Origin of the sequence: Burkholderia sp. CpTa8-5 (assembly GCF_017815045.1) — a bacterium.
In the GTDB taxonomy this organism is placed as follows: Bacteria; Pseudomonadota; Gammaproteobacteria; order Burkholderiales; family Burkholderiaceae; genus Burkholderia; species Burkholderia sola.
Map to the genome: position 1 here is coordinate 1 of NZ_JAGIQD010000004.1, position 57,671 is coordinate 57,671.

The 57,671-nt window shown below is 65.1% G+C and carries 43 protein-coding genes (1 of these 43 running past the window's edge); 24 read left to right on the top strand and 19 right to left on the bottom strand.

Annotated features, from left to right (window positions below):
- Positions 1 to 196: 196 nt before the first annotated feature.
- On the top strand, positions 197 to 1,414 hold the full coding sequence (locus J8I35_RS07995) for a patatin-like phospholipase family protein (RefSeq protein WP_050013490.1): 1,218 nt from the start codon (positions 197 to 199) through the stop codon (positions 1,412 to 1,414).
- 60 nt (positions 1,415 to 1,474) lie between these two features.
- Positions 1,475 to 1,939 carry a hypothetical protein gene (locus J8I35_RS08000; protein WP_050013489.1) on the top strand — a complete coding sequence of 155 codons (465 nt, stop codon included), beginning with the start codon at positions 1,475 to 1,477 and terminating at the stop codon, positions 1,937 to 1,939.
- 48 nt (positions 1,940 to 1,987) lie between these two features.
- On the opposite strand, the gene J8I35_RS08005 is transcribed toward J8I35_RS08000, so the two are convergent.
- Positions 1,988 to 2,872 carry a LysR family transcriptional regulator gene (locus J8I35_RS08005; protein WP_050013488.1) on the bottom strand — a complete coding sequence of 295 codons (885 nt, stop codon included), beginning with the start codon at positions 2,870 to 2,872 and terminating at the stop codon, positions 1,988 to 1,990.
- Between the two features lie 121 nt (positions 2,873 to 2,993).
- On the opposite strand from J8I35_RS08005, the gene argC reads away from it, so the two are divergent.
- Positions 2,994 to 3,935, top strand: coding sequence for an N-acetyl-gamma-glutamyl-phosphate reductase (gene argC / locus J8I35_RS08010; RefSeq protein ID WP_209924951.1), 942 nt, complete (start codon positions 2,994 to 2,996; stop codon positions 3,933 to 3,935).
- A 66-nt stretch (positions 3,936 to 4,001) separates the two neighbouring features.
- Here the strand turns inward: argC and J8I35_RS08015 are convergent, their stop codons facing one another.
- Positions 4,002 to 4,925, bottom strand: coding sequence for a LysR substrate-binding domain-containing protein (locus J8I35_RS08015; RefSeq protein ID WP_209924952.1), 924 nt, complete (start codon positions 4,923 to 4,925; stop codon positions 4,002 to 4,004).
- A 115-nt stretch (positions 4,926 to 5,040) separates the two neighbouring features.
- Here J8I35_RS08015 and J8I35_RS08020 point away from each other — a divergent pair, with 115 nt between their 5' ends.
- Positions 5,041 to 6,126 carry a tartrate dehydrogenase gene (locus J8I35_RS08020; protein ID WP_050013485.1) on the top strand — a complete coding sequence of 362 codons (1,086 nt, stop codon included), beginning with the start codon at positions 5,041 to 5,043 and terminating at the stop codon, positions 6,124 to 6,126.
- Positions 6,127 to 6,598: 472 nt separating this feature from the next.
- Here J8I35_RS08020 and J8I35_RS08025 read toward each other — a convergent pair whose 3' ends face one another.
- The 4 genes from J8I35_RS08025 to J8I35_RS08040 form a co-directional block, all read right to left on the bottom strand.
- Positions 6,599 to 7,078, bottom strand: a complete 480-nt coding sequence (locus J8I35_RS08025) for a nuclear transport factor 2 family protein (protein WP_050013484.1) — start codon at positions 7,076 to 7,078, stop codon at positions 6,599 to 6,601.
- A 64-nt stretch (positions 7,079 to 7,142) separates the two neighbouring features.
- Positions 7,143 to 7,748 (bottom strand): TetR/AcrR family transcriptional regulator, encoded by a 606-nt coding sequence (locus J8I35_RS08030; protein WP_124556606.1) that lies wholly within the window; start codon positions 7,746 to 7,748, stop codon positions 7,143 to 7,145.
- Between the two features lie 552 nt (positions 7,749 to 8,300).
- The gene (tdh, locus tag J8I35_RS08035) at positions 8,301 to 9,329 is read right to left on the bottom strand and encodes an L-threonine 3-dehydrogenase (protein WP_006480187.1); all 1,029 of its coding nucleotides are present in this window, start codon (positions 9,327 to 9,329) and stop codon (positions 8,301 to 8,303) included.
- A gap of 13 nt (positions 9,330 to 9,342) precedes the next feature.
- The gene (locus J8I35_RS08040; RefSeq protein WP_126368374.1) at positions 9,343 to 10,542 is read right to left on the bottom strand and encodes a glycine C-acetyltransferase; all 1,200 of its coding nucleotides are present in this window, start codon (positions 10,540 to 10,542) and stop codon (positions 9,343 to 9,345) included.
- 158 nt (positions 10,543 to 10,700) lie between these two features.
- Between J8I35_RS08040 and J8I35_RS08045 the strand changes: the two genes are divergently transcribed.
- From J8I35_RS08045 to J8I35_RS08055, 3 genes are all read left to right on the top strand, one after another.
- On the top strand, positions 10,701 to 11,312 hold the full coding sequence (locus J8I35_RS08045; protein ID WP_050013481.1) for an XRE family transcriptional regulator: 612 nt from the start codon (positions 10,701 to 10,703) through the stop codon (positions 11,310 to 11,312).
- 153 nt (positions 11,313 to 11,465) lie between these two features.
- On the top strand, positions 11,466 to 11,843 hold the full coding sequence (locus J8I35_RS08050; protein ID WP_050013480.1) for a DUF2471 family protein: 378 nt from the start codon (positions 11,466 to 11,468) through the stop codon (positions 11,841 to 11,843).
- Positions 11,844 to 11,946: 103 nt separating this feature from the next.
- On the top strand, positions 11,947 to 12,966 hold the full coding sequence (locus tag J8I35_RS08055; RefSeq protein WP_209924953.1) for a tyrosine-type recombinase/integrase: 1,020 nt from the start codon (positions 11,947 to 11,949) through the stop codon (positions 12,964 to 12,966).
- A gap of 135 nt (positions 12,967 to 13,101) precedes the next feature.
- On the opposite strand, the gene J8I35_RS08060 is transcribed toward J8I35_RS08055, so the two are convergent.
- Positions 13,102 to 14,283, bottom strand: a complete 1,182-nt coding sequence (locus J8I35_RS08060) for a DNA-binding protein (protein WP_175973643.1) — start codon at positions 14,281 to 14,283, stop codon at positions 13,102 to 13,104.
- Positions 14,284 to 16,105: 1,822 nt separating this feature from the next.
- Between J8I35_RS08060 and J8I35_RS08065 the strand changes: the two genes are divergently transcribed.
- The gene (locus tag J8I35_RS08065; protein ID WP_050013477.1) at positions 16,106 to 17,473 is read left to right on the top strand and encodes a replication initiation protein; all 1,368 of its coding nucleotides are present in this window, start codon (positions 16,106 to 16,108) and stop codon (positions 17,471 to 17,473) included.
- Between the two features lie 92 nt (positions 17,474 to 17,565).
- Here J8I35_RS08065 and J8I35_RS08070 read toward each other — a convergent pair whose 3' ends face one another.
- On the bottom strand, positions 17,566 to 18,627 hold the full coding sequence (locus tag J8I35_RS08070) for a ParB/RepB/Spo0J family partition protein (RefSeq protein ID WP_209924954.1): 1,062 nt from the start codon (positions 18,625 to 18,627) through the stop codon (positions 17,566 to 17,568).
- A gap of 23 nt (positions 18,628 to 18,650) precedes the next feature.
- Positions 18,651 to 19,313 (bottom strand): ParA family partition ATPase, encoded by a 663-nt coding sequence (gene parA, locus J8I35_RS08075; RefSeq protein WP_006480195.1) that lies wholly within the window; start codon positions 19,311 to 19,313, stop codon positions 18,651 to 18,653.
- Between the two features lie 972 nt (positions 19,314 to 20,285).
- Between parA and arsC the strand changes: the two genes are divergently transcribed.
- Positions 20,286 to 20,642, top strand: coding sequence for an arsenate reductase (glutaredoxin) (gene arsC / locus J8I35_RS08080; protein ID WP_209925166.1), 357 nt, complete (start codon positions 20,286 to 20,288; stop codon positions 20,640 to 20,642).
- Positions 20,643 to 20,782: 140 nt separating this feature from the next.
- Here the strand turns inward: arsC and J8I35_RS08085 are convergent, their stop codons facing one another.
- Entirely contained in the window at positions 20,783 to 20,998 is a 216-nt protein-coding gene (locus tag J8I35_RS08085; RefSeq protein WP_209924955.1) for a zf-HC2 domain-containing protein, read from the bottom strand.
- A complete protein-coding gene (locus J8I35_RS08090) occupies positions 20,976 to 21,575 on the bottom strand; it encodes an RNA polymerase factor sigma-70 (protein WP_050013473.1) in 600 nt (199 codons plus the stop codon). The genes J8I35_RS08085 and J8I35_RS08090 overlap by 23 nt, the downstream gene beginning before the upstream one ends.
- A 374-nt stretch (positions 21,576 to 21,949) precedes the next feature.
- Between J8I35_RS08090 and J8I35_RS08095 the strand changes: the two genes are divergently transcribed.
- Positions 21,950 to 22,504, top strand: a complete 555-nt coding sequence (locus J8I35_RS08095) for an NAD(P)H-dependent oxidoreductase (RefSeq protein WP_209924956.1) — start codon at positions 21,950 to 21,952, stop codon at positions 22,502 to 22,504.
- Positions 22,505 to 22,572: 68 nt separating this feature from the next.
- Here the strand turns inward: J8I35_RS08095 and J8I35_RS08100 are convergent, their stop codons facing one another.
- Positions 22,573 to 24,822 carry a hybrid sensor histidine kinase/response regulator gene (locus J8I35_RS08100; RefSeq protein WP_209924957.1) on the bottom strand — a complete coding sequence of 750 codons (2,250 nt, stop codon included), beginning with the start codon at positions 24,820 to 24,822 and terminating at the stop codon, positions 22,573 to 22,575.
- A gap of 492 nt (positions 24,823 to 25,314) precedes the next feature.
- Here J8I35_RS08100 and J8I35_RS08105 point away from each other — a divergent pair, with 492 nt between their 5' ends.
- From J8I35_RS08105 to J8I35_RS08115, 3 genes are read left to right on the top strand one after another with little or no spacing between them, the layout of a single operon-like run.
- A complete protein-coding gene (locus J8I35_RS08105) occupies positions 25,315 to 25,683 on the top strand; it encodes a response regulator (RefSeq protein WP_050013470.1) in 369 nt (122 codons plus the stop codon).
- Positions 25,676 to 26,302 carry a chemotaxis protein CheC gene (locus tag J8I35_RS08110; protein ID WP_050013469.1) on the top strand — a complete coding sequence of 209 codons (627 nt, stop codon included), beginning with the start codon at positions 25,676 to 25,678 and terminating at the stop codon, positions 26,300 to 26,302. The genes J8I35_RS08105 and J8I35_RS08110 overlap by 8 nt, the downstream gene beginning before the upstream one ends.
- Positions 26,299 to 27,240 carry a diguanylate cyclase gene (locus J8I35_RS08115; protein ID WP_050013468.1) on the top strand — a complete coding sequence of 314 codons (942 nt, stop codon included), beginning with the start codon at positions 26,299 to 26,301 and terminating at the stop codon, positions 27,238 to 27,240. Before J8I35_RS08110 ends, J8I35_RS08115 begins: the two co-directional genes overlap by 4 nt.
- Before the next feature lie 15 nt (positions 27,241 to 27,255).
- On the opposite strand, the gene J8I35_RS08120 is transcribed toward J8I35_RS08115, so the two are convergent.
- The gene (locus J8I35_RS08120) at positions 27,256 to 28,140 is read right to left on the bottom strand and encodes an alpha/beta fold hydrolase (RefSeq protein ID WP_124556598.1); all 885 of its coding nucleotides are present in this window, start codon (positions 28,138 to 28,140) and stop codon (positions 27,256 to 27,258) included.
- A gap of 190 nt (positions 28,141 to 28,330) precedes the next feature.
- On the opposite strand from J8I35_RS08120, the gene J8I35_RS08125 reads away from it, so the two are divergent.
- The 10 genes from J8I35_RS08125 (at position 28,331) to tssM (ending at position 47,763) form a co-directional block, all read left to right on the top strand.
- Positions 28,331 to 28,663, top strand: coding sequence for a hypothetical protein (locus J8I35_RS08125; protein WP_050013466.1), 333 nt, complete (start codon positions 28,331 to 28,333; stop codon positions 28,661 to 28,663).
- 258 nt (positions 28,664 to 28,921) lie between these two features.
- Positions 28,922 to 29,770 carry a presqualene diphosphate synthase HpnD gene (gene hpnD, locus J8I35_RS08130; protein WP_050013465.1) on the top strand — a complete coding sequence of 283 codons (849 nt, stop codon included), beginning with the start codon at positions 28,922 to 28,924 and terminating at the stop codon, positions 29,768 to 29,770.
- A 13-nt stretch (positions 29,771 to 29,783) separates the two neighbouring features.
- Positions 29,784 to 31,037: a hydroxysqualene dehydroxylase HpnE gene (gene hpnE / locus J8I35_RS08135; protein ID WP_209924958.1), complete on the top strand. Its 1,254-nt coding sequence runs from the start codon at positions 29,784 to 29,786 to the stop codon at positions 31,035 to 31,037.
- Positions 31,038 to 31,049: 12 nt separating this feature from the next.
- Positions 31,050 to 33,023, top strand: coding sequence for a squalene--hopene cyclase (shc, locus tag J8I35_RS08140; protein WP_124556596.1), 1,974 nt, complete (start codon positions 31,050 to 31,052; stop codon positions 33,021 to 33,023).
- Between the two features lie 3 nt (positions 33,024 to 33,026).
- Entirely contained in the window at positions 33,027 to 33,734 is a 708-nt protein-coding gene (locus tag J8I35_RS08145) for a phosphorylase (RefSeq protein WP_080334231.1), read from the top strand.
- Between the two features lie 370 nt (positions 33,735 to 34,104).
- Positions 34,105 to 35,982, top strand: a complete 1,878-nt coding sequence (tssF, locus tag J8I35_RS08150) for a type VI secretion system baseplate subunit TssF (RefSeq protein ID WP_209924959.1) — start codon at positions 34,105 to 34,107, stop codon at positions 35,980 to 35,982.
- A gap of 70 nt (positions 35,983 to 36,052) precedes the next feature.
- The gene (gene tssI, locus J8I35_RS08155; RefSeq protein ID WP_209924960.1) at positions 36,053 to 41,977 is read left to right on the top strand and encodes a type VI secretion system tip protein TssI/VgrG; all 5,925 of its coding nucleotides are present in this window, start codon (positions 36,053 to 36,055) and stop codon (positions 41,975 to 41,977) included.
- A 581-nt stretch (positions 41,978 to 42,558) separates the two neighbouring features.
- Positions 42,559 to 42,813, top strand: coding sequence for a PAAR domain-containing protein (locus J8I35_RS08160; RefSeq protein WP_209924961.1), 255 nt, complete (start codon positions 42,559 to 42,561; stop codon positions 42,811 to 42,813).
- A 20-nt stretch (positions 42,814 to 42,833) separates the two neighbouring features.
- On the top strand, positions 42,834 to 43,781 hold the full coding sequence (gene icmH, locus J8I35_RS08165; protein ID WP_245170165.1) for a type IVB secretion system protein IcmH/DotU: 948 nt from the start codon (positions 42,834 to 42,836) through the stop codon (positions 43,779 to 43,781).
- A gap of 28 nt (positions 43,782 to 43,809) precedes the next feature.
- Positions 43,810 to 47,763 carry a type VI secretion system membrane subunit TssM gene (tssM, locus tag J8I35_RS08170; protein ID WP_209924962.1) on the top strand — a complete coding sequence of 1,318 codons (3,954 nt, stop codon included), beginning with the start codon at positions 43,810 to 43,812 and terminating at the stop codon, positions 47,761 to 47,763.
- Between the two features lie 109 nt (positions 47,764 to 47,872).
- Here tssM and J8I35_RS08175 read toward each other — a convergent pair whose 3' ends face one another.
- Positions 47,873 to 48,868: a VacJ family lipoprotein gene (locus J8I35_RS08175; protein WP_209924963.1), complete on the bottom strand. Its 996-nt coding sequence runs from the start codon at positions 48,866 to 48,868 to the stop codon at positions 47,873 to 47,875.
- A complete protein-coding gene (locus J8I35_RS08180) occupies positions 48,861 to 51,494 on the bottom strand; it encodes an MMPL family transporter (protein ID WP_209924964.1) in 2,634 nt (877 codons plus the stop codon). Before J8I35_RS08180 ends, J8I35_RS08175 begins: the two co-directional genes overlap by 8 nt.
- Before the next feature lie 326 nt (positions 51,495 to 51,820).
- Between J8I35_RS08180 and J8I35_RS08185 the strand changes: the two genes are divergently transcribed.
- Positions 51,821 to 52,417 carry an ABC transporter substrate-binding protein gene (locus tag J8I35_RS08185; protein ID WP_050013460.1) on the top strand — a complete coding sequence of 199 codons (597 nt, stop codon included), beginning with the start codon at positions 51,821 to 51,823 and terminating at the stop codon, positions 52,415 to 52,417.
- A 91-nt stretch (positions 52,418 to 52,508) separates the two neighbouring features.
- Here J8I35_RS08185 and J8I35_RS08190 read toward each other — a convergent pair whose 3' ends face one another.
- From J8I35_RS08190 to J8I35_RS08205, 4 genes are all read right to left on the bottom strand, one after another.
- Positions 52,509 to 53,153, bottom strand: coding sequence for a response regulator transcription factor (locus J8I35_RS08190; protein ID WP_124556591.1), 645 nt, complete (start codon positions 53,151 to 53,153; stop codon positions 52,509 to 52,511).
- Positions 53,154 to 53,183: 30 nt separating this feature from the next.
- On the bottom strand, positions 53,184 to 54,569 hold the full coding sequence (locus J8I35_RS08195; protein ID WP_124556590.1) for a cache domain-containing protein: 1,386 nt from the start codon (positions 54,567 to 54,569) through the stop codon (positions 53,184 to 53,186).
- 147 nt (positions 54,570 to 54,716) lie between these two features.
- Positions 54,717 to 56,282: a sensor domain-containing diguanylate cyclase gene (locus J8I35_RS08200; RefSeq protein WP_050013455.1), complete on the bottom strand. Its 1,566-nt coding sequence runs from the start codon at positions 56,280 to 56,282 to the stop codon at positions 54,717 to 54,719.
- 561 nt (positions 56,283 to 56,843) lie between these two features.
- On the bottom strand, positions 56,844 to 57,671 hold the 3' portion of the coding sequence (locus tag J8I35_RS08205; RefSeq protein WP_209924965.1) for a malate synthase G. Its footprint extends 1,347 nt past the window's final position; the window shows 828 of its 2,175 coding nt (coding positions 1,348-2,175); its start codon lies beyond the right edge, outside the window — the gene reads right to left on this strand; the stop codon is at positions 56,844 to 56,846.

The window sequence follows — 57,671 nt, forward strand, 5'->3', positions numbered from 1 at the left end:
TCCTGTCGGCGTTCCCGAGCGCCGCGCTCACCGGCCAGTCGTTCGTCGTCAGCCACGGCTGGTTCATGCAGTAACGCCGGCGTTTCCCCGACGGTAGGCGACTTCCGCGCCACCGCCCTTCTCGAGATGGCGTGCCGTCGATCGACGTCACGCCATCCATCACCGCCGTCCACGGCGGGATTTCTCGGAGCAACTGATGAAACCGCACGCGCGTACAGAAAAGCAGGCCGTCGATGCGGCGGACCTGCGCCACGAAGCCGGCGCGCCGGCCGCTGCGCGGTCGCTGCCGTACGAAACGATCGCGCTCGTCCTGCAGGGCGGCGGCGCGCTCGGCGCGTATCAGGCCGGCGTATTCGAAGGGCTGCATGAAGCAGGCATTCCGCTCGACTGGATCGCGGGCATCTCGATCGGCGCGCTCAACACCGCGCTGATCGCCGGCAATGCGCCCGAGCATCGCGTCGAGCGCCTGCGCGAATTCTGGGAAACGATCTGCCAGCCGGCGTTCTTCCCGACGATTCCGGCCGCGTTCGAATTCGCGCTGTTCAACAGCATCGATCAGATCCGCACGTTCTTCACCGCGTCGCAGGCCGCCAGCGCGATGATGCAGGGCCAGCAGGGCTTTTTCGTGCCGCGCTTTCCGCCGCCGCTGCCGGGCGTGTCCGACCATCCGGAAAAAATCAGCTGGTACGACACGTCGGCGCTCCGCACGACGCTGCTGAAACTGTGCGATTTCGACCGGATCAATTCGGGCGAGACGCGCGTGTCGGTCGGCGCGGTCAACGTCGGTACCGGCAACTTCGTGTACTTCGACAATTCGCGCATCCGTCTCGAGCCCGAGCATTTCATGGCGTCCGGTGCGTTGCCGCCCGCGTTCCCGCCCGTCGAGATCGACGGCGAGTACTACTGGGACGGCGGCGTCGTGTCGAACACGCCGCTGATGGAAGTGCTGCGCGCCCGCCCGCGCAGCGACACGCTCGCGTTCCAGGTCGATCTGTGGAGCGCGCGCGGGCCGCTGCCGCGCACGATGGCCGACGTCGCCGAGCGCACGAAGGACGTGCAGTATTCGAGCCGCACGCGTTTCGTCACCGACACGCTGCAGCGCGAACAGCGCTACCGCAACGTGCTGCGCCACGTGCTCGAACAGGTGCCGGAAGAACAGCGCAAGAACGATCCGTGGTGCATCGAGGCCGAAGCGATGTCGAGCGGCAAGAAGTACAACATCCAGCACCTGATCTATCAGCAGAAAGCGTACGAGCATCACTACAAGGACTATCAGTTCGGTCTGTCGACGATGCGCGACCACTGGTCCGCGGGTCTCGACGACATCCGCAAGACGCTCGCGGTGAAGGACGGCCTCGCGCTGCCCGTCAACGACGCGGGCTTCGTCACGCACGACATTCACCGCCGCCGGTAATGCCGTGTGCCACGGGCCAGCGCGCCGCCTGCGCCGGCCCGTCCTCCTTTCCGATTCGACATGCCGATTTTCATTGCGCTGCTCGCGCTCATCGCCCTGGGCTGGGGCGCCGTTCACCTGTTTCACGTCATCGCCGCGCAGTTCGGCCCGCCGGTCGCGATCGCGGCCGCCGTGCTGGCCGCCGCGCTCCTGATCGCGCTGATCGCGTGGTGGCTGAAGCGCCGTCGCGACATCGCACCGAACACGAAGGAAGAAGGCTGGACGCATATCGTGCATCGCGCGTGGGGCGAGTTGCGCGTGTCCGCGACGCAAGGGCTGCTGTGGCTGTCGCATGACGGCGCGGACGGCCGCTATACGCTGTCGCAGCTCGACGGCTGCGAGGCCGCGCCGATCGACGGCCGCTGGCATCTCGTCGTGCGCGTGCGCGACGCCGTGCGCGGCGAATGGAAGCTGCCGATGATGGACAAGCGCGATGCGCAGCGCTGGGCGCGCGTGCTCACGCTCGCGAAGGACAACCGGCTCTGAACGCGCGTTGGGCCGCACGGCTCGCGCGCGTCAGCCGCACGACGGACGCTATCGCGCGCGGAGCGCCCGCAGCGCATCGAGCACGTGCTGCGTCGCCCGTTCGACCGGGCCGGCTCGATGCGCAATCCCCAATTCACGCCACAACGCCGGGCGTAGCGGCCGCATCACGATGCGCGCATCCGGCAGCGGCGCGCCCGCCTCATGCGGCAGCAGCGTCGCGCCGTATCCTGCGGCGACCAGGCTCTTGATCGCGTCGTTGTAGTTGAGTTCGATCCGCGGCTCGGGCCGGTGGCCGCCGAGCGCGAACCATTCGGTCGTGAGCCGCGACAGGCGCGTCGTCGCATCGTTGAGAATCAGCGGCCGCTCGGCCAGATACGCGGACGTCACACGCGCCGGAAGCGGCCAGTCCGCGGGCAGGAAGGCCATCACCGGATCGCGACGCCACGGGTGGATCGACAGCCCCGCGACCGGCGCTTGCGGCAGCGCGACCAGCCCGACATCGAGCGTGCCTTGCGCAAGGCGTGCCAGCGTGTCCTGCGACGTGAGCACCGCGATCTGCACGTCGATATCCGGATGCTGCGCGCGCAATCCGGCCACCGCCTGCGGCAACAGGTGCGCGATCGCGCCGGTCGATGCGCCGAGGCGGACGCGCCCGGTCAACCCCTGCACCTGTCGCTGCACGTCGTCCAGCGTGGATTCGACTTCCGCCAGCAGACGCCGCGCCCGCTCCACCAGCACTTCGCCGATCACCGAAGGACGCACGTTGCCGCGCGTGCGGGACAGCAGCGGCGCGCCGATGCGGCTTTCCAGCTCGGCGACATGCAGGCTGACGGTCGGCGGCGCGAGATGAAGCCATTGCGCCGCCGCCACGAAGGATCCGTGGTCAGCGATCGCGACCAGCGTACGCAGGCGGTCCAGACTGATCTCGCGCATCACACACCTCTCGTTCAGAAAAGCTGAATCAGATGGTCAGCAAATTCAACTTTTCCTATTCTAGGCGTTCGGTGGACGATACGGTTTCCCCCGACGACCGAACGCGACGCACACGACCATCATGAGCTTCCCCACTGTCTTCATCGACGGCGACCAGGGCACGACCGGGTTGCAGATTCACGCGCGTCTGCGCGAGCGCACCGACCTGCGGCTGCTCACGCTTCCCGCCGCCGAACGCAAGGACGCGGCCCGCCGCGCCGACGCACTCAACGCGTGCGATATCGCGATCCTGTGCCTGCCCGATGCGGCCGCACGCGAAGCGGTCGGCTTCATCCGGAACCCGGCGGTACGCGTAATCGACGCGAGTTCGGCCCATCGCACGCAGCCCGACTGGGTCTACGGCTTTCCCGAGATGGCCGACGGACAAGCGCAACACATCGCGCAGGCGAAGCGCGTGACCAATCCGGGCTGCTACCCGACGGGCGCGATCGGCCTGCTGCGCCCGCTGCTGCAGGCCGGGCTGCTGCCGCGCGACTACCCGGTGAGCATCCACGCGGTGTCCGGTTACTCGGGCGGCGGAAGGGCCGCCGTCGACGCGTTCGAATCGGGCGACGCCGCCGCACACGCGTTGCCGCTGCAGGTCTACGGCCTCTCGCTCGAGCACAAGCACGTGCCCGAGATCCGGCAGCATGCGGGGCTCGCGCACCGTCCGTTCTTCGTGCCGGCCTACGGTGCCTATCGGCAAGGCATCGTGCTCACCATCCCGATCGAGCTGCGCCTGCTGCCGGCCGAGGTGACCGGTGAGCGGCTGCATGCGTGTCTTGCGCACCATTACGCGGACGCGCGTCACGTCGACGTGATGCCGCTCGCGGACACACGCGCGGCCACGCATCTCGATCCGCAAACGCTGAACGGCACCAACGACCTGCGGCTCGGCGTGTTCGTCAACGCAGACGGCGGCCAGGTGCTGCTGTCCGCCGTGTTCGACAATCTCGGCAAAGGGGCATCCGGCGCCGCCGTGCAGAATCTCGACTTGATGCTCGGTGCGCGACACGCGGCGTGACGCGCCCGCAGGCATCGTCGACGGTGCCTGCGCATGCCCCCCGTAAAAGCTCACCTTTAGCCGGTTTCAGGCCGTATCGTCACCCGCGGCGGCATTCAGGCCGGCCAGCGTCTCCACCAGAAAATCCACGCATACGCGCACCTTCGCCGACGCCGCGACGCGCTCCGGATACACGGCCCAGATGTTCGCGGGCTGGACCGCGTCCGGCAGCACGCGGCACAACGCACCGCGCTCGATCAGCGGCCCGGCTTCCCAGATCGAGCGCAGCACGATCCCGCGCCCGGCCAGCGCCCATTGCACGGCCACCTCGCCGTGGTTCGTCGACAGCGCGCCGCCGACCTTCACCGTCGCCGTTTCGCCGCGCACGGTCAGCCGCCATACGCCGAACGGATGATCGCGCTCCTTGATCGCGAGACAGTCGTGCGACGCCAGATCCGCGAGCGAGCGCGGCGTCCCGCGGCGGGCGAGATAGTCGGGCGATGCGCACAGCACGCGATGGTTCGCGGCAAGGCGGCGCGCGATCAGGTGATCGGCGATGTCGTCGCCGATGCGCACGTCGAGGTCGTAGCCTTCGCCGGCCACATCGACGATCCGGTCGAACAGATCGAGCCGCACGTTCAGTTGCGGATAGCGCGCGCTGAAGTCGAGCAGCGCCGGCGCGACGACGTGCCGGCCGAAGCCGAAGCTGCTCGACATGCGCAGCGTGCCGCGCGGCACCGTGCGCGTGGTCGACACGTCCTCGACGAGATGATCGACGTCGTCCAGGATCTTTTCGGCGCGCGCGAACACGCGTTCGCCGGCTTCGGTGACCGTCATGCGGCGCGTCGAGCGATGCAGCAGGCGCGTGCCGAGCTGCGCCTCGAGCATCGCGACGCGCTTGCTGACATACGCGGGCGACACCGCGAGCTGCTCGGCGGCCGCGCTGAAGCTCGCGAGGCGGACCACCAGGCTGAACACGCGCAGGTCGTCGAGGTTCGGCGATTTATTCACGATTCGTGGAAAGTCGATTAACTTTTGAGCGATTTTAATCCAGATGGAAATAAATAGAATGACGTGACGGGCCGTTGCCTTCCCGGCAGCCGGCCAACCAGACAAGGAGATTTGCATGACCGACAGGACTTACAGGATTGCCGTGATCCCCGGCGACGGGATCGGCCGCGAAGTGATGCCCGAGGGCCTGCGCGCGCTCGCCGCCGTGACCGCGCGCTTCGGCATCCGCTTCGACTTCGTCGAGATCGACTGGGCGAGCTGCGACTACTACGCGCAGCACGGCACGATGATGCCGGACGACTGGAAAGCGCAGCTGTCGGACATGGACGCGATCCTGTTCGGCGCGGTCGGCTGGCCGGCGACGGTGCCCGATCACATTTCGCTGTGGGGCTCGCTGCTGAAATTCCGCCGCGAATTCGACCAGTACATCAACCTGCGGCCCGCGCGCCTGTTCGACGGCGTGCCGTCGCCGCTCGCCGGCCGCCGCCCGGGCGACATCGATTTCATGATCGTGCGCGAGAACACCGAGGGTGAATATTCGTCGGTCGGCGGCACGATGTTCGAAGGCACCGAGCGCGAAGTCGTGATGCAGCAGTCGATCTTCACGCGGCACGGCACGGAGCGCGTGCTGAAATTCGCGTTCGAGCTCGCGCAGCGGCGCGCGAAGCGCGTCACCGTCGCGACCAAAAGCAACGGCATCGCGATCAGCATGCCGTGGTGGGATGCGCGCGCGGCCGAGATGGCCGAACGCTATCCGGAAATCGCGGTCGACAAGCAGCACATCGACATCCTGTGCGCGCGCTTCGTGCTGCAGCCGGACCGCTTCGACGTCGTCGTCGCGTCGAACCTGTTCGGCGACATCCTGTCGGATCTCGGGCCGGCCTGTACGGGCACGATCGGCATCGCGCCGTCGGCGAACCTGAACCCCGATCGCACGTTCCCGTCGCTGTTCGAACCGGTGCACGGTTCGGCGCCCGACATCGCGGGGCAATACATCGCGAATCCGGTCGCGATGATCTGGTCGGCGGCGATGATGCTCGATTTCCTCGGCAACGGCACGGGCCGCGAACGCGACGCGCACGATGCGATCGTCGCCGCGATCGAGGACGTGCTGCGCACGGGGCCGCGTACGCGCGATCTCGGCGGCAACGCGGGCACGCAGGAAGTGGGCGAGGCGATCGCCGCGCGGATCGCGGGCTGAGGGTCGAGGGTCGTGCCCGGCGCGCGCGCCGGGCGGCGCTTCGTGAATCGGTCTGCGGCGAGCGACGCACGATGCGGTCGCGCACGTGTGCGGACTCCGCCGATGCGTCGGCGTGAAGTCGAGCGGTGAGCAACAACGCATCGCAACGCGCACTGCTTGCGCGGTTTTTCATCGCAAGCCGAAAGATGATCCGATCGATGAGTTGCACGTGTCGCTCGCGCACACCGATCGTCAATGCACGATCGCTTCGACACGATCGGTGAAATGCATCGCACGGTGACGCACACCGCTGCACGTCGACGTATGCACCGCTTTACCCGTGCGATGTCGCGTCGACCTGTTCAACGCACACAGTTCGACGCGACATTTCACCTCGTCCCGAAAAATCTCACCTTCAGCGGAAGGCTCCCGAATTTCCTCACCATTGAACCTCCGCTGATGCGTTCGCCGCTCCTTCGAACGGGCGCGAGCATCACAGCCCGAGGTCGGACAGCCCCGGATGATCGTCCGGACGACGGCCGAGCGGCCAGTGATAAAGACGGTCCGCCTCGCGAATCGGCAGATCGTTGATGCTCGCGTGACGATGCGCCATCAGGCCGTTTTCGTCGAACTCCCAATTCTCGTTGCCGTACGAACGGAACCAGTTGCCGGCATCGTCATGCCACTCGTACGCAAAGCGCACCGCGATGCGATTGCCGTCGAACGCCCACAGCTCCTTGATCAGCCGGTAGTCGAGTTCGCGCGCCCACTTCCGCTGCAGCAGCGCGACGATCTCGTCGCGGCCCGTCACGAATTCCGCGCGGTTGCGCCAGCGGCTTTGCGGCGTATAGGCGAGCGACACGCGTTGCGGATCGCGCGTGTTCCACCCGTCCTCGGCGGCGCGCACTTTCTGGCGCGCCGTTTCAAGCGTGAAGGGCGGAACGGGCGGACGAACTTCGGGGGAAGCGGACATGGATTGCTCCTGTTCAGGGTTCTGGCTGCGAACGCACGCAGCCGGTTCGGATTCGCTGCGTCGGCTACCGCGATACGGTATCGAGCAGCAGTTCAGCCGTCGCGCGCGCATCGCGCGCGGCGTTTGCATCGCCACTGACGAGCGCCACGCCGATCGCGCCGTCGATCAGCACGAGCCACTGACGTGCGAGGCGTGCGAGCCCGCGGCGCGCGACGCCGGTTTCGTCGGCGTAGGCGTCGAAGCGCTCGCGCACGAATGCCAGCAGGCGTGCCTTGTGCATGCGGGCGACGACGCGCACCGGATCGTCGGCGTCGGATATCTCGCCCGACGCATTCAGGAACGCGCAGCCGTGAAAGTCGGGCTGCCCGAACCAGTCGCGCAGCACGTCGAACATGCCGAGCAGTTGCGCGCGCGGCGCGTGGCCGCGCGCCAGCGTGGCGTCGACGAACCAGCGCATCCAGCGCGCGTCGCGACGTTCGAGCGCGGCGACGACCAGCGCCTCTTTCGATTCGAAATGCGAATAAAAGCTCTTTCGCGCCGCGCCGGATCGCTTGACGATCGCATCGACGCCGGTCGCATGGATGCCGCCCGAATAGATCAGCGCTTCGGCCGCGTCGAGCAGCCGGTCGCGAACGCCCGGTTCGCCGGAGGAGTCGAGAGGTGTGTTCATCGGTTTACGGTAGAACGATCGTTCTCCGTCGTCAATACCCGGATGAAAAAAGCCCTGCCGGTGGGAGGGCTGAATCTCGCGCGAAGCGCCGGCTCGTCGCGCTGAGCCTTCAGCGCGATCCGCGCGGATTCGAGGGTGAACGGATCAAGTGGGGGGGGCGCACCGGTCGAGGCCGATCGCGCTTCGTCTCAGTGAGTCGCAGCGCTGCATGCGGCTCACGGTTGATGTTCCGGGTCGGTACGATGCCGCCTAAGGTTGCGGGCGAACGCTCGCGCGCCAAACGAAGCGGGGAAGTGCATGGAAGAGGAAAAACGAGCACCGAATAGCGTGACGGCGAGAAGCGAAGCGGCTGCCGATAGGTGAAGCGAATCTGCCATTACACGTCACCTATGCGGGATCGTGCGACGATTCGGCGCGCGAACACCGCTCCCGAATAACCTCACCTCAAGCGTTGAATCACGCGTTTCGATGCACGACGGTGCGTGCGTGTGCAAACGAAAACGGGGCAGCCGGCCAACGTGCCGCGCCGCCCCGGCTCTGTCGCCCCCCGACTCAGACGGTCCAGTCGAGAATCACCTTGCCGCTTTCGCCGGACAGCATCGCGGCGAAGCCTTGCTCGTAATCGTCGGCCGCGAAGCGATGCGTGATGATCGGCGACAGGTCGAGGCCGCTCTGCAGCATCGCGACCATCTTGTACCAGGTCTCGAACATCTCGCGGCCGTAGATGCCCTTGATCTCGAGCCCCTTGAAGATCACCTGGTTCCAGTCGATCGCCGTCTGCGCGGGCGGGATGCCGAGCAGCGCAACCTTGCCGCCGTGGTTCATCGCCTCGAGCAGGCTCGTGAACGCGCTCGGCACGCCGGACATCTCGAGACCGACGTCGAAGCCTTCGGTCATGTGCAGGTCGGCCATCACGTCGCGCAGCGACTCGCGTGCGACGTTGACCGCGCGCGTCGCGCCCATCTTGCGCGCGAGCTCCAGCCGATAGTCGTTGATGTCGGTAATGACGACGTTGCGCGCGCCGACGTGCTTCGCGATCGCGACGGCCATGATGCCGATCGGGCCCGCGCCGGTGATCAGCACGTCTTCGCCGACGAGGTTGAACGACAGCGCCGTATGCGTCGCGTTGCCGAACGGATCGAAGATCGACGCGAGATCGTCGGAGATCTCCGGCGGAATCTTGAACGCGTTGAACGCCGGAATCGCCAGGTATTCGGCGAACGCGCCTTCGCGGTTCACGCCGACGCCCACCGTGTTGCGGCACAGATGCCGGCGCCCGGCGCGACAGTTGCGGCAGAAACCGCAGGTGATGTGCCCTTCGCCGGACACGCGATCGCCGATCGCGAAGCCGCGCACTTCCTGCCCCATCTCGACGATCTCGCCGACGTATTCGTGGCCGACGTGCATCGGCACCGGAATCGTCTTCTGCGCCCAGTCGTCCCACTTCCAGATATGGATGTCGGTGCCGCAGATCGCCGTGCGGCGGATCTTGATCAGCACGTCGTTGTGGCCGACTTCGGGGCGCTTCACGCGCGTGAGCGTGAGGCCGGGGCCGCGTTCGAGCTTTGCCAGTGCTTTCATGGTCGCGCCTCCGTCAGATGATGCCAAGCGACTTGCCGACACGCACGAACGCGGCGACCGTCTGGTCGATCTGTTCGGGCGTATGCGCGGCGCTCATCTGCGTGCGGATGCGCGCCCGGCCGCGCGGCACCACGGGGAACGAGAAGCCGATCACGTAGACGCCTTCGCCGAGCAGCTTGTCGGCCATGTTCGTCGCGAGCTGCGCGTCGCCGAGCATCACCGGAATGATCGGATGCGCGCCGGGCACGAGCGTGAAGCCGGCTTCGGTCATCTGCTTGCGGAACCGCGCGCCGTTCTCGCGCACACGCTCGCGCAGCTTCGCGCCTTCGTCGCTGCCGAGCAGTTCGAGCACCTTCAGCGATGCCGCGGCGATGCTCGGCGTGAGCGTGTTCGAGAACAGATACGGACGCGAGCGCTGGCGCAGCAGCTCGATCACCTCGCGCCGCGCGGCGACATAGCCGCCCGACGCGCCGCCGAGCGCCTTGCCGAGCGTGCCGGTGATGATGTCCACGCGGCCTTCGACGCCGCAGTGCTCGGGCGTGCCGCGACCGTGCGTGCCGATGAAGCCGACCGCATGCGAATCGTCGACCATCACGAGCGCGCCGTAGCGATCGGCGAGATCGCAGATGCCTTTCAGATCGGCGATGATGCCGTCCATCGAGAACACGCCGTCGGTCGCGATCAGCTTGTGGCGCGCACCCGCGGCATCGGCTTCCTTGAGCTTCGCCTCGAGGTCGGACAGATCGTTGTTCTTGTAGCGAAAGCGCTTCGCCTTGCACAGGCGAATGCCGTCGATGATGCTCGCGTGATTCAGCTCGTCGCTGATCACCGCGTCGTTCTCGTCGAGCAGCGTCTCGAACAGCCCGCCGTTCGCGTCGAAGCAGCTCGAATAGAGGATGCTGTCCTCGGTGCCGAGAAACGCGGCCAGCGCGCTTTCCAGTTGCTTGTGGACGGTTTGCGTGCCGCAGATGAAGCGCACCGACGCCATGCCGAAGCCGTCCTGGTCGAGGCCGGCCTTGGCCGCGTCGATCAGGCGCGGATCGTTCGCCAGACCCAGATAGTTGTTCGCGCAGAAATTGAGCACGCCGGCGCCGCCGGCGAGCCGCACGGCTGCCGCCTGGGGACTCGCGATCTCGCGCTCGGTCTTGTAAAAACCGTCCGCGCGGATCTGGTCGAGCGTCCCGCGCACCTGGGCGAGAAAGGCATCACGCATCGCAAAGCTCCTGACAGGGTTTCGCATTCCGCGGCGCACGGCTCGTGGCGGCGCAACGGCTTGCTACTGTTATAGTCGGTCGTTCGGTTGACCGCATTTATCCTATATTCCGAACTAGAATTCGAAATATCGAACAACTCTAAGCGAACGGAATCCAAATGGCAAGTTCCTCCGGATCGCGGCGCACGCCCGCCGACGCCGCCCCGCAACCACCGGCCGCGACTCCGCCGCGCGTCGGCGAGCAGATCCAGCGGCTGCGCAACGAGCGCAAGCTGACGCTCGACGACCTGTCGCGCGCAGCCGGCGTATCGAAATCGATGCTCTCCGAGATCGAACGCGACAAGGCCAACCCGACGATCGCCGTCGCATGGCGGCTGACGAACGCGCTCGGCATCACGCTCGACGAACTGTTCTCGCAGCCGAAGGCGCCCGAGACGATCCGCGTGGACGGCCCGCACGACATTCCGACGCTCGCCGGCCACGACGGCCGGTACCAGTTGCGCGTATGGGGCCCGATCGACCTCGCCGGCAAGTTCGAGTGGTACGAGCTGACGCTGCCGGGCGGCGGCGCACTGGTATCGAACGCGCACGAACCCGGCACGCGCGAGCACCTCACCGTGCTGCAGGGCGCGATGGAAATCGAGGCCGCCGCGGCCAGCCGCCGGCTGAAGACGGGCGACACCGCGCGCTACCCGGCCGACGAGCCGCATGCGATCCGCAATCCCGGCAAGGCCGAAGCGCGGGCATTGCTGATCGTGATCCATCGCTGACGGCGCGGATAGCCAGGGCCTGTTCACGCTAAAAGGTCAGTCGCAGGCCAGTTGCGGAAAATACTGTATGTTTGTACAGTATACGGACATTCCGCCATGCATGGGCCGGAGCCGGCGCACCGAGGCGCCCGTCCCGGTCGACAGGAGCCTGCAATGACAGAAGAACAAGATTTGGCCGCGCTCAGCTTCAAGGCTGCCGCGCATGACCTCGAATTGATCGTTCGCCATATCGCGGCGCGCTACATCCGTCAGCGCGTGCCGCTGACGTGGCGCCTGCTGCATGCGATCGAAGCCGAAGCGCTCGCCGATCTCGGCTTTGCCAGCCGACACGACGCGGGCATGCGTCAACTGTTCGAACGGCCGTCGGACATGACGTTTCCCGAAACGGACGATCCGATCGACTTCGGGCGCTCGAATGCGCTGCCGGCGGTCTTTTCGTTTGCCGTGCTCGCGTACGAAGCCGCGGCAAACGCGCACGATACCGCGCGTCCCGCGCGCCCGCACCGCCAGTCCAAGGCGTGGGGCGACTGACGGCCCGGCCCCGGCCGTCGCGCATGGCGGCCGGTTCACCCGCTTGCTGCCCGATACGTTGCGGAAAAGGGCTACTATGTACGCAACTAACGGAATTAATGCCATGTCCCTTCCCGCCTCTCCCGACACCGCCGCCTCGCCGGAAGAAAAGGATCTGTTCGACCGCGATGCGTCCGACTGGGTCGCCTCGCCCGAAGCCGCGTTCGACGCGTGGCTGGCGATGCAGGACTATCGCCGCTCGTCGGCCGACGTGTATCGCGCGCAATGGGGTGCGTTTCTCACGTGGATGCGCGCCCATCAAAAGAACCTGGCGACGGTCGATACGCCGACCATTGCGAATTTCGTCGGCGAACTGCCGATCAAGAAAACCCAGCGAATGCGCTATCTCCGGCTGATCGAGCGGGTGCTCGATCATGTCCGCCGCACCGAGTACGCATCGACCAATCCGGCCCGCTTCATTGCTCAGGATGGCGAAGCGAACTGGCGCAAGGCACGCGACAACGAACCGACCGGTTTCCTCACGCCGGCGGAACGGGCGACGTTGCTCGCGTATCTGTTTTCGCCGATCGGCGTCTCGGGTTCCGCGTACTGGAAGGAACGCCGCGACCGTGCGCTCGTCGCCGCGTTTCTTGGCGCCGGCATCAAAACCGGCGAAGCGCGCGCACTTACGATTAGTTGCATCAATACGAGCGGCACGTCGCTGCGGATCGAGTCGACGCATCCGGATTACTCGCGCGACACCCATCTGGCCTCGTTTGCGATCGCGTTGCTCGAAGCGTGGCTCACCGAACGCAAACGCCAGGAGATTCCAGGAGAACTCGTCTTCCCCGCATCGCATGCCGGGCGGCCGATGCACAAGGCGACGATGCTGCGCGCGATCGACGCGATCGTCGAATCGGCCGGGCTCACATCGTCACGCACGGCGCGCGCCAGCCCGCAAACCCTGCGCAATAGCTACGCGGCCGAACTGTTCGAGCACGACGTGCCGCCGGAGCGCGTCGGCAAATGGCTGGGCTTCATGCGGCCGATCTCGTCGAATCGCCTGCATCGCGCCTGGAAAAACTGGCGTGACGGGCTGGCCGACAGCAACGGTGACGCGCCCGACCGCGACGAAACTCACTGATCGGGAAACGGCTGCTCACGGAAACGATCCGTGAGCAGCCTTGTGTGGCGCAGCCTCACCGTTTCACAGCTCCCGAAAAACCTCACCTCAAGCTTCCCGGATCTTCTCACCTGTGAGGCGCTGCCGGCTTCCACGTCAGGTCTGCGCAAAACGCGCGACGGCTTCGAAGCGGGACGGCCATGCGCCGGACGCGTGCTCGCACTCGGGGCACGCGACTTCAAACCCCTCGTTGCCATGTGACAGTTCCGGTTCGCCGTCGCAATGCGGGCACCGGGTCGGCGCCGGAATCTCGTGATCCAGCGAGGTGCCGATCGCGGCATACGCGTTGGCATCGAGTCGTCCCGCCTCGGCCAGGCGCCGGATCAGCGCGGCGATTTCCGGATTCATTCCGCGGTTCGCGCGCAATGAATTCACGTCGCGCGTGGCGCGCTCCAGTTCGTCGCTCTGGGTACGCAACTGTTCTTCGAGCCGGTCGGCGCGCGCCTTGGCCGAGCTCAACTGCTGCAGGAAATCGAATTCCTTGCGCTGGACGTCGCGCAACCCGCTCTGGTACGTCGACGCCATGCTGCGCAACGAATCCAGTTCGACCAGCATCGGCTTGACGCGGCGTTCGGCTTCGGCCACCGCATCCTTGATTTGCTGCGCGTAATGCTCGGTGCGCTGCTGCAATTCGGCCTGCAGCGCATCGATGCGGTCGCGTAGCGCGGCGTTCTGCGCTTGCTCGGCATCGATCCGGCCGGCAGCCGCGGCCAATTCCTTTTCCAGTCGAGCGACTGTGGTGAGCAACGTGGCTTCACTTGCCGAACCGTGGGTGGTTTGGGACGCGAGCTGCACCTCGAGTTCGGTCACCCGCGCCTGTAATTGCTCGTTTCTCGCTTCCCCGCGCGCGAGCGCGCCTTCGAGCGTCTCCTGACGGATAGTTGCGTCGCGCAACCGCTGTTCCGCGTCGGCCATGTCGGCGCGGACCTGCTCGCGGTCTCCATCGAGGCTGTCGCGTGCGGCTTTCAATGCCTCTTCATAGAGTGCGCCGAGCAACGCGCCGGCTTTTTCCTCGACAGCTTTCGGGATCGCCGCGCCGTCGAGCCGGATCTTGGAAGCGGAACGGATGCGCTCCCAGAAATGATCGATGTCTTTCGGGATGTCGCTGGCGCTGCCGGTCTGGGTGAGATCGCGGACGTTGGCGGCCGACGGCCGGATGCCGAGATCGAAGAACAAGCGCTTGCATGCATGCAGCGACAATTCCTGACGCCGTGCACCGCTTGCGCGCAGCGATTCCAGTTCTTCCCGAATGACTTGACGCATTTCGTCCAGGGTCATGGCCATGCTCACAGACAATGAAATGTGGCAATCATAACGAAATACGTATTTATCGATACTTGTTTCGAGGGTCCGTTGTGAATTTACGTCGTTTTGCACAGAAATCGGCTCGGCGAGTCCATCCTGCTGACGGTGACCTGGAATTCCGTGAAACAAAGCGAAGAAAGTCAGCCAAGTCCTTGTACTGCAAGCGATTTCCCGTGAACCCCGAATTTGGGCATTTGTTTCACATGACGATGGCTCGGGTTGCCTGTGGGTGTTCAGGGGTTGGGGTGTCTGTGGAAAACTCCCCAGCGGATGGTTTGAGAGTATTAGAAGTAAACACCCTTGAACCCTTAGTTAAAAACGTTAACGCCACGGCACAGCCTTATGGCGCAAGGCTTTCCGGCCGACAAGGTGAAGTTTTACGGGAGCCAAGGTGATCTTCTGCGGGAGCTGACGTGATGGGGTTCAGGGAGCTGCGTGAGCCGTTGCAGGAAGGGTCGTGAGCGGATTCGGGATCACAGTAAAACACGCGTTTTCCCACAGGTGAGGGTTTTCGGGGCCGCACAGCCACAGAACCCGCGCCATGCCTGGCTGCACAGTTTTCTGCCTGTGCAGACATAGGTGAGAACTTGCAGGACGTGCTTCGCGCCCTGATTCTGCCCATCTTTTGGGCAGATTTGGCGAAAGGTGAGGTTTCACGGGACTCCACGGGAATTTGCTGTGAGGATTTCCGGGAAGCAAACGCCATTTTGCACAGCAAAAGTGCTTTTCGGCGCCTGTGATGCCCCAAAGGTGAGGTTTTTCGGGAGCGAAATCCGGGTTTTCCTGCTCCGATCCCCTAAAGGTGAGCTTTTTCGGGGCATCGATCACAGGCTGCGATCTCGCTCACAGGTGAGGCTTTCCGGGAGCCGTATTTGCTGAAAAAATGGTCAAAGGTGAGGCTTTTCGGGACTCGTGACCGGCCTAATTCGCCGAAAAGCCCGTCAGGACTGGCGGAAATCTCGTTTTTGCTGTGCCACTTTTTGGCACAGGTGAGACTTTTCAGGGGCCGAGATTCGGTTGTCGTATGAAGGATTCCCGTCGAAAGGTGAGGCTTTTCGGGGGATCCCGGCGATGCACAGCCAAATGCCTTCTGTGCATAAGTATCGGAAGGGATTGAGATTTTTGATACCGCGCCGGTTACGGTGAGATTTTTCGGGAGTCATTTCCGGACCCGCCGCGGTGCCGCATTTCTTCTGTAAGGTGAGCGTTTGCGGGAGTCATTGGTAGCGAGTCCCGCGTGTGTCGGACCTTCGTCGGCATCCGGACGAATCCACATGCTGTGCCACAGGTGAGTATTTTCGGGACCGGACACGATTCGCGCACTGTACAATGCGCGCCCGGGCTGGCGAAGCAGCCGCCGATCGGGCTGCGCGTACCGGTTTCGATGGCGGTTTTCCACGTGTCGAAGCCGAACCGATGTTCCGGCGGACCACGCCTGTACATGCATACAGGCCGATGGGCGGCGGTCCGGGACGAACGGTGAGGTGCAATCGCGACCCTGTGTCGAACTCACGGTTGCGCAGTCGCAAAATTACGACAAATCGAAAGGTGAGCCGATACGGGAGCCAATTCCGCACGTGTCCTGCACAGGTGAAATTCTGTGAATCGGCGCATGCCGCGGCACGTCTGGACGAGTCCGGAACGCCGTCCGGGCGGACCGGTGAGCGTTTTCGGGAGCGGTACGGGTGAGTGCCGTTTTGCCGGCGTGCTTCACCGGCTATGGTGAGCATGTCGTTCTGGACGCACATCACCGCAGGCGCTATCCTTCCGGGAAACTTCTCCTCCGACCCGACGTATGGCCACGACGAAGCGCGCCAAGAAAACCGATGTGGATGTGGTGAGTGCCAGTTCAGCCGAATTGCGAAAGGCCGTCGAGGCGATCGCCATTCAGCCGAAGAGCGGCAAGATCACGCTCCTCACTCGCAAGCTGTTCAATGTCCTGCTGGCCGTCGCGCAGCAGGCCGACGACTCGGGCGACACGTATCGTGCGCTGCTGTCGGACATCGTCGCCAACTCCGCTTTCGATTCGAACGACACCGCGTTGGTGAAGGAACACCTGCGCCGCATGGTGTCGGTACAGGTCGAATGGAGCACGGGCACATCAAGCCAGAAGCCCGGCCGCAAGTGGGGGATCTCCACGCTGATCGCCGATGCGGAAATTCTCGAGGATCCGACTACCCGTCGCGTGTGGGTCGAATTCTCGTTCGCGCCGAAGATCAAGAAGAAGCTGCTCGACCCGGTCCAGTACGCGCGCCTCAGCCTGCAGTTCCAGAGCCAGCTGCGCAGCAGTGCCGGTCTCGCGCTGTACGAGATCTGCGTGCGCTACCTGACGAACCCGAGCCATCTGACGATGCGCGAGCCGTGGGAATGGTGGCGGCCGATCCTGTCGGGCACGCCCGACACGGAAGCCGGCGACGAAGCGAAGCGCGAGTACAAGTACTTCAAGCGCGACTACTTGCGCCCCGCGATCGCGGAAGTCAACGCGGTCACCAACATCTTCGTCGAGCTGATCGAGCACCGCGAAGGGCGTCGGGTGGCCGAGATCCAGTTCCGCGTGACCGAGCGCAAGCAGCCGATGCTCGCGCTCGACGAACACCCGAACGTGTTCGACAGCACGCTGGTCGACCGGATGGTGAAGCTCGGGATCCCGCTGAAGGAAGCGCAGACGCTCTATGCGGACAGCGAGGAAAACCGGATTCGCGCCGCGCTGCAGATGACCGAGCAGCGGATGCGCAGTACGACGCTGCCGCCGGTGCGCAGCGCGCCGGCGCTGTTCAAGGATGCGCTGAAGAAGGGGTATGCGCCGCCGGTCGAGTCGGTCGACGCACTGCCGGCCGGCACGCCGTCCGCGAAGGTCGCGGTTGCGCAGCCGGACGATCTGAAGGCGCGCTTGCTGAGCGAGTTCGCGGCGTTCCGCCGCAAGGAAGCGAAGGTGCTGTACGAAGAGCAGGGCGACGCGGAGCGCGAAGTCGCGCGCGAGTCGTTCGAGTCGGAGGCATTGCCGACGATGGGCTCGCATCTGCGCGACGACTGGCGCAAGCGCGGCCTCGATTCCAAACTGGCCGAGACGGCCTTTTTCGACTGGCTGGCCCAGAAGACCTGGGGCGAGCCGACGGACGGCGACCTGCTGTCGTTCACGCTGAACCAGTCGCGGGCCGCTTGACGCCCGCTCAGGCCCGCTGACGGGCCGCCGCCGGTCCCCAGCCCTAGTCGGGCGGGGCCGGCGTCCTCATCAGGCCCTGCTGGCCGCTTCCCTCACTCCGACAACAGCATCCGCTCGAGCTGCTCGAGGATCGCGTCGCGCTTGTCCTTCGGGAGGCCGCGCAGGCGCAGCTCGATGCGGTCTTCGCCATACGACTTCAGGTCGCCGACTGACTTGCCGCCGAGCTTGATCTCGAGACGCTGCGCATAGCGTTGACGGCCGGCCGCCTTTGGCGTCTCCTGCGCCGCGACGCGGCCCTTGACGATATCCGACACCTGACGCGTGCTGAGATCGTCCGACACGATCTTGTTGATCAGCCGCAGCGTTGCCTCGGTGCCGCGCGCATTGTGATAGCGGCCGACCTGATACGCCATGTTCGATCCGAAGCGATCGGGGCGCGCGACCATTTCCTGCATGATCGCTTCCGGCAACTTGCCGATCGACAACGCGACGGCCACCGTCGACTCGTCGAGGCCGAGGTGCTCGGAGAGTTCTTTCTGGCTCTGGAAATGCTTGTCGTCGAGGAAACGGCGCCACACGACGGCGTTGTCGAACACCGTCTGCGAATCGCGCTGAACGTTGAGGTCGTAGCCGAGCTTGTAGCTCTGGATGCCGATCGGCACGTCGATCACGATCGCCTTGACCGACTCCTTGTTCGCTTCCTTCAGCGCCCGCACGCGGCGGCCGCCATCACTGACGAAATACGTGCCCGGATTGTCGTAATCCGGAATCACGTGGATGGCCTGCTGCTGACCCTGCTTCGCGAGGTTGACCGCAAGTTCGGCAATCGACGATTTCAGATAGAAGTGCCGCGGGTTGAACGGGCTATGCTTGATCGCTTTCAGCGGCAACTCGATCACCTGCCCCGGCGCATAGCGATTCTCGAGGCGCCACGCGCGATATTGCTGCGATTCGTCGATCGACGGATCGATCGTGAATTCCGGAGCAGGCGGAGGGGCGATGTCCTTTTTCGTGGATTTGGTCGATGCCGGGGGCGGCGTGTCGGACTTGACGATGCCGTCGATCGCATTGAGCCGATCAAGCGCCGTGCGCTTCTCGCTCGTCGTGATATCCGGGCGCGCTTGGAATCCTTTGGCAAATTGGGAAGGTTTCATGTGACTCCTTTATGCGCATAAAGTCAGGGCAGCATGGCGACGATTTCGTCGGCGCATGCGCGAATTTCGGCGGCGGCCAGCTTGCCGCCGCGATCGTTCATCTGCAGCACGGTCTGACCGAGCGCCATTGCCTGCTTGTACGCTTCCCGGGTCGGAATCTGCGTCTTCAGCAGCGGGAAGCCGAGTTCCTCGAGCGCACGCTTGAGCTCGCGGGTCAGCATGCGCTTCTCTTCGGTCTTGTTCAGCAGGAACACCGCGCGGAGGTCTTCGTTCATCACCTGCGCCTGCTGAATCAGTTTGACCAGCCCGACGCTCGACCAGTAATCGGCCGGCGACGACGATGTCGGGATCACGGCAATCGATGCGGCCAGCAGGACGACGCCGGAGACTTTCTCGGTGATCGACGGCGGGCAGTCCACGACGATGATGTCGTAGTCGTTGATGAACTTCTTGATCTCGCGATGGATCTGGCCGTCGGCTTCGGCCAGGTTGACGACCGGAAACGGGATGCCGTTGTCGCTGTCGCCGGATGCGCTCGACCAGTGAACCAGCGTGTTTTGACGGTCTGCGTCGATGACGAGGACGCGCTTCCCTTTTTCATGGAACGCGGCGCCGAGATGCATGGCAATCGTGCTTTTGCCGACGCCACCTTTTTGTTGAGTGACTGCAATGATTTCCGCGGCCAATTTTCACTCCTGTTTTGGTCGTTGGAATTCTACAGGACGATATTTGAATTTCAATGAAATTGTCGTTCGACAACTACGCGTTGGCCATTCGGACTATCGGTTTATGCGCATAAACGAGATGGCGGAGATGGACGGCGAGTGTTGGCGGTGTCGTGGAGATGGCGAGGCCGATGCCGAGTGGCCGATGCGGTGCTCGATGGCTGCGTCTTCACGGGCTACGTCGCCGGGAGCTGCTCGTCGTAGAGATATGTCTCGGTACGCTCCCCTTTCGCAGGATGGGCCGCGTTGCCTGCGAGCCGCCCAGTTTGTGCGCATAAACTCGCCAGAGCTCGCGGCGATCAACTTCGTTGGGGAACCCGCCGCGCATTCGCGAGCAGGATGAGTGGGTCTGTGAGGCTGGACGTGCGTCTTCGATATGCATCGCAGAACCGATGTGCATCGAGGCAACGCCGTCTCGGCCCGCGGCGTTTATGCGCATAAACCAGACGCAAGGATGGCCCGCGGAGAAGGGCCGAAGGCAGGCGCCTCGCCCGCGTCAGGAGCGCAATGATGTCGTGCCGGGGCGATGGATTATCGATATAGCCATTGTCTGGTGCCGTCTCGTCTGGGCATAGACCTACGTCAGAGTCGCGTCGCACCTCGCCCGACAATCGCAGGCTTTATGCGCATAAACGCAGCCGAAGTGTCCCGCAATCACGCGCCCTTTCGCCACCCGGGACAGCCCTCACTGGGCATTGGTCAGGCTGACCACAGTTGCCGGTCCCGCGAGGCCGTTGCCCGGCCTTTATGCGCATAAACGTAACCGCATCTTCGAAGCGTCTCCCAGACACCCGACGCACAGCACATCGCCAAACCGAACCACCGCAGCAACCTGTCGAGAGGAAAACCACCCCGATCTCGCTTGAACCACCCCACCGAGCCCGTCAATGCAGACTGGCTACAATACAGGGCTCCCCCATCCAGGCTTGAATGATGATCACGATCTACCACAACCCCCGATGCTCGAAGTCCCGCGAGACGCTCGCGTTGGTCGAGTCGCTGAATACCGCCAGCGCGCCGTTGAACGTCGTCGAGTACCTGAAGACGCCGCCAACGGTCGAGGAAGTGGAAACGCTGCATCGGCAGCTCGGCCGCCCGGTTCGCGACATGCTGCGCGACGGCGAGGAGCCGTACAAGACATTGAATCTGGCTCGCGCGGATCTGAGCGACGCCGAAGCCTACGCGGCGATCGCCGCTCATCCGATCCTGCTGCAACGCCCTATCGTCGTGTATCGCGGCAAGGCGGCCATCGGTCGCCCGCCCGAGTCGGTGAGGGCGCTGTTCGAATAATTCTTCCCCGGCGTATTTTTCTTATTGCATCAACGCGACCGAGTCCGGCCCGGCACACGCAACGGTAATCCAGGCCGACGCGACGGCCGGGCCGCACGCGCGAGCGGCCGGCGGAACGATACGTCGCCCCCCCGCGCCGCCTAGCCGCCACCGGACGATCCCTCATCATCGTCCGACTCCCGCCCCGCCGCCGCTTTCGCGGCCGTCCGCAACAGCGCGATCTGTCCACGATAGGCGCGGCATCCGCTGCAGGTCGGCAGATGCACGCGTACCTGCAGACGCTCGTGCAGCGTCAGATGCCGATCGAGCGCATCCGACAGCAGTCGTGTCACGTCAGTACATTTCCCCGGCAGCATCTTCGGTCGTCAGTCCTTTTTCGCTCAGGCAGGTTCGCAGGCGCGTGCGCGCCCGGTACAGCAGCACGCTGCAATGATTCGTCGTCAGCGTCAATTCGCTACAGATATCCACAATCTCGACATCGAGGAATTCGCGCATCATGAACACGCGTCCGATCTGCTCCGGCAGATGGTCGAGGCAGACCTGGAACAGCGTCCAGAATTGCTGTTGTTGCAACAGCGTTTCGGGCTTCGGCCACGGTCGCGGTTTCGCATGCGCGGCCCAGTGCCCATTGTCCTTGAACAGTTCGCGATCGAGCACGGATTCGCCGTCGAGCTCCGCATCGAGCGCGGTCAGGCTCACCATTCGCTGGCGCGCGCGCAGCACGTCGATCAGCTTGTTGCGCAGGATCCCGAACACCCAGGTCTTGTGGGCCGACAGCCCCGCGAACTCGCCGGCATGCGACCACGCGGCGGCCAGCGCTTCCTGCACGGCGTCTTCGGCCGCGTCGGCATCGCGGAGCTGGAGTCGCGCGAAGCGCAGCAGGTCGCGCCGCAGTTGCGCGAGATAGGCGGGATCGTCGTGTGCGGACGGCATGTCTGGTTGCAGTGTCTCGAAGCAATGGCAATCGCGCGAGCGTCACGGGAGCGGGCGCGTCGCGGTGCGAGCAGCTTACTGGGCGCGGTCCGCGCCTGCAACGCAATGTTCCGTCACGAATTCACGGAGCCCGCCGCCGTGCTGCGCTATGCTTGCCGAACCCCGTGTCGCGCGTCGACCACGCCGCGCGGCGGGCGATCTGTAACGTCGGAACATATCGGTCGAGTTATCCACAATTTCTGTGGAAAACCTTGTGGAAAGTCGGCCGGACGGCCCCGTGGGACGGCTCGCGGGCTGGCTTGCCTATAAACAGACCTTTGTCGCCCATTCGGAAGCAATCGATCCGATTCCTCACTCACCGGAAGGAGAATGCCATGTCCTATCGTATTGCGGTCGTCGTCGGCAGCCTGCGTCGCGCGTCGACGAATCGCGCGCTCGCGCACGCCGTGATCTCGCTCGCCCCCGCCGATTTTTCGTTCGAGTTCGTCGAGATCGGCGAGCTGCCGCTGTACAGCCAGGACTACGACGCGGATTTCCCGGAAGTCGCGAAGCGCTTCAAGCAGTCGATCGAAGCAGCGGACGCGCTGCTGTTCGTCACGCCCGAGTACAACCGGTCGATGCCGGGCGTGCTGAAGAATGCGCTCGACTGGGGCTCGCGCCCATGGGGTTCGAATTCGTGGTCGGGCAAGCCGGGCGCGGTGCTCGGCACGTCGCCGGGCGCGGTGGGCACCGCGCTCGCGCAGCAGCACCTGCGCAACGTGCTCGCTTACCTCGACGTGAAGACGCTCGGTCAGCCCGAGATGTTCATCAAGCACGACCCGGCGCGCATCGACGACCAGGGGCAGATCGTCAGCGAGGACACCCGCAAGTTCCTGCAGGGCTTCGTCGATCGTTACGCGAGCTGGGTGCGTCTGCTGAAATCGGCGTGACGTCGTCGGCGGCCTGATCGCCGCGTTCGTTCACGCCGTCGCGCCGGCGCCGCCCTGCGCACCGCGGGTCACGCGCCGGCGTGTCGTGCGTCGCGCGCTTCGCGGATGCCCAGCAGGATCTCGTCGAGCAGCGCGATATCGAACGGCTTCGACAGCACGCGGACGTTGACCGTGCGCGTGCGGTCGAGCTCCTCTGCATAACCGGTGACGAGAATCACGGGCAGCTTCCCCGGCCGCTTGTCGATCGCTTCGGCCAGGTCGATGCCGTTCAGGCGGCCCGGCATATGGATGTCCGAAATCACGAGGTCGAACGCGTCGTTCGCGGCGGCGCCTTCGATCAGGCGCAATGCGTCGTCGGCGGTGGGCGCGTAGGTCACGCGATGACCGAGCAGCGACAGCAGCGCTTCCGTGCCGGCCGCGACTTCGCCGTTGTCCTCGACGAGCAGCACGTGCAGGCCGGCGAGCGCGCCATTGGCCGCATCGTGCGCGGCGGCCGCCGGCCGCGCGACGACATCCTCGGCGCGCGCGCGCGGCAGGTACAGACGCACCGACGTCCCCGCACCGACCGCGCTGTCGATCGTCGCGAGGCCGCCCGAGCGTTCGCAGAACGCGAAGACCTGCGGCAGGCCGAGCCCGGTCCCCATCCCCTGCGCCTTCGTCGTGAACAGCGGTTCGAACGCGCGCGCGAGCACGTCGGGCGCCATGCCCGACCCCGTGTCGTCAAGCGAGATCTGCACGAAATCGCCGGTCAGCGGGAAGCCGTCCTCACGGCGCAGCGTGACGTTGCGCGCGCCGACCGTGAAGCGTCCGCCGGTCGCCATCGCGTCGCGCGCGTTGACCGCGAGGTTGATCACCGCGAGTTCGAGTTCCGCGACGTCGACGCGGATCGGCCAGACGCCCGGCTCGATCGCGACGACCAGCGACGACTTCGACCCGAGCGACGTCTTCAGCAGCTCGCGGCACGTGCCGACCCATTGCCCGATGTCGATCGTCTCGTTGTGCAGCGGCTGCTTGCGCGCGACGCCGAGCAACTGGCGCGTGAGCGACTGCCCGTTCTTCAGCGCGCGTTCGATCGCGCCGAGCTCCTTGTCGAGATGCTGGACGCCGCGCCGCCGCGCGATCTGCACGTTGCTCGAGATGATCATCAGCAGGTTGTTGAAGTCGTGCGCGACGCTGCCGACGAGATTGCCGAGCGCCTGCATCTTGCGCGACTGCCGGTACGCCGATTCGATCGAGCGCCGCATCGACGCTTCGGCCTGCCAGCGGTCCCATGCCTCCTCTTCCGCCTTCAGCCGCTTGAGCGACAGCCAGATCACGGACCACAGCGCGACCGACGGCGCGAACATCGAGATGAACAGCACGCTCAGGTGTTCGTACCATTCATGCCAGATTGCCGACGTGCGGTACGCGCAGCTCACGTAGACGGGATAGCTGCCGACCTGGCGATACGCGACGATCTCGCTGCTCGCGTCGTCGTGACGCACGCGCACGACGCCCGCGCGCGGCTCGTTGTGCGCGTTGCCGAACGTGACCGAGCGATCGGTGTGCGCCAGCGACGGCGGCGGCGGATACGACGCGATCACCGCGCCGTCCGAGCGCGCGAGCGCCATCGTCATCGGCGTGCTCGCGCCGCCGAGCAGGTCGCGGTAGAACGCGTTGAAATACGACGATTTCAGCGCGATCGACACCATGCCGGCGAACGAACCGTCGCTATGGCGTCGCGCGACGCCGGTGTTGAATACGGGAATGTTCTCGAGCTTGAGCGGCCCCATCATCAGTTTCGAGATGTGTTCGATGACCTTGCCGTCGCGGATGCCGGCGAAGTCGTCGCGATTCGCGATCGACGCATACGGCGCCGGATAGTAGAGGCTGTTGGCGAGCAGCATCCCGCTCGCACCGAAGATCGACACGGCGGCCACCTGCGGATAGCCGCCGCCGATCGTGTTCAGCGCCTCGTGGATGTCGGATTCCCTGCCGCGCACGGTCGCGTCGTCCATGTCCTGCACGAGGTCGACGATGCGCGCATCGAGCGTTTCGCTCAGGTCGAACACCTTGAGCGCATGCTCCTCGGCCACGCGCACCGTGCGCATCGTCACGTCGCTCGCGGCGGCCTCGCGCGCCTTCAGGTCGCTGTACGCCATCACCACCACGTAGATGCACGGCAGCACGATCGCCGCGACGAGCAGCACGATCAGCGTCACGCGGCGCACCGCGAAATCGTGCTCGGGTGCGCCGGCCGCGTAGCTGCCGTCGTCCTGCCAGTCGTCGGCGGGAGGGGGCGCGGGGGTGTGGGAGTCGGCAGGCCGTTCGGACGTCATCGAGGAAAGCGGGTGAGGCAGCGGTGTCTGTCATCATAAACGAGTTGCGACGGCCCGCCGCGCGGCGCCGTACGTGGCGATCCTGCCGTTCGTACAGGCGCGATCCTGCCGTATATGACAGCGGTAAACCGTCGGATTGAAAACGCGACGAATCCGGCAGCGCAAACGTACACAAGGAAAAATTTTGCGTACTTATCTCGAAAATGGTCGCGGCTATTTTCGGAATGATGCGCGATCGGACCAATTCTGTTCGAAATGGCGAAAATGGCGAGTTGCATCGCCTCCGGTTTACTCCGAGAATCGCGCCTTGCTTTCCCTATGACAGATACATGCGCCCGCCGGCGATTGCCGCGCGGTGCGTCGCGCGCACCTGCGTCGCGGCGCCCGTGCGCGGCCGCAAGGCGGTTGCCCGCGCCGAAACGCATGGCCCTAAAGAAATGCGCCGCGCGGTCGTTAACGCGAGAGAGACCATTCCGTATACCGCATCGCCCCATGCCTTTGCCGATTGTAATTGCCGACGATTCGCTGCTCGCTCGCAAACTGCTGACAAAGGCGCTGCCGGGAGATTGGGACGTCGACATCGCGTATGCAGCGAATGGTCGCGAGGCCTTGGCGCTCTATCGTGACGGCAAAGCTTCCGTGATGTTTCTGGATCTGACGATGCCCGACATGAGCGGATATCAGGTCCTGGAAACACTGCGCCACGAAGATCTGAACACGTTCGTGATCGTGGTATCCGCCGATATTCAGCCGCAGGCGCAAGCACGCGTGCGCGAATTGGGCGCGATCGCATTCGTTGCCAAGCCCGTGACGTCGGAGGCATTGCTGCCCATTCTCAAGGAGTATGGGTTGTATGCCTGAATCGGTGTTCACGGCGGAGCAACGCGACGCGTTGCAGGAAATCGCCAACCTTGCAATGGGCCGCGCCGCCGCGCGGCTTGCGTTGCTGCTCGGGCACTTCATCGAGCTGTCGGTGCCGCGCGTGCGCGTCGTGAAAGCGGCCGATGCGAGCGACGCGCTGCGCGAGATGACGGGCATCCACGACAACGTGACCGCCGTGCGCCAGGGCTTCCGTTCCGACATCAAGGGCGAGGCGATCGTGCTGTGCCGCACGGCGGGCGTCGCGCGGTTGATGTCGGTCGTCGACCGCACGTTCGGCGACGGCGTGTACGGCGGCATGGCGACGCCGGACGAACTCGTGTTCGACGTCGCGAACGTGCTGATGGGCGCCTGCGTCGCGTCGATCCTCGACGAACTCGGCCGCAAGCCCGTGTTCTTTCCGCCGGGGCTGCTCGGCGCGAACGTGTCGTTCGACGACGTGTTCCAGCCGAACGAACTGGGATGGAGCGTCGCGCTGCTGCTCGAGGTGAATTTCGGGCTCGAGAACCATATGTTCCGCGCGCATTTCGTGATGTTGATGGCCGAGGATTCGATCCGGCTGATGGGCGACGCGCTCGACGCGTTGCTGTCCGCGCTATGACGGCCGCCGCCCCGTCGCTGAGCGACCTCGTGATCGAGCGCGTCGGCTTCGGCCTGTTCGTGCTCGACCGTTCGATGACCGTCCTGATGTGGAATCGCTTCATGCAGGACCACAGCGGGATCCCGGCCGCCGACGTGATCGGCCGCAACCTGTTCGACCGCTTCCCGGACCTGCCGCGTGCGTGGCTGTCGCGCAAGCTCGAGAGCGTGTTCCAGCTCGGCAGCTTCGCATTCAGCTCGTGGGAGCAGCGGCCCTACCTGTTCCGCTTCGAGCACGATCGGCCGATCACGGGCGGCGTCGACTACATGCAGCAGGACTGCACGTTCATGCCGCTCACGCGCGGCCGCGACGTCGAGGCCGTGTGCGTGACGATCTCCGACGTCACGCATGTGAGCGTGATGCAGCGAGAGCGCGAGGAAGCGGTCGCGAAGCTGCGCGAGCACGCGAATCTCGACGGGCTGACCGGCATCGCGAACCGGCGCTTCTTCGAGGCGCGGCTCGGCGACGAATTCGCGCGCTGGCAGCGCTACGGCGGCGACCTGTCGGTGCTGCTGTTCGACCTCGACCACTTCAAGACGATCAACGACCGCTTCGGGCATGCGGTGGGCGACGCGGTGCTGCGCGAGACGGCGCGCCGCGTCGCGTCGATCGTGCGCGCGCAGGATACGTTCGGCCGGTTCGGCGGCGAGGAATTCGCGCTGTTGCTGCCGTGCACGACGCTCGACGAGGCGATGCGGGTGGCCGACAAGGTGCGCGACGCGATCGGCAGCGTGCCGGTCGACGCCGAGGGCGTCAGCGTGCCGGTCACGGCGAGCGTCGGCGGCGCGTGCGCGAAAGCCGGCGCGCCGACCTGCGACGTACTCGTCAACGAGGCCGACGCCGCGCTCTATCGGGCGAAGCGGCTCGGGCGCGATCGGTCGGTCGCGTACGCCGACTGACCGCGCCCGCTCCGCTCAGCTTTTTGCGATGTCGGCGAGCACGCCGGCCAGCACGGCCGGCTGCGACACGAACGGCGAGTGGCTGCTGTCGAGCTGGTGCACGTGGGTCGGGTTGCCGGGCGCGAACGCGTCGGCTTCGTCGATGAAGCGTTGCTGCAGCGCGGGCAGGATCACGCGATCGGCCAGGCACTTGATGTAGTGGCGGTCGATCGCGCCCCAGCGTGCGGCGGTCGTCGGGATCGCGGTCGCGAACGGCGCGGCCGGCACGTCGCAGCTCATCAGGTTCGCGACCGCGTCGAAATCGGCTTGCGGCACGTCTTCGTACAGCGCGCGCTTCATCGATGCGCGATACGCGGCGTCGCCGCTGTGCGGATCGACGCGCAGCGCGCCGGCCACGCGCGGGCTCGCGAGCATCAGCGGGCCGAGCAGCTCGCCGTTGTTTTCCGGCGCGCGCACGTAGTCGAGGCCCGGCACGCCCGACGCGGGCATGAAGGCCGCGAGATAGACGATCTTCGCGATCTTGTCCGGCGCGCGTTCGGCGGCCGCCGTGATCGCGAGGCCGCCCATGCTGTGCCCGACCAGCACGACCTTGCCGCGGCCGAGCGCGTACGCGTCGTCGACGGCCTGCGTCACCTGCGTCGCGTAGTCGTCGAGCGTCGTGTTGGCGACCGGCGACGGCTCGGCGCCGAACGCGTCCTTGTCGAGCGGCCGGGCGAGATACGACGCGGGAAAGCGCGCATGGATGCCGTGCGCGGGCAGGTCGCGCGCGATCGACAGGTAGCCGCGCGCGGCCAGCGCGGCCGCCACGTGGGCATAGCACCACGCGCCATGCCACGCGCCGTGCACGAGCACGAAAACGGGATGATCGGACGGCGGGGTGGCGGGGGCGTTCGTCTCCATGGTGTCCGTATTTTTTCGAGAAAGGTGTCATCTTAGACGAACCGGCCGCCATCGAGACGCGCTCGCGCGGCGCGTTTCTTGACCGGCAACGATCCGTCCCTTTGTGTCGCGCAGGCCACATTTCGTCCTGATCCGATTTGAATTTGTGCCGAAGCGCGCTAATTTGTTGCTTTGCCTGCGATTGCACCCCATGAACGTCGACTATCTCTTCTATCGGAAGCCGAACAAACCCGGCCCCTATTCGCTCGACGACCTGGGCGACATCGCGCCGCCGATCGGCCCGGGCGCCGTGGTGCGCGCGGGAATCGCGCGCGTGTTCGAGCAGATCGACTGGCAGGAATCACTCGACGTGCCGGGCGCGTGGTTCGGTACCGGCGGCGCGGTTTTCCAGTTCACCGCCGAGCCCGACGGCCGCGTGACGAGCTTCATGGGCTCGCGCCTCGAGCGCCGCTCGATGCTGCAGCTCACGCGCGAAATGGGGCTCATCGCGCTCGATCTGCAGCGCGACATCGTGTACGGCTGACGCGCGTTCGGGCCGCCGTTCGCAAAGGCCGGCGCACCGGCCCGCCGGTGGCGCTCGGCACCCCGCCGGACAGGGTGCGCGTCCGCCATCGAACTTCAAAGATTGCTATACTTTCGCCCAATTCCGGCTTCCGGCCGGTAATTTGTGCCTGTCTGCGTCGATCGTTCGCATATCTCGCACGCATTCGACGCCCTGACCATCCCAGCCGGGCATGGCTTCTTCAATCGCCCCGCGTGGGTGTCTCCGTGGAGCTTCGTCTTGGCCGTTTCCCATTCCGTCGTGGACGAACAAGAAACCGACGCCGCTGCCGTCACATCGGGCAGCTCCTTCTATCTGGCGATGCGCATCCTGCCGGCCGTGCAGCGCGATGCGATGTTCCAGGTCTATGCGTTTTGCCGCGCGGTCGACGACATCGCCGACAGCGACCTGCCGCGCGCCGAGCGCACCGCGGGCCTGAATCGCTGGCGCGCGGACATCGACGCCTGCTTCGCCGGCCGCCCGCCGCGCCACCTCGTCGCGCTCGATCGCGAGATTCGCGCGTTCGACCTGCAGCGCGACGATTTCCACGCGATGATCGACGGGATGGCGATGGACGCGGTGGAAGACATCTGCGCGCCCGACGAGCCGACGCTCGACCTGTTCTGCGATCGCGTGGCGAGCGCGGCCGGCCGGCTGTCGGTGAGGATTTTCGGGATGCCGGAAGCCGAAGGGATCACGCTGTCGCACCACCTCGGCCGCGCGCTGCAACTGACCAACATCCTGCGCGACATCGACGACGACGCGGCGATCAACCGGTGCTACCTGCCGCGCGAGCTGCTTGCGCGCGAAGGCATCGCGATCACCGATCCGGCGACGATCGTGCGCGATCCGGCGCTGCCGCGCGTGTGCGCGACGCTCGTCGAGCGCGCGCTCGAGCACTTCCGCCAGGCCGACGCGGTGATGGATACCTGCCCGCGTGCGCAGGTGAAGGCGCCGCGCATCATGTCGGGCGCGTATCGCTGCATTCTCGAGGCCGCGATCGCGCGCGGCTTTGCCGCGCCGCGCGCGCCGCTGCGCAAGCCGAAGGCGCGCATGCTGATGATCGCCGCGCGCTACGCGCTGTTCTGAGTCGACCGACGCGATGCCCAGAACCGTCCACGTGATCGGCGCAGGACTCGCGGGCCTGTCGGCCGCGGTCGAGCTGCAACGTCGCGGGCGGCGCATCGTGCTGCACGACGCGCATGCGCACGCGGGCGGCCGCTGCCGCTCGTGGTTCGACGGGACGCTGAACACGACGCTCGACAGTGGGCTGCACACGGTTTTCGCGGGACAGCCCGCGACGCAGCGCTACCTGCGCGCGATCGGCGCGGCCGATCAGCTCGCGGGGCCCGCGCTGGCTGAACTCCCGGTCATCGACATCGCGTCGCAGCAGCGCTGGACGCTGCGTTTCGGCAACGGCCGCTGGCCGTCGTGGCTGTTCGATGCTGCGTCACGGGCGCCGGGCACGACGCCGCTCGACTATCTCGCGCTGGCCCCGCTCGCATTCGCCCGCACGGGCCGCTCGCTCGCGCAGACGATGCGATGCGACGGCGTGCTGTGGGATCGCTGGCTGCGACCGTATTTCCTCGGGGTGCTGAATATCGAGCCGCGCCACGCGAGCGCCGAACTCGCGCGCGCCGCGCTGTGCGGCACGTTTGCCGCGGGCTGCCCCAGCTGCCGTCCGCTCGTCGCGCGCCGCGGGCTCGGCAGCGCGTTCGTCGAACCGACGCTGCGGATGCTGCAATACAGCGGCGCGCAGATCCGCCTGAATTCGCGGCTCGACGCGTTCGAATTCGGCGCGCACGGCAATGCGGTCGATGCGGTGTCGGTCGGCGGCGAGCGGATCGATCTCGCGCCGGGCGACGCGGTCGTGCTGGCCGTGCCGCCCGAGGTCGCGCAGCCGCTCGTGCCCGAACTCACCGCGCCCGACACGTTCAGCGCGGTCGTGACCGCGTATTTCGCGGTCGAATCGCCGGCCGGTCATCCACTGCAGACGACCGTCGTCAACGGCGTCGTCGATGCGGTGCGGACCGGCGACGGCCAGCTCGCGGCGACGATCCGCGATGCGGGCCGCTGGCTCGACATGCCGCGCGACACGCTCGCGCGGCGCATCTGGGAAGACGTCGCGCGCGTGACCGGCGCGAACCCGGAAACCATCCCCGCGTGGCAACTCGTCGTCGAGCCGCGCGCGGGCTTTGCGGCGGTGCCGTCGCAGGAAATGAAACGGCCGGCCGTGCGTACGCGCTGGACCAATCTTGTACTCGCGGGCGACTGGATTGCCACCGGCCTGCCCGCCACGATCGAAAGCGCGATCCGTTCCGGCCAGTTGGCCGCGGACGTGCTCCAGACGCAATAAAGAGAGGGACCGATGAACGATCTCACCGAAATGGCTACCTTGTCCGCCGGCGCCGTGCCGGCCGACGTCGACGCGGCTGTCGCGCGTGCGACCGACGCGCTGCTGGCCGCGCAGCAAGCGGACGGACACTGGGTCTACGAACTCGAAGCGGATTCGACGATTCCTGCCGAATACGTGCTGCTTGTCCACTATCTGGGCGAGACGCCGAACCTCGAGCTCGAACAGAAGATCGGCAAGTATCTGCGCCGCATCCAGCAGGCCGACGGCGGCTGGCCGCTGTTTACCGACGGCGCACCGAACATCAGCGCGAGCGTGAAGGCGTATTTCGCGCTGAAGGTGATCGGCGACGACGAGAACGCCGAGCACATGCAGCGCGCGCGCCGCGCGATCCATGCGATGGGCGGCGCCGAGATGTCGAACGTGTTCACGCGCATCCAGCTCGCGCTGTACGGCGCGATTCCGTGGCGCGCGGTGCCGATGATGCCGGTCGAGATCATGCTGCTGCCGCAGTGGTTCCCGTTCCATCTGTCGAAGGTGTCGTACTGGGCGCGCACCGTGATCGTGCCGCTGCTCGTGCTGAACGCGAAGCGTCCGCTCGCGAAGAACCCGCGCGGCGTGCGCATCGACGAGCTGTTCATCGACCCGCCCGTCAACGCCGGGCTGCTGCCGCGTCAGGGCCACCAGAGCGCGGGCTGGTTCGCGTTCTTCCGCGTGGTCGACCATGCGCTGCGCGCGGTCGACGGCCTGTTCCCGAGCTATACGCGCGAACGCGCGATCCGTCAGGCCGTGTCGTTCGTCGACGAGCGCCTGAACGGCGAGGACGGCCTCGGCGCGATCTATCCGGCGATGGCCAACGCGGTGATGATGTACGACGTGCTCGGCTATGCGGAAGACCATCCGAACCGCGCGATCGCGCGCAAGGCGCTCGACAAGCTGCTCGTCGTGCACGACGACGAAGCGTATTGCCAGCCGTGCCTGTCGCCCGTGTGGGACACGTCGCTCGTTGCGCATGCGCTGCTCGAGACCGGCGATGCGCGTGCGCAGGAAGCGGTGCTGCGCGGCCTCGAATGGCTGCGTCCGCTGCAGATCCTCGACGTGCGCGGCGACTGGATCTCGCGCCGCCCGAACGTGCGGCCCGGCGGCTGGGCGTTCCAGTACGCGAATGCGCACTACCCGGACGTCGACGATACGGCCGTGGTCGTGATGGCGATGGATCGTGCGCAGAAGCTCACGCAGTCGGACACGTATCGCGAATCGATGGCGCGTGCGCGCGAATGGGTCGTCGGCATGCAGAGCAGCGACGGCGGCTGGGGCGCGTTCGAACCTGAAAACACGCAGTACTACCTGAACAACATCCCGTTCTCCGATCACGGCGCGCTGCTCGATCCGCCGACGGCCGACGTGTCGGGCCGCTGCCTGTCGATGCTGTCGCAGCTCGGCGAGACGCCGCTGAACAGCGAGCCGGCCCGCCGCGCGCTCGACTACATGCTGAAGGAGCAGGAGCCGGACGGCAGCTGGTACGGCCGCTGGGGGATGAACTACGTGTACGGCACGTGGACGGCCCTGTGCTCGCTGAACGCGGCCGGCCTGACGCCGGACGACCCGCGCATGAAGCGCGGTGCGCAGTGGCTGCTGTCGATCCAGAACAAGGACGGCGGCTGGGGCGAGGACGGCGACAGCTACAAGCTCAACTATCGCGGTTACGAGCAGGCGCCGAGCACGGCGTCGCAGACGGCCTGGGCGCTGCTCGGCCTGATGGCGGCCGGCGAAGTGAACAACCCGGCCGTGGCGCGCGGCGTCGACTACCTGGTCGCGCAGCAGAACGAAGAAGGCTTGTGGGACGAGACGCGCTTCACGGCGACGGGCTTCCCGCGCGTGTTCTACCTGCGCTACCACGGCTATCGCAAGTTCTTCCCGCTGTGGGCGCTCGCGCGCTACCGCAACCTGAAGCGCGCGAACGCGACGCGCGTGACGGTCGGGATGTAACGCGTGGCGACGACGCAGCACAACGGCGCATTGCCCGTCATCGCGGTCACAGGGATGGCGTTCGAGGCGCGCATCGCGCGCGGCGACGGCGTCGAGGCCGTGTTCGCCGCGCGGGCCGACCGGCTCGAGCGCGCACTGGCCGAAGCGACCGCGCGCGGCTGCGCGGGCATCGTCAGCTTCGGTACTGCGGGCGGGCTCGCGCCCGACCTCGCGCCGGGCGCGCTCGTGATCGCGGACGCGATCGACGGGCCGTTCGGCCGCGTGCAGACCGATACGGGCTGGAGCGCGCGGCTCGTCGCCGCGCTGCAGGACACGCCGGTGTGGGCGCGTGTCACGCGCGGCACGATGGCGGCCGTCGGCGCGCCGGTGGTCAGCGAGCAGGACAAGACGTCGCTGCATCGTGCGAATGGCGCGCTTGCCGTCGACATGGAATCGCATATCGCGGCGGCCTTCGCGGCCGCGCGCGGCGTGCCGTTCGCGGTGTGCCGCGCGATCGTCGATCCGGCGTGGCGCACGCTGCCGCGCGCGGCGACGGCCGGGCTGCGCGACGACGGCAGCACGGCGATCCTGCCGATCCTGCGCGAACTGCTGAAGCAGCCGTCGCAGCTCGGCCCGTTATTGCAGGTCGCCAGCGATGCGCGCGCGGCGCGCACGACGCTGATCCAGGCGCGGCACGCATTCGAGCGGGCGGGCGCGATGCGGATCGTCTGAGCGGCGTTCGCTGCTTTCTGCTTTTCCCCTCCCCTTCTTTTTTTATTTTGCGTATGCGCAAAAAGCGCGCTGCATGATGCAGCGCGCTTCGTCTATTCGAAGCCGGCGCAATTAGCGCAACGGTTTGGGGAATGAGATTCCTGCGATCTCCACGCAAGGAACGCCGACACTGAATTTCAGCGGTGGATCCTGTTTCGGATGATCAGGATAACGACTCATATCTCAAAAAGCTCACGGCTTAAGGCATGCGAATCGAGCCTGTCGGTTCCGTCAGGTATTTTTTGAGACGGCTTTTGAGGCTAGCATTCAATGCATTGCCGACCGCGAGTCTGTCGGAGGTCTTGTACGGAATCCATAATTCTCTCTCGTCATGAATCCTCGTCTCCTTGATGCTTACAACCGGGAATTGCTCTATTTCAAGGAATTGATGGAGGAGTTCGCCCAGGCACATCCAAAAATAGCGCGTCGGCTCGGCATGCATGGCGGTGAGATCGCCGACCCCTTTGTCGAACGTCTGGTACAGGCAGCGAGTTTTTCAGCCGCTCGGCTGCAATTGAAACTGGATGCCGAATTCCCCCTGCTGACCAGTCGACTGCTGGAAACCGTCTATCCGAATTACGTCGCACCGACGCCCTCGATTGCCGTTGCTTGCCTCCATCCCGATGATCAGGAAGGCAGTTTGCTCGAAGGGTTTTGCATACCTCGCGGCACGGAGTTCGCGAGCCGCGTGCCGGACGGCGAACGCACCCCCTGCATATTTCGTAGCGGTCTGGACGTGACGCTGTATCCGTTGGAGGTCGTTTCTGCGAGGTTGACGGGGGTTCCACCTGATATTCCATCGATAGAACGATATGGCGGTGCACACAGGCCGATTCGCGGTGCGCTGCGTTTCAGGCTTCGTACTACGGGCGAAGCGCGATTCGATGAGTTGCGCGGTCTGGATCGATTGCCCGTTTATCTGGCCGGTGACGAACGTGTGGCATCACGGCTGTTCGAGTTGATCCACGCCGGCGCCGTGTCATCCGTGACTGGGGTGCCGAACCGCTTTGCTGATCCCGATCAGGCACTCGGGATCGTCTTCGATCGGGCGATCGAATACACGGGGTTGGCTACCGACGAGAGTTTGCTGCCACTGGCCGGGTCGAAGTTTCACGGCCATAACCTGTTGCACGAATATGCAGCGTGCCCCGCGCGTTTCTGGTTTTTCACGCTGACCGGTCTGAATGCGGGACTGCGACACCTGGCCGATCGTGAAGCCGAGATCGTCGTGTTGCTCGATCGCTTCGACAGCGCACTGGCCGAGCACGTCGACGCATCCCGGTTTGCACTCTTTTGTACACCGGTCATCAACCTGTTTCGTCGCAAAACCGATCCCGCCGAGATACCGCGCGTGGGCGGCGAGATTCTGTTGCAACCCGATAGACAGAACGAATCGGGCTACGAAGTGTTCGCGGTGGAAGCGTTGCATGGTTTTGTGAGCAAAGGCGCGGCATCGCTTGAATTTCGTCCGTTGTATCGAGCACTGGTGAACGACGAAACCAATCACGGGCGCCATTTCACGACGCGCCGCGAACATCGCATGACGAAGGCGTCATGTCGCCGTTACGGTGCTCGCGTCCCGTACACAGGTACCGATGTTTACGTTTCGCTGGTCGATCAGGACGAGGCACCCTATTCACAGGCAATGAACTATCTGTCGGTCGACGCCTGGTTGACGAACGGTGGTCTGCCAAGCTTGTTGATACCTGATGGCACGACGGACCTGACCGTTGGTATCAGTGCGCCGGTAAGCCGAACCGGACTGATTCGCGCGCCGAGCCTCGCGCGTGCGCCGCTTGCACAGGGGAGCGTGGCATGGCAGTTGATCGGTCAGTTGAATCTCGGCTACGGCAAGTTGGAGGCCAAGGATGGAAGCGGACTGCGCGGCATTCTCGCTTTGTTCGCTGCTGCCGACGATGTGCGCTTGCGCCGTCAGATCGACAGCCTGATCCATATCGATACGCGGCCCGTGACGAAGAAGCTGCCCGGGCAGAGCCCATTGCGGTTCGGTCGCGGCATCGAATGTGTGCTGACGGTGGATGAAACGGGCTTTGACGGCACGAGTCCGTATCTATTCGGGACGATCCTCGAACACTACGTGGCGCGTCACGTTTCGACACATTCCTTTACCCAGTCGGTGCTGCGCTCGCTGCAGCGCGGCGAGTTGATGCGCTGGCCGGTTCGAATGGGGACGCGCAGCGCACTCTGATTCACCGGGCAAATCGGTTCATGCAGTCGGTAACACAGAACAACAATCAAGCGAACGAGGGCCAGCACGCATGTTGAACTTCAAGACGAACCGGACGCTTTCGGTCAGCGGCCCCGCGCTGCCGGAGCTGGACGGCATCGCATCGCTGCTGCATCTGAGCGCGATCCGCGGTACGGAACGACTCTCCACGTTGTACGCGTATGAATTGTGGCTGACGACGCCCGCCGATCCGCTGCTGCCGGTCGACAGGCTGGCCAACCTGGATTTGAAGGCGATGCTCGGCAAGGAACTGACCGTCACGATTCAACTGGACGGGATGGGCAGTTTCGTCGCGGGAATGGCCGGTCAAGCGGGCGCCGTCAATCTGGGTGCCGGCACGCGAGAAATCAGCGGTGTCGTGACGGCGGCGAGTTACGTGGATCAGTTGAATCGTCAGTCGCGCTACCGGGTCGTCCTGGAGCCGTGGTTCGCATTGGCGCGAGAACGATCCGACTACCGCATCTTTCAGCGCAAGAGCGTGCTGGACATTCTGCGCGAGGTGTTTAGTCCGTACCTTTACTCATTCGAGATGCGCGTTGGCCGCACCTATAAGCCGCTACGCTATCAAGTGCAGTACGGCGAGTCCGATTTCGCATTCGCGCAACGATTGATGGAAGAGCACGGCATCACGTGGTTCTTCGAACATTCGCAAGGCATCCACCGAATGGTACTGGTCGATGGTCCAGGTGCTTACCGGCGCGTGGAAAGCGTGGCATACCAGACACTTGCGTACTACCCGCCGGGCCAGAAGATCGACCGCGAGTATGTCGACCATTTCGAAGCGACCGAGCGTCTGCGCTCGGGGGTGTGGACCACCGACGATTTCGACTTCGAGAAGCCGGGTGCGACACTGACCACGCAGAATACCCTGCCGCGCGATACCGCGCACAATCAGCTCGAACGTTACGAATGGCCGGGCGACTACACGGAAACAGAGGACGGCCGCGTATTCGCGCAGGTACGCATGGAGGAGATTCACGCGCAGGGCGAGCGGGCGAAGGGCGAGGGCAACTTGCGTAACGTCGTGTGCGGCACGACCTTTGTGCTGACTGGCCATCCGATGGCGATCGCCAATCGCGAATATCTTGTGATCGCGTCGGAACTGGACGTGAAGGAAACCGGACAGACCACCGGGTTTTCTGCCTACGCGATTCGCAGCAAGTTTATGGTTCAGCCGTCTACCACGGTATTCCGTCCGCCGCGCACGATCAGGAAACCGCGCACGCGTGGTCCACAAACGGCGATCGTGACCGGCCCCGAGGGTGCGGAGATCTGGACCAACAAGAACGGCGAGGTGACGCTCAAGTTCCATTGGGACCGATCCGGCGTGAAGGACCAGAACTCATCATGCTGGGTGCGGGTGTCGTATCCGTGGGCGGGCAGCAACTTTGGCGGCATCCATATTCCACGAGTGGGCACCGAAGTTGTCGTCGATTTCGAGAATGGGGACCCCGATCGACCGATCGTGACCGGGCGCGTCTACAACGCGATGACAATGCCGCCGTGGACGTTGCCGGCTCATGCGACGCAAAGCGGGATCCTGACGCGCTCGACCAAGGGCGGCGGATACGGCCACGCCAATGCGATCCGCTTCGAGGACAAGAAGGGTGCGGAGCAGGTCTGGATTCAGGCCGAGCGCAATCTGGATGCGGTGATCGAAGCCGACGAGGCGCACACGGTGGGCCATGACCGCACGAAAACGATCGGTCACGACGAGACGGACCAGATCGGACGTCACTGGAAACTGTCGACCGGCGGCTACAAGTTCGAGACGGTGACGCTCGCGTCGGTGAAGAGCGTGGGCATGGGCGCGATGCTCAACGTCGGGATGGCGTACAACGTCAACGTCGGCGGGCTGTACTTGCGTAACGTCGGATTGCACATGGCGAGCACGGTCGGCCAGAACCGGACCGACCGCGTCGTGCAGGACTGGACGGCAGACGTGGGGCACACCTACACGCTGACCGTGCGCGGCAAGGCCGTGGGCGATGCGGTGAGCGCCGATCAGGCAAACCCGACCGAACCGTCGCCCGACTTCGCCCCGCAACTACCGGCGCCGGTATCGGGCTCGAACGCGAACCAGCTGCGCATCGCGGATACCGGCGAAAGCAGCCTGTCGGGCGCGAAACAGGCACAACTGACGGGCCCGGGCGGGACGGTCACGATCGATGAATCCGGCATTCACCTGAAAGGCACGGCGATTTACCTGCAAGCGCCGACGATCAGCATGACGAATGGCGATGCAGGCGGTCTGGTGCCGGTGACCGAAGCCGATTGCGCGGAGTGCGCGAAGAAGACCGTCAGCGCGAACCCGGTCGACCTGGCAACGGGGCAGAAGGTGCTGTCACATACGGACTTTACGTTGCCGGGGCGCGTGTCGATTCACTGGAGCAGGAGCTACCGAAGTGCGGACCAGCGCAGCGGCAGCCTGGGCATGGCGTGGAAGTTGCCGTATGCGACCGAGGTGCGCACGAGTTCGGCGGGATTGGTCTACTTCGATGCGGACGGGCGACAGTTGCAGTTTCCGCCGCTGAACCCCGGTGAAGAACACTTCCATCCAATCGAAAAAATCACGCTGGCACGTGGTGGTGACAACGCGTCGGGTGCAACCTACGCACTGCGCTTCGTCAACGGGGTCGAAGAGCACTACGGCCGTCACCCGGTCGACGAGACCCGCTGGCAGTTGCAGCGCATCGCGACACGCGACGGGCAGAGCCTGACGCTCGGCTACACGGCACAAGGCTGGCTGGAAACAGTCCGCAACAATCGGCATACCGTGCGCTGCGCACTGGACGAGGCTGGCCGGATCACAAACGTACTGCTCGATCAGGGTTTCGGAAGTGAGCCGCTGCACCTGACGCGCTATGTGTACGACGCGCATGGCGATCTGATCGCGGCCACCGATCGGGAGAATCTGACGTGGCGGTACGGCTACGACAACCATCTACTGACGACCTATCGCACGCCGGCCGGCGCGACGCACGTATCGGAGTGGAGCGATGACACGCCGAACGCGTACTGCCTGCGCACCTACGCCTATACCGAGAACGCCGATGGCCAGCGGGTCATCACGCGCGAGACGCGTTTCGATTACCTGCCGTCGTTGCGCGCGACACGGGTGACGGATGGCTTGGGCCACACGACCGAATACCACTACAACGGTTTGTGGGCGGTCGAGAAGATCGTGCATCCGGACGGCAGCATCGAGCAAACGCATTTCGACGAGACGGGAAGCGTGGCGGGCTATACGGACGGGCTTGGTCGCACGACGCGGATGGTGAACGATACGCGAGGCAATCCTACGTCGATCATCGATCCGGCGGGCCAGGTCACGCGCATCGGCTACAACGACCAGAACTTGCCGCAGCAAATCACGGACCCGGCTGGACAGGTCTGGCAGCGTAGCTACGACGGGCAAGGCCACCTGACGAGCGAAACCGATCCGCTCGGGAATGTGACGCGTTACGCATACGAAAACGGCTTGCCGGTCACGCGCACGGATGCGCTGGGCAACGTGACGAAGATGCAATGGGATGACGCGGGACAGCTCGTGGCGCGTACCGATTGCTCGGGGCAGACGACGGCCTATCAGTACGATCAATTCGGCCAGTTGATCGAGACCACGGATGCGTTGGGCCAGGTCAGCCGCCACAGCGGCAGCCTGTCGGCGCGCGTGACGGCGGTGCGGCCGGCTGGCATGGGTTGGTGGAAAGTCGAATACGACGACGCAGGCAGGGCAATCGCGCATACGGATCCACTCGAGCGTGTAACGCGTGTGGACTGGGACGCATACGGGCAGCGAACGCGAATCGTCGATCCTGCGGACGGTACGCAACAGTTCCGGTATGACGCGATTGGCCGTCCGACGAAGCTGACCAATGCGAACCGGGAAGCGACGACGTTCTGCTACGACAGCCGGAACCGGTTGATCGAACAGACCGGCTTCGACGGCCGCCGGCAAAGCTACCGGTACAACGCGGCGGGGGAACTGGTCGAGCGCATCGATCATGGCCAGGATGGGCAGATCACCACGCATGTGACCTACGACGTGCTCGGCCGACCTGTGGAGCGCAGATCGAGCGACGGCAGTCGGGCGAGTTATCGGTACGACGCGCGGGGATTGCTGACGCAGGCTCAGGCGGTTTCTCCAGGCCGGGCACCGGTGCAGGTCACTTACGAATACGACGCGGCAGGGCGCCGTACGGCAGAGGTGCAGGCGCATCACGGGCGGGTATGGCGGCTCACGCACGGAGTGGATGCGATCGGGAATCGCGACTGGACGCACGTGCCGGAAATCGGCTCGCTCGTGTGGCAGCGCTACGGCTCGGGGCATGTGCACGGGTTGCTGCTGGACGAGCATCCGCTGGCGAGCTTCGAGCGCGATGCGCTGCATCGCGAGATTCAGCGTACGCAAGGTCCGGCGTCACACCACTTCGGGTATGGCGCGAACGGCTTGCTGGCTGAGCATCGGTGGCAGAACCTCGATGAACGGGGGCGCTCGCTGGAGCGTCCTCGGCCGTGGCGGGCGTGGGCGTACGACGCGGCCGGCCAGCTCACGACACTGGACGACGCGTGGCGGGACAAGAAGACGTATCAGTACGACGCGTTGTCGAGACTGACGCACGTGACGGCGGCAAGCGGCACGGAAGCGTTTCATTACGATCCGGCGGGGAACCTGCTGGGTGCTGCGTCGAGCCTGAACAGCGTGCAGGCGTGGAAGGCGAGCGGCGATCGCTTGCTGCGGTTCGCGCCGCAGACGCGCCCGGATCGGCCGGTGGATTTTACGTATGACGGGCACGGGAATCGCATTGCGCGGACGGTGCCGTTGCCGCCGAAGCCGGAGTTGAGCGAGGCGCAACAGCGCAGCCAGCGCGGGGCAGACAACCTGCTGCGGGTGATGGAAGTGCTGACGGGGACGCCGAAGTACGAGGAGCCGATAGAAGAGCCGAAGGTGACGCGGTATCGGTACGACGGGAGTCACCAGTTGATCGCGATAGAACACGCGGACGGTGCGAGAAGCGAGTACGAATACGACGCGCTGGGGCGGCGGGTGGCGAAGCATCACACGCAGGCAGGCGGCGCGCGACAGACGACACTGTTCATGTGGGACGGCGACTGGATGATGCAGGAGGTGCGGACGGGGCGTACCGCGCACGAGGATCTGGCGGTGACGTACGTGCCGCATCCGGATCACGAAGGTCCGTTGACGCGGCTGGCGGATGGCGAGGCGTGGCATTACGTGACGGATCACCTGGGGACGCCGCAGGAGTTGTACGACGAACAACGTGAGGTGGTGTGGGCGGCGGATCTGAGCGCGTATGGGCGGACGAACCGACGGATCGCGCATGTCGTTGACAATCCGATACGGTTTCCGGGGCAGTACTACGATCAGGAGTCGGGGCTGCACTACAACAGGTTGCGTTACTACGATACCGAAATTGGATGTTACGTTAACCAAGATCCAATTGGATTGCTCGGTGGATCGAATCACTATTCCTACGCAGATAGAGACCCCGTCAATAGAATTGACCCAAGTGGAGCATTTGCGTTCCTTATACCGGTGGCGCTTTTTGTTGGGAGAGCATTGGGTGGGGCTGCCGTTGATGCCGGCATTCAACTCGCAAAACAAAAGGTGTCTACTGGGAAAATAAATTGGAAGTGTCTGGATGTGGCTGACATGGCAATTTCTGGATTGGCAAGTGGTCTGTTTCCCGGAGTTTTGGCATCTGGAAAAAAGGTTGTTAAGTCTGTTGGGGCGGTGAAAAATTTAACTGCACAAGCCACCAATGCCCGCAGTGCATCGAGAATTGCAAAATTGAATACGCGTATCAATCGGCACAAGAGAACTGTTGCGGACCAAGTGATGATCCAGGGAGCAGTCCAAGGAGGGAAAGCCATCTTAAAGGCTGGGGCGGAATGTCCGACCACGAATGAGTGCGAGGAAGACGAAAATTGAAAGTGAAATATAGATTCAAAAAAGGTTATGTTTACCTTGTTTTGATTTTCTTGGGGATGATTCCATATTGGTATATAAAGGCGACGCTAAGTCCGTGGCTATTTTTTACTTTTTACGCGGTTTACATATCAATTGTCAGGTTTGTCGCTGAAAAAATTGGTAAGGAGTAGATGGTAATTTGTATATGAGATTCCTGAGAAAACATGTCACATAAATTCGATCCGATGGCGTAGGTGCCCATCTTGGTCGCACAATGTTGTTGCGTATTTGCTAGAGACCCTGGGATGGGGATTTTTGGGGGGTGAATGAGAGCGTGTATCTAGTGGTGAGGATAACTGAAAGGAGGTTGGTGTGCGAAGAATGGGTAAAACTCGGCTCTACGTGTTATTTATTGCGCCGCTCGCGTTTTTTATGAGCCATTGAAGAGTTTTGTGGGTGAGGAGGTATTTTGCGGGTGCGGTTTTGTTTATCTCGCCGTTCGTTATTTTTTTGCAAGTTACTTTGGGATGTCTGGCAAGAACGAGTGAGTGGGTGTTTTGTCGCGTGGTGAAAATCGACAATTTATTTTGAGGGGTTTTTGAATGTCAGCATTTGTCGCAACCCTTGGCACATTGACTACCCACGGCGGCGCAGTCATATCAGCCAGCGCGGGCGTCACGATCAGTGGCCGTCCTGCAGCATGCGTAGGCGACTCCGTGTCGTGCCCATTGCACGGCCCGGGCGTCATTACGAGCGGCGGTTTCGGCACGATCAATGGCCGTCAAATTGCCCATCACGGCAGCGGCACCAGTTGCGACGCGACTCTGGTGGTGTCTGATGGCGGCCCAACAGTTTGATCGTGCTTGTGTTGAGCGCGATGAACCGAATTCTGAATTTCCCCGGCATGACACAGTCCGTTAGCGCACCCAAAACCGTATCGGCTCGACGCGTGCTCGCACCACCGCGACGACCGAACAGCACCTTTCTCTCCAGCAAGAACACGAGACAGCGATCCAACTCGCGCCGCAGTCGTCCATTGGGATCGATTTCGCCGCCTGAAGACGAGCAGGCGAGACTGGCCGCGGTACGTGATCACCGCAACGCCTTGCTGGAGTCGAGCAGAGTGCTGCTTCGAGCGTTTGTGGACATGCCCGCATTGATCGACATTGGCCACGACGAACGCTTGCGCGACCTGCTGATGGACGAAGTTCGCGTATTCGAGCGCCTGTGTGTGCGGGCAAATATCCGCGACGACCACATGATCGGCGCACGATATTGCCTGTGTACCGCGCTGGACGAAGTGGCAATGCGCGAACTCGTGGCACGAGGCGATACGTCCGGGAGTGTCGCATGGGCTTCCGATGCGCTGACCCAACGAATCGGGGAGGACAACCGGGGCGGCTCAAAGATCTACACGTTGTCGCTGCGCTTGTTGAAAGACGACGCTGACCACTGGCCGTTGCTCGAAGTGATCTACCGGATTTTCAGCTTGGGGTTTGAAGGTCGGTATCTGCATGGCAAGACGTTCGGCGTGCACGAACGCGTACGCGAGCGGATTTACAACGCGATTGCCGTGCACCTCCCGCCTGATCCTGATGCGCTTTCACCCCACGCGCAATCTACCGCAACGGCCCGCCGGACATTCCATTTCGAAATCCCGGTCCGGATGTCGGTGGCCTTGCTGTCAGTGGCGCTCTGCGCGCTGTATGTCTTTTGCCGCGCCGAATTGGACGCGCAAGCGGACGATGTGCATCGACAGCTCTCCAACATTGCGCATGTAGCTTCAGGCAGCGCGATCGACCCCGTGGCCAGCGCGGCACGGTAGTGCCAGTGGGACGCCATTCCCCGTACACATGAAGAAGATTCTCTCGTTTCTGCATTCGCGTCATCTGTGGGCCATTGTGACGGTGATTGCCGCTATGGCCGTGATCTGGTTTGCAGGCCCGCTGATGAATTTCGGAGGGCTGACCCCAGTCGCGTCGGTCGGCATTCGGCTGACCTTGATCGCATTGGTCCTGTCCGCATGGATCTTGTGGCTGATCGATTGGCCGACGAGCATCGTCATCGCCGCGCTGCTCTGTCTCGCGATCTGGCATACCTTCCCGCTTCTGACGTTGGCCGGCAAACCGCTGTTTGCGTCGGTAACGGTCCGTATTCTGGCAATGGCCGGCGTTGCGCTCGTTTACGCCGGGTCGATGTCGGTCAAATGGTGGAGGCGCATGCGCCGGCATCCGAGCGAACTCAGACGTTTGCTTCGACTCGGCAAGCGTGGCGCTCGGCCGTTGGCGGCATCGCGCCTGACGACGATTGAATACACGGCCCGCACAGCGATCACGCAGTTGAAAGCCTGGCGCGGGGGCATCCATGCTTTGGCGCGGCTGTTTCAATGGCCTGCGTATCTCTATGATGTGCCGTGGTATGTCGTGCTGGGGTCGCAGGGTTCGGGCAAGACCACGGCGTTGCTCAATGCGGGTCTCGTGTTCCCGCTCGATGCGCAACTTCAGCATTCGCTTGCGCCCGATGACGCCCGGGCTTTGCCGGGTTGGCGGTTGACCAATGAGGCGGTGCTGATCGATACAGCGGGCCATTACGTACAGCACGGCACGTCGCGCTACTCGCTGACAGTGGAGCCGCCGGAAGCATCGAATGACGGGAAACCGGAAAAGCGGCCGACCGACAGCGGCGGCCTTCGCAGAGACTCCGACGCAGCAGAGTGGAAGGGATTTCTCCGGCTACTTGGCCGTATCCGCCCTCGCCTGCCGCTGAATGGCGTGCTGTTGACGATCGATGTCGCCGCGTTGACGCACACGGACCCCGACGTGCGTATGGCAGAGAGCCGTGCATTGCGGGCACGTCTCGAGGAGATGGAGGCCGAGTTCGGGACCGGATTCCCCGTCTGGCTCATTGTCACGAAAATGGACCGGCTTCCGGGCTTCACCGACTATTTCGCCTCGCTTGGCGAGCGGCAGCGTGCGCAGATATGGGGCGTGACATTGCAGTCTGGCCCGGACGCGCGGACGGACGACGTGATCAGGACAGAATTGAATCTGCTGGCAACGTGTCTTGCTGATGGTGTGAGCGGCCTGCTTCGCAACGAAACCGACCTGACTCGTCGTCGCCAGTTGGCAATGTTGCCAGAGGCATTCACGGCACTGACGGAGCCGCTGGCCGATCTGATCGGGCAAGTGTTTGCCGCAGGCGGCAATGGTTCGCATGCAGTATCGCATGCGCTGTTCCGAGGTGTTTACCTAACGAGCGCGGGCCAGACCGGCCTGCCGGTCGCTGCGGAGCATCAAACGCTATTGCAACGCATGACGGGCGCATCCGGCGCGCAATGGCCACGCCCACGAGGAGAGCGTGGCGAAACCAGCTATTTCCTGCGCGATTTGTTGCACGGTGTCGTATTTCGCGACGGACACCTCGCGTGCCCGAATCGGAACCGGGAGCATCGTGTGCGCTTACAGCGGTGGCTGGGGCATTCCCTCGTGTGGGTGATCGCCGCAGGGTTGTGCACGAGTCTTTGGAACAGCTTCGTTGCGGAACGTGCGTCGCTCGGCACACTAGCGCACAAGACACGTAAGCTGGCAGCCGTGTTGGCGGGGAGCGATCTTTCTGCTCATCCTGAGCGTGTGCCGATGATGCTGGACAATGCAAACGAACTGTTGCGCGACACCACGCATCTTGCCAACGATTCCGACGTCGCGTTTCGCCTTGGAACGGACCGCATCGATATGATCGAGTCCAAGAGCCGCCACGTATACGAGGCGCTGTCGGAGCAGGTTGTGTTACCGCAAATCGTTCGCCGGATGGAGGACGTGATCGGTAGTGCCACGGCAAGCGGTGACGCCAAGGCCGCTTACGACGCGTTGCGCGTGTACTTGATGCTCCACGACAGGACCCGGTTCAACGCGAACGACGTCAAGATGTGGGTGCTGGATGATTGGGCACGGCACGACAGTGCGGCGATGTTCGGTGGGCGCGCGACAATGATCGGCCACGTACAGCGACTGTTTTCCGAAGAACATGTCGTGCAGTCGCCACTGTCCCGCAACGAAGGAATGATCCAGCGGGCGCGCGCATTTCTCGACGGCAGCAATCCGACCGATCGTCTTTATCAGCGCGCCATGGCGGCGATGTCGAAAGACGCGCCCCGCGAATTTTCGCTGCTGCATGTCGTCGGGCCACAAGCAGGCGTGGTATTCACGCGGGCCAGCGGAGCGCCTTTATCGAGCGGCGTGTCAGGAATCTTTACGCTGGAGGGGTATCGGGCGGTGTTCGGCAAACGCCTGCCAGAATTCCTTCAGGTGGCAAGCGAAGACGATGCTTGGGTAATGGGGCGCCGGACGCTCGATGATTTCGCAAAAAATCCAGTTGGCGCGTCAAACGTATCGAACCGGAATGGCGACGCGCTGTTGACCGCGATCACGCGCCAGTACCTGAACGAATACGCTCGACAATGGGACGCGTTTCTTGACGACATTCGCATCGTGAGCGGAACGAGCCTTGCCTTCAACTTGACGGTACTGCGAGCCCTCGCTGCGCCCGATTCGCCGCTGATCCGTCTAGCGCGGGCGGCGGCAAACGAAACGACGCTGACGCGGCCGATGGCGAAAGCGGACGGTTCCTTTCTCGAACAAGCGACCGAGGCTGTCAACCAACAGGCCGAGCGGATACTGGGGCCTCGTGCATCGGAGCAGGTTGAGCGCGAGTTGGTCGATAACCGTTTCGCGGCATTGCGTGAAGTGGTGACGGGCCATGCCGATGCGCGATCGGAGACGCAGTTGGCCGGGGCGTCGGTGAGCAAAACGGGCCTGGACGGCGTTACCAGTCTGTTGAACGACTATTACGAGACGCTCGCGATTTCCGACAATGCGCTGTTGAACAACAGCATGCCGCCGGTGAGTGAGAACGCTGCGAAGCTCAAGATGACGGCTGACACGATGCCTGCGCCGGTTCGAGCTGTCTTGCATCAACTTGCTGTCGACGGCTCGCGTGGGGTGAACCAGGGTATCGGCCAACTACTGTCGCGCCAGATGCAGGCAGCCGTTGCAGACACCTGTCGCGTGACGATCGAAGGCAATTACCCGTTTGCGCCTGACAGCACGCGCGACGTCGGTATCGACGATTTCACGCGCATGTTCGCGCAGGGCGGCGTGATCGATGACTTTTTCACGAAGACGCTTGCACCGTTCGTCGACACGGCCGCGAAGCCGTGGCGCTACCGGACGCTGCCGGGCGCGACCGAACCCGTTCACGGGCCGGATCTCGAGCCATTCGAGCATGCGAAGGCGATCCGCGACATCTTCTTCAACGATCCGGATCGTACGAAACCGAGTTGGAAGGCTGATATCCGAATCCCTGAACTCGACCCGACGATCATGAGCCTGTCGCTCGACATCGACGGACAGGTGACGCTCTATCGACATGGTCCGGTCACGCCATTCACGGTGACATGGCCGGGACCGCGTGGCGGCGTCCGTGCCCAGATCTCGGCGAGTCCGCGCATCCGGCCGGACACTTCGACGATCGCGGCGGAGGGGCCGTGGGCGCTGATGCGGTTGCTCCGGAAAGGTCATGTGGTCCAGGCTGCCACACCGGGCCGCACGCGGGTCGCATTCAGCTTTGATGGTCGTCAGGCAGCACTCGACATTGCGAGCGCGGGAACGGTTGCGAACCCGCTGACAAGCGATGTGCTGACGACGTTCCGGTGCCCTGGGACGATGGCGGTATTCAATCTGCCAGATAGCGGCCCGCCGCCGAGATTGCCCCGGGGCGGGCTACCGGTAGCAAACAAGGGCGGGCTGTGAGCGAACGATGAGCAGCCTGGAACCGATTCGCCGACATTGTTCCGGTTGAAGTCGTCGGCCCGGTCCTGGACGGCTGAAGTGTTGCCCCTCGGATCAGAGGCTGCCGCCGTTACTGCGCGGCCGGACTGCTCGCGGGCACGGTCGGCATCGCCGGGGCGATTGGCGCACCGTTGGCGGCCGGCGCCGTCGTGGCGCCCGCCGATGCAGCCGCCGGCGCACTCGCCGGCATCGCACTATCCGCACCCGGATCGTCGTACTGCGGCAATCCCGGCGCGGCCGGTGCGTTGTTCGGCGTGGCGCCCGATGCGCCGCCCGCATCGCCCGGATCCTCATAGTTCGGCAAGCCGCCCGGCGTGGTCGGCGTGGCCGCCGGCACCGCGCCGGCTTCACCCGGCTCCGCGTAGTTCGGCGTCGCGGCCGATGCCGACTGGCCGTGATACGTCAGCGACTTGCGCTGCTGCAGGTACGCGTCGCGCACGAACGAATACGGATCGAGCGCGGCCTGCTTCAGCAGATCGGTCGCACCGAGCAGGTCCGAACGCGCGCTGATGAACTGCGCGATGTACATCGGATTGCGTGCGGCCGGCTCGATGTAGTTCAGCAGGTTGAAGCGCACGTCCACCGCGCGGCCGACGCCGTCGCGGATCGTGCTCGGCCCGAACACGGGCAGCACGAGGTACGGGCCGGACGGCATGCCCCAGCGCGCCATCGTCAGCCCGAAATCCTGGTGATGCTTCGGCAGCCCGGCCGGCGTCGCGATGTCGATCAGGCCGGCGACGCCGAACAGCGAGTTCATCGCCACGCGCATCAGATCCTGCGTCGCATCGGTGATGCGCAACTGCAGCAGGTTGTTCGCCATGTTGCCGAGATCGCCGAGGTTCGAGAAGAAGTTGCTGATCGCGGTGCGCACCGGCGTCGGCGTGACTTTCTGGTAACCCTTCGCGATCGGCTGCGCGATGTGCGTGTCGACCGTGTCGTTGAACGTGTACATCGCCCGGTTCATCGGCTCGAGCGGGTCGTTGGGATTGCGGTTCGGTCCCGTCGCGCAGCCGGTCAGCATCGCGCTGGCGGCGACGGTCGCCGCAATGATTCGCACCTTATTCATTGATTCCTTGCGATTGGTTCTGGGCGCGCTTGACGCGCGGTTTGCCCATCAGGACGGGCTGGAACACCACGGCGCCGATCAGCGTACAGGTCAGGGCCAGCGCGAGCAGCTTGCCCATGCTCGACGTGCCCGGATGGTGCGACAGCCACAGGCTGCCGAAGGCGGTCGCCGTCGTCGCGGCGCTGAACAGCACGGCGTGCGTGAGGCTCGAATGCAGCAGCCCCGTCTGCCCCGCGCGCCACGCCATCACGAAATACACCTTGAACGCGACGCCGACGCCGAGCATCAGCGGCAGCGCGATGATGTTCGCGAAGTTCAGCGACATGCCGAGCACGACGCACATCTCGAGCGTCACGATGCCCGACACGAGCAGCGGCACCAGCGTGCGCAGCACGTCGCCGAAGCGGCGCAGCGTGACCCACAGCAGGACCGTGATCGAGATGATCGACCACAGCGCCGCGTGCAGGAACGCGTTGATGATCGTGTCGGCCGAATGCAGGATCGAGATCGGGCCGCCAGTCGCGCCCGGTTCCGCGGCCTTCACGGCCTTGGCGAAACGGCGCAGCATCGTGTCGTCGTTGGGGTCGACGCCCTTCGGCACCTTCGGCGAGATCTGCACGAGCGCGTGGCCGTCCGGCGCAACCCAGTCGCGCACAACCTGCGGCGGCAGCGATTCGCGCGTGATGTCCTGCGGCTGCAGCAGCGCAGCGAGCTGGTTGAGCGCGATGCGCAGCGTATCGGAGAACGCGCGTTCGGCACGGTCGCGCGTCGCGCTGTCGGCGGCGGCGAGCTTCGCGAGCGACGCGGACAGGTGCTGCGCGGCCGCGGCGCCCGGGCCCGGGTGATCCTCGGCCGCATAGCTCAACAGGTCCGACACGCGCTTGAGCGCGGCCACGCGTTGCGCGTCGGTCGCGGGCGGCGCGGCCGGCTGCGTCAGCGCGGGCAGCAGCTCGCTCGCAGCCGCGGCGATCGCCGCGCGCTTGGCCGGCTGGTCGGCGGGGATGAAGGTCGACAGCGTGGTCGTGCGGCCGACTTCGGGCAGCGCGTCGAGGCGCTTCGCGGCCGCGTCGGCTTGCGCGAGCGACGGCGCGAGCAGCGTGACGTCGTTGACGGCGGCTTCCGGCGAATCCTTCAGTGCGAGCAGCGTCGCCATCGATTCGCTGTTCGGGTCCTTCAGGTGCAACGGGTTGAAGTCGAAATGCAGGAACGCGAGCAGCGGCAGCGCGCCGATCACGACCGCCAGCGTGCCGATCAGGATCGGCTTGCGATGGCGATCGAGATAATCGTCGACCGGCGCGAGCCACGGAAAGCCCGGCGTCTTCGATTCGCCAGGCGGCGCGAACAGGCGCAGCAGTGCGGGCAGCAGCGTGAGCGTGGTCAGCAGTGCGACGAACATCCCGACGCCCGCGATCAGGCCGAGCTCGGACACGCCGCGATACGCGGTCGGAATGAACGAGAAGAAGCTTGCTGCCACGGCCGCGGTGGCGAGCGCGAGCGGCATGCCCATCGAGTGCGCGGCGCCGATCAGCGCGTGATCGATGCGCTCGTCGCGGAAGCGTTCCTCGCGGTACTTCACGCCGTACTGGATCGAGAAGTCGACGCCGAGGCCGACGAACAGCACCATGAATGCGACCGAGATCATGTTCAGCGAGCCGACCATCGCGAGGCCGAGCGCGGCCGTCACGACGAGGCCGACAAACAGCGTGACGAGCACCGAGCCGATCATCCGCTTCGAGCGCAGTGCAAGCCACAGGATGACGAGCACGGCGAGCAGCGTGAGCACGCCATTGAGCGCGGCGCCGTCTTCGACCGACGCGAATTCGTCGTCGGCGAGCGGCTGTTCGCCGGTCAGGCGCACGGCCGCGCCGTAGCGCTTGTCGAGGTCGAGCGAACGGGCCGCGTCGCGGATCACCTGGCTCGTTGCCGCGCCGGCCTTCAGCGCGCCGTAGTTGACCACCGGCTGCACGGTGACGAACGCGCGCGCGGGCTGCCGCGCGGCGTCGTTGTCGACCAGCGCGCGCCACGAGAACGCGGCCGGCTTGCCGGCCAGCACGTCGTCGACCGTCGCCGCGCTGCGCGCGAGCAGCTTCGCCATCGCGGGCAGCTTCACCTGGCCGGTCAGGAGCGGCTGGCCGAGCGTGGTGGACAGCGTGGTGGCGAGCCCGGTGAGGCTCGGGTTCTTCGCGAGTTCGTTGACCAGCGGGCGCGCGCTCGCGAGCTGCGCGGTCGTATCGGAGACCTCCTGCGGCGACAGGAACAGCAGTCCGTTGTGTTCGAAGAACGGCCCGCCGCCCGGCTCGGCGACCGGGCCGATGCGGCCGGCGGCGGCGTCCTTCTGCAGCGCTTCGGTCAGCGCATGCGCGGCGGCCGTCGCGAATTCGGGCGCGGGCGCCTCGACGACCGCGAGGATCGTGCCGTTGCGTTGCGGGAACGCCTTGTCGACGGCCTGGCCGAGCGCGGCCCATTGCGGTTCCGCATCGACGAGCTTGCTGATGTCGGTGTTGATCTTGAAATGCTGCGCGACGTAGACGCCGCTGCAGGCGGCGATCACGAGCGACAGGACGACGACCCAGACGGGGCGGCGCACCGACCACGCAACGAGTCGGACGATGAGAGATGTCACCATGTGGCGGTGGGGAGCGGCTGGCTAGGGCAAAGTAGCCAAGTATACCGGCGCGGCGCGGCGACGGTCGTGACGTTGCGGAGAATCGGGGCGGGAAGGATATTTGCTACCGGCGTGGCAATCGGATCGCGCGGCCGGATCATTTGTATGAAGATATTTACATAATCGCCGCGGCGATGCGTCGACACGCCGCGGAGCGCCTGTGACAAACGGCGCTGAAAGGTAACAGTCGGTCACCGGGCGGCAACGCGGCGTCGGGCCCGGTATACTTTGCTCCACCGGCCGATGCAAAGAGCCGGCCGTTTTTTCCCATCGAGTGCGAAATTCGTATGAAACGTCATCTGTTTGCTTTCGTCGCGGCGGCCGCCGTGTCGGTTTCCGCTTTCGCGCAGAGCGCGCCGGTCGATCTCGTTCGCACGGCGGTCGAGGGCACCGTCAACGCGATGAAGGCCGATCCGGCCGCCCGCGGCGGTGACATGGCGAAGATCACGCAGGTGGTCGAGCAACGCTTCCTGCCCGTGACCAACTTCGAGCGCACGACCCGCATCGCGGTCGGCGACGCGTGGAAGCAGGCCACGCCGCAACAGCAGCAGGAGCTGTACAAGCAGTTCCGGTTGCTGATGACGCGCACCTACGCCGCGTCGCTCGCGCAGCTCGGCAACCAGGACGCGAAGTTCTCGTTCAAGCCAGGCGGCGCGTCGGGTGCCGATGCGCTCGTGCAGTCGACGGTCACGACGCCGGGCGACAGCCAGTCGGTCGGCTATCGTCTCGGCAAGGTCGGCAACGACTGGAAGATCTACGACATCGACATGTCGGGCGCGTGGCTGATCCAGGTCTACCAGGGCCAGTTCAAGAGCCAGCTCGCGACGGGCGGGATCGACGGCCTGATCGCGTATCTGCAGAAGCACAATTCGCGGACGAACTGACGGCGTTGCAAGGCCGCGGTCCGGATGCACGAAGGGCGCCCTCGGGCGTCCTTTTTTCATGGTGGCGCGTGGACTGCGTACGGGTTCGCGCCTACCGCCGCCGATGCTCGACCGCGAACTTGATCAGCTCGGCCTGCCCTTCGATCTCCAGCTTGCGTTTCAGATTGAGCCGGTGCGTCTCGACCGTGCGCACCGACAGCCCCGTCTGTTGCGCGATCTGCTTGCTCGACAGCCCTTCGGCCAGCGCGTCGAGGATGTCGCGCTCGCGCGGCGTCAGCCGGTCCAGCGGCGACGCCGTCGCGCTGGCCTGGATCATCCGCGCGGCCAGCCCTTCGCTGAAGAACGTCTGCCCGCCCAGCACCACGCCGATCGCACGCACGATCTCGCTCGCGGGCGAATCCTTCAGCAGATAGCCGCTCGCGCCGGCGCGCACCGCCTGCGTCACGTACTCGATGTTGTCGTGCATCGACAGCATCAGCACGCGAATACCCGGAAAACGCTCGTGGAACACGCCCGCGAGCGTGATGCCGTTCATCCCGTTCATGCCGACGTCCATCAGCGCGAGATCGGGTTCGAGCGAGGCGGCCAGCGCGAGCGCCTCGTCCGCGTTGCCGGCCTCGCCGACCACCGACAGGTCGGCCGCTTCGAGCCGCATCCGCAAGCCGTCGCGCACGAGCGGGTGATCGTCGACGAGCAGCAGTCGGGCGGCGGGCCGGGCGGGATCGGGGGCGCTCATGGGCAAGGTCTCCGGGTAGGGTGTGCGTGCTCAGGCGGCCGCGCGCCGCAGCGGCACGCGCGCGGCCACGACGGTATGGCCGACCTGCGACGTGATCGTCAGCGTGCCGTCGAGCGCGTCGAGGCGCTCGCGCATGTTGCGCAGGCCGATGCCGCGGCGCGCGTCGGCCTGCGAACGTTCGGCGTCGAAGCCGCAGCCGTTGTCGGCGATGGTCAGCGTGACGGATTGTGCGCCGACGTCGAGCGTGACGGCCGCGCGCGACGCCCGCGCATGATGCACGATGTTGCTCAGCGCTTCCTGCGCGATCCGGAACAGCGCGGTGTTGACGGCTTCGGGCAGCGGCTGCGTGCCGCCGTGCGCGACCTGCGTGTAGCCGATGTCGATGCCGCTTTCCGCGCCCAGCTCGCGCACGAGTTGCTCGAGCGCGGCCGCGAGGCCGAGATCGTCGAGCATCGACGGGCGCAGCGCGTGCGAGATGCGTCGGACTTCGCGCAGCGTGTCGCCGAGCCGCCCGACGCCCGACGCGAGCGCCTGCTCGGCTTCGGGCACGCGCGACGTGCCGCGCTCGAAGCGCGCCAGCGCGGATTCGAGCATCAGCTTCGCGGACACCATCATCTGGCTGATCCCGTCGTGCAGTTCGCGCGACAGCCGCGCACGCTCCTGCTCCTGCGATTCGACGACGCGTTGCGCGAGCAGCTTGAGCTTCGCGTCGGCGCTGCGCGACTCGCTGACGTTCAGTACCAGCGCGCACACGGCGATCGCCGCCGCGCCGGTGAGCGCGATCGCGGTGAGCCAGCTCATCGTGCGCTCGATGTTCGCGGACGCGCGCGCATCGATGCGCTGCAGCGCGGTGTCGACGTCGTCGAGATAGATGCCGGTGCCGACCATCCAGCCCCAGCGCTCGAGCGCGACGACGTAGCCGAGCTTCGGCGCGACGCGGCCCGTCGACGGCCGCTGCCACGCATAGCGCACGTAGCCGCCGCCCTGCGACGCCGCGCCGATCAGCTTCTGGATGGTCAGCGCGCCCTGCGGGTCGCGCATCGACCAGAAGTTGTGACCGACGCGCTCGGGCTCGCGCGGATGCATCAGCGAATTGCCGTGCAGGTCGTAGACGAAGAAATAGCCGTCGGGGCCGAAATCCATCTTCTGCAGCATCGCGAGCGCCTGCGTGCGCAGCAGCGCGTCGTCGCGCGCGTTGCGGCCGCTCGCGTCGTAGAGCGGCATGATCGCGCTCGTCGCGAGTTCGACGTAGTGCTTCAGCTCGACTTCCTTGCTCGACAGGTACGCGGCCTGGATCGTCGCGTGCTGCGTGCGCGCGAGCGTCGTCGCCTGCTGGCGCACGCCGAAGCCGATGCCGGCAATCGCGAGCAGGAACGGCACGATGGCCAGAAGGAAGATCTTTGCCTTGAGTCTCATGGTGGTGCGAAGCGGCCGGCCCACGCGGCCGGCCAGGCGCGCAGGCCGGGCGCATCGGCCGCGCGGCGGCGCGGTGGCATATCGAGCCGGTATTGTCGGCGATTTTGCAGGCGGGCGGCGGCCGCCGCCCCGCCGCTGCCCGTGCGTTCAGGCCCGCCGCGATTCGCGAGTGTCGGGCGACGTGGCCGCCTGCACGGCGATGCGGTTGCGCCCGCCTTCCTTCGCCCGATACAGCGCATCGTCGGCCCGCTTCAGCGCGGCCTGGATGTTGTCGTCGTGTTCGGGGTAGCTGGTCGTCACGCCGATGCTCACCGTCAGGCGGCCGACCGTGCCCGCGTCGTGCCGGATGCCGAGATCGAGGATGCCCGTGCGGATGGTTTCGGCGATCGTCACCGCGCCGTCCGTGTCGATATCCGGCAGCACGACGACGAATTCCTCGCCGCCGTAGCGCGCCGCATAGTCGGCCGGGCGGCGCAGGCAGCCGGCGATGCAGTGGCCGACCGCGGCGAGTGCGTCGTCGCCGGCCTGGTGGCCCTGCGTGTCGTTGTAGCGCTTGAAGTCGTCGACGTCGATGAACAGCAGCGACAGTGCATGTTGCGAGCGCGCGGCGCGGCGCCATTCGCGCGCGAGCGTGACGTCGAGCATCCGGCGGTTGTCGAGGCCCGTCAGGCCGTCGGTGCGCGCGAGCGCCTGCAGCTCGGTTTCCGCGCGATGGCGTTTGCGCAACTGCACGTCGAGCAGCAGCGACAGGCCGACGAAGCCGATCGCGAGCGCGACCATCGCGGAGCCGATCGGGATCGCACGGTCGTACCACGCGGCGTAGGTGTCCGCTTCCGAGCGCGCGACCATGACGATGAGCGGCAGGTGCTCGAGGTGCCGGAACACGTACAGGCGCCGCACGCCGTCGATCGTTGCGGTATCGGCGAAGCTGCCTTCGTTGGCGGTCATGAAGTGCCGGAACGTGCTCGCGCGGCTGATGTCGCGGCCGACGATCTTGGGGTCGTACGGCTCGCGCGCGACCATCCTGCCATCCGTGTTGATCAGCGCGACCGAGCCGCGATCGCCGAGCGACAGCCGCGAGAACAGGTTCTGAAAATATTCGAGCCGGATCGACATCACCGCGACGCCGCCGAACGATCCGTCGGGCCGCGTGATTCGCCGGCTGAGCGCGATGCTCGGCGAGCCGCCGCGCAGCCGCGAGTGATACGGGGGGCTGACGTACAGGCCGACGTCGGGACGGTCGCGGTGCACGGTGAAGTACGGTTCGTTGGCGAAGTTGGCCTTGCGCGGCACGTCGCTCATGCCGTCGACCGCGATGTCGCCTTTCGCGTCGAGCACGTAGATGCCGCCGAGGTACTTGGCGGTCGTCGCGCGATCGAACAGCACCTGGCGGCGCAGCGCCATCGGCAGCCGGGTCACCGCCGGGTCGTTCGCGCCTTCGACGACCGCCTGCAGCGACAGCGAATAGATCTCGATGTTGCGTTCGATGTCCCACGACGCCATCAGCGCGAGGTTCTGCTGCATGCTGCGCGAGCGGTCGCGCGCGTCGATCCGGCCTTCGTACAGCACGATCCCGCACAGCAGCAGCAGGATCAGCGCGATCAGCAGCCCCGTATAGAAGATCAGGTGCGGCAGCAGGGACCGGCGCAGATGAGCGGCGACACGGCTCGTCACGCCGGATTCGCTGGGCATTGCGTAGTCGGTTTCTGCCATGGTCCGTGGATCGGGGGCATCGTCGCCGGGCGGCGGGCCGATGCGATTGTTCGTATGACTACCGGTGGCGATCCGGTGCGCGCCCTTCCCGTGCCAGCCTTCCGTTCAGCGGAGAAACCGGGCACCGATTATCGACAATCGCGGCCCGAGAAACCGATAAACCGGGTATTCACAGGTAACGTCTGCTGCAATTCGACCATCTGACGAATCGCGACGCGAATTGAACGGAGTATAACGCGCGTGTTTGTGTGCGCGGAAAATGTTGCAACCTGTTGATCGGGATCAAATTTTCGCGTAATCCCGGGCTTGCAAATATCGGCGAAGCGTTGTCGCGCAAGGCTGTGCGGCAGTGCGGAAAAGGCCGTGCGGCGCACGTCCGCGGACGCACCGGGATTAACGTCGGGTGAGCACCGCATGCGAAAGCGCGCGATATCTACCGATTATCGGTTTCAACGGCACGGTGCACGCAAATATGAAAACGGGCAGCCGCGCGGGCTGCCCGTTTCGCAAGGTCGGCGTACGACCGGCGCCCGGCATGCGGGCGAGCCCGCGTGCGCAGGTTCAGGCGCCGTGCTGTTGCGCCTTGAACGCGAGCCGGAACCGATGCAGCAGCGGCTCGGTGTAGCCGCTCGGTTGCGACGTGCCTTGCAGCGCGAGCGCGCATGCGGCCTTGAACGCGGTCGACTGGTCGTAGCCGGGCGCCATCGGGCGATAGTTCGGATCGCCCGCGTTCTGCTGGTCGACGACGCGGGCCATGCGCTTGAACACGTCGAGCACGAACGCCTCGGTGATCACGCCGTGGCGCAGCCAGTTCGCGATGTGCTGGCTCGAAATGCGCAGCGTCGCGCGGTCTTCCATCAGGCCGACGTCGTGGATGTCCGGCACCTTCGAGCAGCCGACGCCCTGTTCGACCCAGCGCACGACGTAGCCGAGGATGCCCTGCGCGTTGTTCTCGACCTCGCTCAGAATCTCGGCCTCGCTCCACGCCGCGCGCTCGACGACCGGGACCGTCAGCAGCCCTTCGAGCAGCGCGTCGCGCTCGCTCGCGTACGGCGTCTTTTCGAGTTCCTGCTGGACGGCCTGCACGTCGACGAGGTGGTAGTGCAGCGCGTGCAGCGTCGCGGCGGTCGGCGACGGCACCCACGCGGTGTTCGCGCCGGCGCGCGGATGCGCGATCTTCTGCTCGAGCATCGCATGCATCAGGTCCGGCATCGCCCACATGCCCTTGCCGATCTGCGCGCGGCCGCGCAGGCCGGCCGACAGGCCCGCAAGCACGTTGTTGCGCTCGTACGACTGGATCCACGCGGACGATTTCATGTCGCCCTTGCGGATCATCGGGCCCGCTTCCATCGCGGTGTGCATCTCGTCGCCGGTGCGGTCGAGGAAGCC

What these genes read in the sequence shown, in the direction of transcription:
- J8I35_RS08005 (WP_050013488.1), bottom strand. Translation starts at nt 2,872, where the DNA reads ATGCGCGAGATCAGTCTGGACCGCCTGCGTACGCTGGTCGCGATCGCT.
- J8I35_RS08110 (WP_050013469.1), top strand. Translation starts at nt 25,676, where the DNA reads ATGCCTGAATCGGTGTTCACGGCGGAGCAACGCGACGCGTTGCAGGAA.
- J8I35_RS07995 (WP_050013490.1), top strand. Translation starts at nt 197, where the DNA reads ATGAAACCGCACGCGCGTACAGAAAAGCAGGCCGTCGATGCGGCGGAC.
- J8I35_RS08125 (WP_050013466.1), top strand. Translation starts at nt 28,331, where the DNA reads ATGAACGTCGACTATCTCTTCTATCGGAAGCCGAACAAACCCGGCCCC.
- J8I35_RS08065 (WP_050013477.1), top strand. Translation starts at nt 16,106, where the DNA reads ATGGCCACGACGAAGCGCGCCAAGAAAACCGATGTGGATGTGGTGAGT.
- J8I35_RS08195 (WP_124556590.1), bottom strand. Translation starts at nt 54,569, where the DNA reads ATGAGACTCAAGGCAAAGATCTTCCTTCTGGCCATCGTGCCGTTCCTG.
- J8I35_RS08025 (WP_050013484.1), bottom strand. Translation starts at nt 7,078, where the DNA reads ATGTCCGCTTCCCCCGAAGTTCGTCCGCCCGTTCCGCCCTTCACGCTT.
- J8I35_RS08040 (WP_126368374.1), bottom strand. Translation starts at nt 10,542, where the DNA reads ATGCGTGATGCCTTTCTCGCCCAGGTGCGCGGGACGCTCGACCAGATC.
- argC (WP_209924951.1), top strand. Translation starts at nt 2,994, where the DNA reads ATGAGCTTCCCCACTGTCTTCATCGACGGCGACCAGGGCACGACCGGG.
- tssF (WP_209924959.1), top strand. Translation starts at nt 34,105, where the DNA reads ATGAATCCTCGTCTCCTTGATGCTTACAACCGGGAATTGCTCTATTTC.
- J8I35_RS08045 (WP_050013481.1), top strand. Translation starts at nt 10,701, where the DNA reads ATGGCAAGTTCCTCCGGATCGCGGCGCACGCCCGCCGACGCCGCCCCG.
- J8I35_RS08030 (WP_124556606.1), bottom strand. Translation starts at nt 7,748, where the DNA reads ATGAACACACCTCTCGACTCCTCCGGCGAACCGGGCGTTCGCGACCGG.
- J8I35_RS08070 (WP_209924954.1), bottom strand. Translation starts at nt 18,627, where the DNA reads ATGAAACCTTCCCAATTTGCCAAAGGATTCCAAGCGCGCCCGGATATC.
- J8I35_RS08085 (WP_209924955.1), bottom strand. Translation starts at nt 20,998, where the DNA reads ATGCTGCCGGGGAAATGTACTGACGTGACACGACTGCTGTCGGATGCG.
- shc (WP_124556596.1), top strand. Translation starts at nt 31,050, where the DNA reads ATGAACGATCTCACCGAAATGGCTACCTTGTCCGCCGGCGCCGTGCCG.
- tdh (WP_006480187.1), bottom strand. Translation starts at nt 9,329, where the DNA reads ATGAAAGCACTGGCAAAGCTCGAACGCGGCCCCGGCCTCACGCTCACG.
- tssI (WP_209924960.1), top strand. Translation starts at nt 36,053, where the DNA reads ATGTTGAACTTCAAGACGAACCGGACGCTTTCGGTCAGCGGCCCCGCG.
- icmH (WP_245170165.1), top strand. Translation starts at nt 42,834, where the DNA reads ATGAACCGAATTCTGAATTTCCCCGGCATGACACAGTCCGTTAGCGCA.
- J8I35_RS08115 (WP_050013468.1), top strand. Translation starts at nt 26,299, where the DNA reads ATGACGGCCGCCGCCCCGTCGCTGAGCGACCTCGTGATCGAGCGCGTC.
- J8I35_RS08120 (WP_124556598.1), bottom strand. Translation starts at nt 28,140, where the DNA reads ATGGAGACGAACGCCCCCGCCACCCCGCCGTCCGATCATCCCGTTTTC.
- tssM (WP_209924962.1), top strand. Translation starts at nt 43,810, where the DNA reads ATGAAGAAGATTCTCTCGTTTCTGCATTCGCGTCATCTGTGGGCCATT.
- arsC (WP_209925166.1), top strand. Translation starts at nt 20,286, where the DNA reads ATGATCACGATCTACCACAACCCCCGATGCTCGAAGTCCCGCGAGACG.
- J8I35_RS08190 (WP_124556591.1), bottom strand. Translation starts at nt 53,153, where the DNA reads ATGAGCGCCCCCGATCCCGCCCGGCCCGCCGCCCGACTGCTGCTCGTC.
- J8I35_RS08000 (WP_050013489.1), top strand. Translation starts at nt 1,475, where the DNA reads ATGCCGATTTTCATTGCGCTGCTCGCGCTCATCGCCCTGGGCTGGGGC.
- J8I35_RS08060 (WP_175973643.1), bottom strand. Translation starts at nt 14,283, where the DNA reads ATGACCCTGGACGAAATGCGTCAAGTCATTCGGGAAGAACTGGAATCG.
- J8I35_RS08055 (WP_209924953.1), top strand. Translation starts at nt 11,947, where the DNA reads ATGTCCCTTCCCGCCTCTCCCGACACCGCCGCCTCGCCGGAAGAAAAG.
- J8I35_RS08020 (WP_050013485.1), top strand. Translation starts at nt 5,041, where the DNA reads ATGACCGACAGGACTTACAGGATTGCCGTGATCCCCGGCGACGGGATC.
- J8I35_RS08090 (WP_050013473.1), bottom strand. Translation starts at nt 21,575, where the DNA reads ATGCCGTCCGCACACGACGATCCCGCCTATCTCGCGCAACTGCGGCGC.
- J8I35_RS08160 (WP_209924961.1), top strand. Translation starts at nt 42,559, where the DNA reads ATGTCAGCATTTGTCGCAACCCTTGGCACATTGACTACCCACGGCGGC.
- J8I35_RS08095 (WP_209924956.1), top strand. Translation starts at nt 21,950, where the DNA reads ATGTCCTATCGTATTGCGGTCGTCGTCGGCAGCCTGCGTCGCGCGTCG.
- J8I35_RS08200 (WP_050013455.1), bottom strand. Translation starts at nt 56,282, where the DNA reads ATGGCAGAAACCGACTACGCAATGCCCAGCGAATCCGGCGTGACGAGC.
- J8I35_RS08100 (WP_209924957.1), bottom strand. Translation starts at nt 24,822, where the DNA reads ATGACGTCCGAACGGCCTGCCGACTCCCACACCCCCGCGCCCCCTCCC.
- J8I35_RS08105 (WP_050013470.1), top strand. Translation starts at nt 25,315, where the DNA reads ATGCCTTTGCCGATTGTAATTGCCGACGATTCGCTGCTCGCTCGCAAA.
- J8I35_RS08185 (WP_050013460.1), top strand. Translation starts at nt 51,821, where the DNA reads ATGAAACGTCATCTGTTTGCTTTCGTCGCGGCGGCCGCCGTGTCGGTT.
- hpnE (WP_209924958.1), top strand. Translation starts at nt 29,784, where the DNA reads ATGCCCAGAACCGTCCACGTGATCGGCGCAGGACTCGCGGGCCTGTCG.
- J8I35_RS08175 (WP_209924963.1), bottom strand. Translation starts at nt 48,868, where the DNA reads ATGAATAAGGTGCGAATCATTGCGGCGACCGTCGCCGCCAGCGCGATG.
- J8I35_RS08050 (WP_050013480.1), top strand. Translation starts at nt 11,466, where the DNA reads ATGACAGAAGAACAAGATTTGGCCGCGCTCAGCTTCAAGGCTGCCGCG.
- J8I35_RS08180 (WP_209924964.1), bottom strand. Translation starts at nt 51,494, where the DNA reads ATGGTGACATCTCTCATCGTCCGACTCGTTGCGTGGTCGGTGCGCCGC.